The following is a 57,671-nucleotide window of genomic DNA, read 5'->3' as shown; positions in this document are numbered from 1 at the left end:
AATTATTGGATTGTTGGAAAGAGAACCAATCGAACCACCGAAATTAATCATTAACCGCATTCGAAAAGATTTAATGAAGAATGGGGATACAATGGACATTACAGAAATAACAACTCATTTATCTATTGATTTATTAGGTATTATCATAGATAGCGAAGAGGTTATTAGTTCATCCAATAAAGGGGAACCAATTGTAATGGATCCAAACAATAAAGCTTCTTTGGGATATCGTAATATTGCTAGAAGAATTTTAGGAGAATCGGTCCCTCTTATGACATTAGAAGATGAACAAAAAGGGATGTTTAAAAAATTAATTTCTATTTTTTCAAAGTAGAAAGTGAAGATGAAGAGCAAGGAGGTGCCTTAATGATTTGCGAGGCATCTCTTTTTAATTGAAATCAAATAAATTTTTAATGTGGGCGATATTGATATTTTTCTAAATCTCATTGAATCGTATTTTCATATTTTTCATATACTATGAAAAATGCAGAATGGATGAGGTAGTGAACAAAAAGTGGAAATGGATTGCAGCCTTTCTTCTGTGTACACTTGTCTTAATTGGGAATGGGATGCAGGAACGCGGACAAATAAATATCGACGTAAAAAAAATTGTTTATAGTTCAGAGGATTTGACGATGATGCGAAATGTTCTAAGAGAAGTTTTTGGTGAAGAGACGGGTACAAAAATTACAGTGTCTTCGGATCCTGTGAATCAAGAACTGCTTTCATTTGTTGCGATAAAACCTTATGATAATGGATATTTATTAAGTTTTGAAGAGACCATTCCGATTCTTGCTATTGAAAATGGTCTTGTCGTTTATACCGGACATTCTAAAACAACAGGTAAAACAATTTCGGTTTATTATGAAGATGATACGACGGTGACTTATGGTAATGTAGACTCCTTTTCCCTTTTACCTTATACATCAATTGAAAGAGGGAGTACGATTGCCAATAAAGAACCTGGGGATCTTTACTTGAAAATTGAACAAGGTGGGGAAGTGTTAAACCTTGAAGAAACATTACAATGGATGAAAGAGCATACGCAACCATGATGCGGATGACAATTCATCCATTATTTTTGCCGATTTTGTTTACAATGGTTATGTCTGGGAACGTTTCGTATTATGCACTTATTTTAACTTCATTAATTATTCATGAGCTAGGGCATATTGTTGCCGCTTTTTTATGTAAAGTAAAGGTAGAGCGTTGTGTGATTATGCCGTATGGTGGTGAAATTGAGTTGCAGGGCGGCTTCTCCATTCCACCAAAAAAACAACTCATCATTGCTCTCGGAGGACCTATTGCTACCTTTACTTTTCTTGGAATCACCCCTTTTTTAGATCCATTACTGTCAGATCCTTTATTTAAAATTCAACTAGTTTTACTAGGGATTAATATGATTCCGGTGTGGCCACTTGATGGAGGGAGAATCATTTTATCGTTAATTTTGGTGTTTTACCCAAAGGCACGATTTTACGAAATGTATATATCCATATCCCTCATTTTGACAATATTAACAATCATTATTACTTTTATTTTGTTGCCAAAAACGTTATTTTTATTAGTGTTATCAATTTTCATTTTTATTAAATTGGTAGGTGAATGGCGATATCGGAAGTATCGTCTTGCTTTTGAGAAATATGTAATGAAACGATTGACTTAAAAAAATATTTATGTTAGTATTTTAATGTTGTTTGTAGCACCCGTGCTACAACCGCTCTGGGAAGGTTATGAAGAATCGAATCGTTCGATCACCTTTCATTACAGGCGAGTCTGAGTCTAAGAGGAGGTGCAGGTAAATGTACGCAATTATCGAAACTGGTGGAAAACAAATCAAAGTTGAAGCTGGACAAGAAATCTATGTTGAAAAACTAGGAGTTCAAGCTGACGAGGTAGTAACATTTGATAAAGTTTTATTCGTAGGTGGCGAAACAGTAAAAGTAGGTGCTCCTACTGTTGAAGGTGCTACTGTAACAGCGAAAGTTGTTAAAGAAGGTCGCGCTAAAAAAATCACTGTATTCAAATACAAAGCGAAGAAAAACTACCGTCGTAAACAAGGTCACCGTCAACCATACACTAAATTAGTTGTTGAATCAATCAACGCTTAATAATGGGGTGAACCGATATGATTACGGTTACGATTCATCACGATGAAAATAGACATGTATCTGCGTTTGAATTTTCAGGTCATGCTGAATACGATCAAACAGGGAAAGATTTAGTTTGTGCTGGTGCATCTACCATTGCTATAGGTACGGTAAATGCCATTTATGCACTTTTAAATATTGAACCGAAAATTGATCAAGCAACTGAAGGTGGAGGTTACTTACGAGTAGACTTTCCGACAGAATTAGATGCTGATATTGATGCAAAATTACAGCTTATTGTCCAAGTTATGACTGCTCAAGTTTACTCGATGGTTCAAAACTATGGACAATATATTCGAATCAACTACAATCAAGTAGGAGGTGGAACGAAATGAAATTGTTATTATCTTTAGACCTTCAATTTTTCGCTTCGAAAAAAGGGGTAGGTTCTACAAAAAACGGACGTGACTCTGAATCAAAACGTTTAGGTGCTAAACGTGCTGATGGTCAATTCGTAACTGGTGGTTCAATTCTTTACCGTCAACGCGGTACAAAAATTTACCCTGGTACAAACGTAGGCCGCGGTGGAGATGACACACTTTTCGCTAAAGTTGACGGCGTTGTTAAATTCGAACGTTTAGGCCGTGACAAGAAAAAAGTAAGTGTTTACCCAGTAGCTCAAGAAGCTTAATTTTATACAAATGTAAAAGGACTGCTAGCCAGCAGTCCTTTTTTATGATTTTATATCGTAATAAAATACACTTTAGATTGGAAATTTCTCATGGATAATTGAAATTTTCTCATAGTATTAATTCTTTATGGCGTTAGAGAGGAAAATATAAGAAAAACTGTTATACTAAGAGAGATAAAAGTAGTAGTTTTTTAGTTAGTTTGGAGGTTCAAAATGAAAATTCATACTCTCTCTAATAGTGAAGTAATAAGATTTGCTAATCATGATTTTATGAACCATCTACAATTGATCAAAATGTATTTAGAATTAGACAAGGTTGAAGACGCGAAAAAAGCGATTGAAAATATATCCGAAAGCTGTAAAACCTTATCGAATATAAATAAACTAAAATTACCAAAAACGGTAGAGTGGCTACAAACATTTCAATGGAGATTTCCTTCGATTGAATATACATTAAAAAGTCTTGTAGAACATCCTGTTAATATGAAAAAAGATGAGCAAATAGTAGAATACTTAGAAAAGACAGTTATTCATGTATATGACCATTTAGATCCATATACAGAACAACAACTATTAATTGAAATCGAATCCAATGAAAATGATTTCAAATTAATGTTTGATTTAAGAGGAAATTGGGAAGCCCAACTTTTTACACAGCAAGAACTACCGAATATGAAAGTTCAAACGTATGAACAAACGAATCAACATTGGAAATATGTATTGAGCTTGGAACAGGAGTGAAAGTATGAGTATGTTTGTCGATCACGTAAAGGTTTATGTGAAAGGCGGAGATGGTGGCGATGGAATGGTCGCTTTCCGCAGAGAAAAATATGTACCGAATGGTGGTCCCGCAGGTGGTGATGGAGGCCATGGAGGAAATGTTGTCTTCGAGGTAGAAGAAGGTTTAAGAACGTTAATGGATTTCCGTTATAAACGTCACTTTAAAGCTGAACGTGGTGAACACGGAATGAGTAAGGGAATGCACGGAAGAAATGCGGAAGATACAGTGATTAAAGTACCTCCTGGAACAGTTGTTATAAATGAAGAAACAAAAGCAGTTATTGCAGATTTAGTCGAACATGGACAAACAGCAATCATTGCTCGAGGCGGCCGAGGCGGTCGTGGTAATACACGTTTTGCAACACCTTCTAATCCTGCTCCAGAACTTGCAGAAAAAGGGGAGCCAGGACAAGAACTAAATGTTATATTAGAATTAAAAGTACTTGCCGACGTAGGTTTAGTAGGATACCCAAGTGTAGGGAAATCCACTTTGTTGTCAGTGGTATCAGCAGCAAAACCAAAGATTGGTGCTTATCACTTTACGACAATTGTTCCAAATTTAGGGATGGTTGAAACGGAAGACGGAAGAAGTTTTGCAATGGCAGATTTACCGGGGTTGATTGAAGGAGCTCACCAAGGTGTTGGTTTAGGTATGCAGTTCTTGCGCCATATCGAACGAACAAGAGTTATTGTACATGTCGTGGATATGTCCGGAATGGAAGGCCGTGACCCATATGAAGACTACGTTAAGATTAATGAAGAGCTAAAACAATATAATCTTCGTCTTACAGAGCGTCCACAAATCGTAGTGGCTAACAAAATGGATATGCCTGATGCAGAGGAAAACTTAGTTGAGTTTAAGGAAAAGGTTGGGGATACGGTAAAGGTCTTCCCAGTGTCAGCGATTTCACGCCAAGGGTTAAAGCCTGTGTTATTTGAAATAGCTGATTTATTAGAAGTTACACCACATTTCGAGTTGCATGAAGTGATTGAAGAAGAAAGTGATACAACTGTACTTTATAAGCACGAGAAAAAAGGAGAAGATTTCGAAATTACTCGTGATGACGATGGTGCTTATGTTTTATCTGGTTATAGCATTGAACGATTGTTCAAAATGACTGATTTTAGCCGTGAAGATGGAATTCGTCGTTTTGCACGACAACTACGTGCAATGGGAGTAGATGATGCATTACGCGAGCGTGGTGCAACGGATGGAGACATCGTGCGCTTAATGGAATTTGAATTTGAATTTATTGAATAGATATTGGTTTTAGGGATTTTGGGGGGAGAGTATGAAAAACGTTGCAAATCAACGGTATTATTTAGTTCGTGAAGATGTATTAACAGATGCTATGCAAAAAACTTTACAAGCAAAGCATCTATTGCAAAGTGGTGCTGTATCTTCTATATGGGATGCAGTAAAAGAAGTTGATTTATCACGGAGCGCATTTTATAAATATCGAGATGCCGTTTTTCCTTTCCACTCCATTGTGAGAGAAAGAATTTTAACGATTTTTATTCAGTTACAAGATGAAAAAGGTGCATTGGCAAAGCTATTAGAAATTATTACTGAGGCACATTGTAACGTTTTAACAATTCATCAAACAATACCAATTCAAGGTCGTGCAAACGTTACACTATCTCTAGATGTTACAAGCATGATTATGGAATTAGATCAGTTAATTCAATTGTTAAAAAAGTTAGAGTTTGTAGAATCAGCAGAAGTAATTAGTTCTGGCGCGTTATAAGAATGGACAGAGAGCAAAGTAATTTGCTCTTTTGTTTTACTAAATACCGAGTAAGCTTGTCTATATGATTGGACTCTTTTTATGTTAAAATTACTGAAAACTTAAAAAATTAGGGGGCTTATACGTGAAACAACAACAGTGGGAGAAACGAATTGCCTATTTAGGGCCGGAAGCTTCTTTTACCTATTTAGCAACAAAAGGTCTTTTTCCAAATGAATGGCTAATGCCTTATACTACTATACCTGATTGTATTGAAGCCGTTACGAATGAACGGGTTGATTTTGCAGTTGTTCCTGTAGAAAACGCTTTGGAAGGAACAGTTACGCTTACAATCGACTATTTATATCATGAAGCAGATTTATATGTTGTAGGTGAAGTGCTATCAAAAATCCAACAGCATCTTATGGTGAACAAAGCACAAGTAAACAATTGGCACAACATTGAAGGGGTTTATTCTCATTCCCATGCATTAGCTCAATGTCATAAATATTTATTTTACCGTTTTAGTTCGGTTCCATTAAATCAAACAACATCAACAGCAGCTGCAGCAAAGTATGTAGCTGAAAATCCGGATCAATGTATAGCTGCAATTGGAAATGCTTCTTCGGCTGAAAAATATGGTTTAGAAATTGTGGAGAGAAACATTCATGATTTTCATTTTAATCATACCCGTTTCTTTGTGTTATCAAAAAAGAATACTAGACTACCAATTGAGACATCAGAAGGTAAATCAAAAACGACATTTATGCTAACGCTACCAACGAACGTGTCAGGTGCCTTACATCAAGTACTTTCCGTTTTTGCTTGGCGACGGATTGATTTAAGTAAAATAGAATCGAGGCCATTAAAAACTGGTTTAGGTGAGTATTTCTTCATTATAGATGTTTTAGCAGATGAAAATGAGCCAATGGTAAAAGGGGCGGTAGAGGAACTTGGGGCACTTGGTTGTACAGTGAAGTCGCTCGGAACTTATTATACATATTTAACACCTGAGTGAGGAGAGGTCTTATATGAAGGTCATTCTGTTTGATGGTGAGTGTAGTTTCTGCAATCGTAGCGTTCAGTTTATTATAAAACGAGATAAGAAGAAACAATTTAAATTTGCTTCACTTCAAAGTGCTAGTGGAAGGGAAATTGTAGAAGATTATGGCATTCCAGAATCGATAGATAGTGTCGTACTAATAGAAAATAATCGAGCATTTACTAAATCATCTGCAGTGTTAAGAATTGCGTTAGGACTTGATCACTTTTGGAAAATATTTTCAGCCTTTTTACTCGTACCAGCACCTTTGCGTAATATCATTTACGATTTCATTGCAAAAAATCGTCACAAATTGTTAAAACAAAATCAATGTATAATTCCTTCAAAAGAAGATTTAGAACGTTTTATATAACAAAAAAATGTGAGCGGATTAGTACAAACAAAAACCTTTACAACGGGTGTTTGTACTTATGTAGAATCCGCCCACATAGTATATTGTATGCCCCAAATTTTTATTGCACTGCTAAGGGATTGTTCGTAAGTGAAAATTTTTATCCTTCCACTAAATATCCTTTATCTCGAAGCTTTTCTTCCACTATATCTAATTGTTTGATTGTTGGAGCCGAAATGACATGTAGATGAGTGCCATTTGTTAAAGCCGATAAATAATTTGCATTGGTTTCGCTTACTCGCTGAATAAAATTTTGAACATCATTTCGATTTGATAACATCATAGATGCAGTAATCTCGCCATACACAGGATGTTCTACAATAACAGACTTTAACGTTACACCACAATCTACAATGGTTAACATTTCATCTTCGGCTTGCTCCGCTGTATGTAAACAAACAATTTTACGTTCATAGTTTGTTGCCGTGTCTTCCTTATACATATAAAAATAACCTTGACTAGTGGCAATGATTGGTTCATTACGTGCTTTCAATAAATTCATATCATTGACAATTACTTGCCGAGATACATTTGAATGTTTTGCAAGATCTGTTCCTGTAATCGGTCTTCTCGCTTCTTTTAATAATGATAATAATTCATTACGACGTTCTTCACCTAATAATTTCTTCATATTCACACCTCTTTCAAAGTGAATTTCATGTATATCCATTACTCTCTAATTCATAGTTTATCACGAAGGAACTAAATCCTAGAATTTTTTTGTGTCCTTTTCATTTGCTTATCATATTATAAAACGAGAAAAGGAGGATGTTTGTGCGAATTCATATTGTACAAAAAGGTGAGACACTCTGGAGAATTGCTAAACAATATGGGATTGGTCTTGATGAATTAAAAGCTTTAAATGCACATTTAGCTAACCCCGATTATATTGTTCCTGGAATGGAAATTATTTTACCTGATTCTGCTACACCAACATCAACAAAAAATATGATGACAAAGGAACAGCGTACTGCACCGATGTCGACGAAGGAAATGCAAACAGCACCTAAGCCAATGCAAACAGCACCTAAGCCAATGCAAACAGCACCTAAAGAAATGGTAACACAAGAAATGCCACAAATGGAGCTTCCACCATCACCAAAAGAAAAAATGACACAAGAAATGCCAGCGCCAATGCCAGCACCTGTTCAACCAATGATGCCCGAACCAACACCAATGCCACAACCTGTAATGCCACAATTTGACATGACACCACAATTCCATTTGGATTTTGCGCCACAAATGCATTTCCAACAACCACAACCACAGCCAATGCCTATGCCGCAGCCACAACCAATCTATATTGAGATGCCTGATATTCATATGCAACATACACATATGCAACCCGTAATGGATAAGGAAAAGGAAATTGAGTATGTGCCAGTGCCACAGCCACAAATCATTTATGTACCTGTAATGCCGCATTTTTATCATCATCCATCACCATGTGGATGCCATGAGCAACAACATTATTATGAACAATCGCCATGCGGTTGCCACGAACAAAAACATTATCATCAACAATCGCCATGCGGATGTGGATGTCAAGAACAATACATGCCACATGAACAACCATATATGCAAGCACCTTCGCCATGTGGATGTCAAGGAAGTCCATCTGTAGAAATGATGCCTTATGGTGTACCTTATTTCGAACCGAATTATGATATTTCCCCTGTAATGGATGAGGACTACCCACACCAACAAGAGCATGATGGTTTACCGGATTGGTTAAAAGATTCTTCTGAAATGAAAATGGCTGATCATGTACAAGGAACATACGATGTAGAGAGTGCTGCCCTATATAATCAGCCGTGTGACGATTCAAATGTAGCTGATGATTATCATGAGATGTATGAACTTGATAGCGGCTTCTTGCCAAAATCTCAAGCTTATGATGGCCATTATGACAGTCCACATCATATGATGCCGCAAATGCCACACCATATGATGCCAATGCAGCAACAACAAATGTATAACATGATGCCTCAACAAATGTATCCTAACTGTCAAAGCTATCCATATATGAACCCTTATTCACCACATTACTCTCCTTGGAAATATTAAAATGCAAATAAAGAACAATATATGGAAGCATGAAACAACAAAAGGAACTTTATTTATAAAAAAATATGAAAATCATACGGTTTTTGAAAAAGTAAAACTAATTCACAGAAAATTAGAAGCAATCCAGTTTCCATATGTTATACCATTAAAAAAGAGTAATGAGCCAAATTTGTTCGTTCAAGTTTGGCAAAAAAATAGCTTGAGTGCAGACTTCTCTAATGAACATCAGCGAAAACAAGCGTTAACCATATTAAATGCATTACATGATACAAGTAATATGATTGATTGGAAAAATGATTATCGCATTCCGAGGCAACATCTATATCAAAAATGGAATGCACGTCTAGAACGCTTTATTTTAAGTGAAAAAGAACTTTTACCATATTTAAATGAAGGTTTTTATGATATCGTCCTTTACGCAAGCAGGGTTTTAAAACAAATGCGTAAGAAACGGCAAAAAGTGAGTGGGAAATTAACGTTACTTCATGGAGATGTTGTACATCATAACTTTTTAATTTGTGAAGATCACTCCATGAAATTGATAGATTTTGATTTAGCAGTTGTTGGTGATTCAGCAGAAGAAATGATTCTTTGGATGCACCGTGCATTACCAACAATGAATTATAATCTAAAACAATTGTTTACCGAACATCCATTTTTATATGACCTTTGTAAACAAAAGTTGTTTTACCTATTATATCCGAATGAATTATTAAGGGAATGGCTTTATGTTTTACAATTAGGCGACTATGAAAAAGAAGCTTTCTTAGACTATTTAATGCCTTTTACAGAAAAAGCGTTAAGTCATTGGCCTCAATTAGTTGTAGAAACTGAAAAATTACAATCAAAATAAAACTATGTTACTATTAATTTATAACACTCAAAGTGACCGTCTACATTCTAGGCGGTCTTTCTTTTGTTAAAAGGAATGTTTAGTACGAGGTCGGATTATCTTATGCTATAATTTTAAAAGTGAAATGTGAGGGAGATTAATGTACGATTATATTTTAGGCAAAATTACTAGAGTTACACCAGAATACGTAGTTTTGGAGCAACAAGGAATAGGTTGGCAAATTTTCACTCCTAATCCATTTGCTTTTCGAATAAAAGAAGAGATAAAACAAATTTTTGTACATATGCATGTTCGAGAAGACGCCCAATTAATTTTTGGTTTTAAGACATTAGAAGAACGTGAACTGTTCCGGAAATTAATTCAAGTTTCAGGTATTGGTCCTAAAGGCGCATTAGCAATTTTAGCAAGTGGGAATCCAAATCAAGTAATTTCTGCAATCGAATTGGAAGATGAAGCGTTTTTAGTGAAGTTTCCAGGTGTAGGTAAAAAAACAGCGCGTCAAATGATTCTGGATTTAAAAGGAAAATTAGGTTCTTTACTAGAGCAAGTTGAATTGCCAAGTGCAGAAGATGAACTGCCGTTATTTGGGGTAAATCCAAATAAACAGGAATTAGAGGAGTCTCTTCTTGCTTTAATGGCTTTAGGATATTCGGATAAAGAACTGTCAAAAATTAAGCCGCAACTAGAAGAAAATGAACAATTAACAACAACAGAAAGCTATATGAAACATGCACTTCAGTTATTGTTAAAAACGAAATAAGGAGGGAGAGAAATGACAGAGCGAATCATTTCAAGTGAAGCAAATGAATTTGATGAACAATTTGAACTTTCACTCCGACCATCAAAAATCTCGCAATATATTGGGCAGCAAAAGGTTAAGGATAATCTAACTATATTTATTGAAGCGGCCAAACTTCGTCAAGAAAGCCTTGACCATGTTTTGCTCTATGGGCCACCAGGGTTAGGAAAAACGACGTTAGCAGCAGTTATCGCAAATGAAATGGATGTTAATATACGCCTAACAAGTGGCCCTGCAATCGAAAGACCAGGGGATTTGGCAGCAATCGTCAGTTCTCTTCAGCCGGGAGATGTCCTGTTTATTGATGAAATTCACAGACTACCCCGCGCTATAGAAGAGGTGCTATATCCTGCGATGGAGGACTTTTGCCTTGATATTGTGGTAGGAAAAGGTCCTGAAGCTCGTTCCATTCGCCTTGATTTACCACCATTTACGCTTGTTGGTGCTACGACGCGAGCAGGGTCATTATCTGCACCGTTGAGAGACCGCTTTGGTGTATTACTGCGTCTCGAATATTATGATGAAAACTCTTTAGTAGAAATCGTTATACGTAGTAGTAAACTATTTGGTGTAGAAATTAACCATCTTGCAGCTAGGGAAATTGCGAAACGATCCCGTGGGACACCTCGTATTGCAAATCGGTTATTAAAGCGCGTACGAGATTATGCGCAAGTAATTGGAGATGGTTCAATTACATTACCTTTAGCAAGCCAAGCACTAGAACTTCTTCAAGTTGACCCTCAAGGACTTGACCATATTGATCATAAATTAATGATAAGTATGATTGAATCGTTTAGAGGGGGTCCGGTGGGGCTTGATACATTGGCTGCATCGATTGGCGAAGAACGGATTACGATTGAAGATGTATATGAGCCTTATTTATTACAAATTGGCTTTATTCAGCGTACACCAAGAGGCCGTGTAGCAACAAAAATAGCATACGAACATTTTGGTTATACTTATCCAGAACAAACATAAAAAAGGAAGAAAACGATGAAAGTAGAAGATTTTGATTTCCATTTACCAGAAGAATTAATTGCACAAACACCACTAGAAGATCGCACTTCAAGTCGGTTAATGATTGTTGATCGAAAAACTGGGGAAGTGGATCATAGTAACTTTAAACATATTGTAGATGAATTACACGGTGGAGATTGCCTTGTATTAAATGATACACGCGTAATGCCAGCACGTCTTATGGGTGTTAAAGAGGAAACAGGGGCCCATATTGAGTTGCTGTTATTAAAACAAGGTGAAGAAGATATATGGGAAACATTAGCGAAACCAGCAAAGCGAGTAAAAGTGGGTACGGTGATTTCGTTTGGGGAAGGTTTACTAAAAGCAACTTGTATTGGTGAACTTGATCATGGTGGAAGATTATTTAAATTTTCTTATGATGGAATTTTTTATGAAATTTTGGATAAATTAGGAGAAATGCCACTTCCACCATATATTCATGAAAAATTAGACGACCGCGAACGCTATCAAACGGTTTACTCAAAAGAAATTGGTTCTGCAGCTGCTCCTACAGCAGGGTTACATTTTACCAATGAAATTTTAGAGCAAATCAAACAAAAAGGTGTGGAAATTGTCTTTATTACACTACATGTTGGCCTAGGTACATTCCGCCCTGTTAGTGTGGATTCCATTGAAAACCATGATATGCATTCTGAATTTTATAGCGTATCAGACGTAGCAGCAGAAACGATTAATCGAACAAAGGCAAATGGTGGGAAAGTAATAGCAGTAGGAACAACATCAACGCGTACCCTTGAAACAATTGCACAGAAATACGATGGAGAAATACGTGCCGAACAAGGATGGACAAACATTTTTATTTATCCAGGGTTTGTTTACAAAGCAATTGACGGACTTATTACAAACTTCCATTTACCAAAATCAACATTAGTTATGTTAGTGAGTGCACTAACTTCTAGAGAAATTATTCTAAATGCGTATAATAAAGCAGTAGAGGAAAAATATAGATTCTTTAGTTTTGGTGATGCAATGTTTATTCGCCCAATTCGATAATTCAAAGGATTTTTTTCAGAGAGGATTTTATTTTTTATGACAAAACCAGCAGTAACTTATGAATTAATTAAAACATGTAAACAAACAGGTGCTAGACTTGGGATTGTCCATACACCCCATGGATCATTTGAAACGCCTGCATTTATGCCTGTTGGAACACAAGCAACAGTTAAAACGCTGTCACCAGAAGAGTTAAAAGAAATGAATGCAGGAATTATTTTATCGAACACATATCATTTATGGCTACGACCAGGAAACGATATTGTAAAAGAAGCTGGCGGTCTGCATAAATTTATGAACTGGGATCGTCCAATTTTAACTGATTCTGGTGGATTCCAGGTATTTTCCCTTAGTGAATTTCGTAAAATTGAAGAAGAAGGTGTTCACTTCCGAAATCATTTAAATGGAGACAAGCTTTTCTTAAGTCCAGAAAAAGCGATGGAAATTCAAAACGATTTAGGATCAGACATTATGATGGCCTTTGATGAATGTCCACCATACCCAGCAACATACGATTATATGTTAGCATCTGTTGATCGTACGACACGTTGGGCAAAGCGTTGTAAAGAAGCACATCAACGTCCAGAAGATCAAGCGTTATTTGGCATCGTTCAAGGTGGAGAATTTGAAGAGTTGCGTAAACGTTCAGCAGAGGCATTAGTTGAACTTGACTTCCCGGGATATGCGATTGGTGGTCTTTCTGTAGGAGAACCAAAAGATATTATGAACCGTATGCTAGAGTATACAACACCTTTATTACCTGCCAATAAGCCACGTTATTTAATGGGGGTAGGTTCACCAGACTCATTAATTGACGGTGCTATTCGTGGAGTCGATATGTTTGATTGCGTATTACCAACGCGTATTGCGCGGAATGGTACATTAATGACATCAGAAGGCCGTTTAGTTGTAAAAAATGCAAAATATGCTCGTGATTTTGGTCCAATTGATCCGAATTGTGATTGTTATACATGTAAAAATTATTCACGTGCTTATGTTCGTCATTTAATTCGAACTGAAGAAACATTCGGTATTCGTTTAACAACTTATCATAATTTACATTTCTTATTAAATTTAATGGAACAAGTGAGACAAGCAATCCGTGAAGATCGACTAGGTGACTTCCGAGAAGAATTCTTTGAAAAATATGGATTTAATAAACCAGATGCTAAGAATTTCTAAATTGAAAATATTGGTTCATTTATAAAAATTATTATTTCTTTCATAAAAATAGTATTTTGAAATCGCTTTTTATACTGATTTTATACTATACTTATCTAAGTGAGATTTAGAAAGGGGGATTTATACATGGGCGATACGCTAACAGGCTTACTACCAATCCTAATTATGTTCGTTGCGATGTGGTTTATTTTAATTCGACCTGCACAAAAAAGGCAAAAAGCCACTACTCAAATGCAAAGCAGTTTAAAACGAGGAGATCGTGTTGTAACAATTGGTGGTCTTCATGGTGAAGTTGAAGCGATTGAAGATACAACGGTTGTTATTATTGTAGATGGAAACACACGTTTAAAATTTGAGCGTCAAGCAATTGGCCGCGTTATTACTGAATAATAAAAAACCACTAATTTTCGGACAAGCTCCGTAATTAGTGGTTTTTTTTGATAATAAGGCATTATCAAAATTATAACTGATATTTTGCCTACAACTTGCACGACTCATCGGTAACGGAACCAATTAGTTGTAATGTGTTCAATTGTTGCTTAGTTGCACCATAAGCATGATTAGCATTTTTCGTTTGTTAGTTCTGCTGACTTAGTTATGGCAAAAAGTGGAAATTTAAAATAGTATATTGTTATTTCAAATAAAATTGATATGAATTATCTAATGGATTCAAAAAGATGGGTAGACTTAAGAATTAATTTTGTTATTTATTGAATATTTGAATGTGTATTTTTCTATTATTTTTAATATAAATTAATTATGATTTTCTAGGTTGCATAAATAGTAAATACAAATAAAAAATCTGCACTATCATTCAAAAAGAAAGAAGGCAGATTTTTTCTTATTCTAATTAAAAAATAACAAACAATCTCGAAAGCTTTTTTTTTTGAATAGTCCTTTTTTGTTGTGCCTAGAATGATGAAAGATAGGGAGGTTATATCAACATGGAAATTTATTGGGAACTTCTTTTACGTACCATTTTTCTATATATATTTATTTTAATCGTCTTCCGTTTAATGGGTAAACGGGAAGTGGGCGAACTTAGTATTATGGATTTAGTCGTTTTTGTATTAATTGCAGAATGTGTTGCCTTTGCAATTGAAGACGTTGATAAACCTGTTTTTCAAAATGTATTTCCCATTGTTATTCTTTTAGCGATTCAATATTTAAATTCTCTTATCACGTTGAAAAGTAAAAAAGTTCGCGATCTTATTGATGGAGACCCTTCTGTTATTGTGCATAATGGCGTTATTAATCAAGAAGAGATGAGAAAACAAAGATACAATCTCGATGACTTATTCCAACAAATGCGTGAAGAGAGAATTCCATCTGTACAACAAATTGCTTATGCTTTTCTTGAACCTTCAGGGAAATTATCAATTTTTTTAAAAAGTGATGATCCACTCATTTTTCCACTAATAGTTGATGGTTACATCGTTGAAAATCATTTAAATTATATACAGCAGGATAAAGATTGGCTCTTACAACAATTAGCTGAAAAGGGATATAACGATATCGAACAAATTTTTTATTGCTGTTACGAAAATAACGAACTACACGTGCAATTACGATCGTCTGGAAATAATGGACTTTAAATAGCTGAAGTCGCGCCATTTAAGTTGATTAGTTAATAAAAGCATGATAGTTAATAAAATTAATGTAATTGCACTATTTGTCCAAAAATCAAAGGAAAAATAAGGCTTTGCAAAGGTTTGTACAACGCAAATTAATATAAAGATCCCATACGGAATAGCAAAAAACCTAAATCCAGCTGCAATCATTTTATGTTGGCGTAGAGTAGCGATGTGTAAAAATGAAGTAATTAGTACGCCAAATCCAATTGCAATAATTGCCCCAAATTCTTGGATAAAAGTTTGGGAGGCTAGTACAAACATAACAAACAATTTTCCAAGTCCCCCGTAAATTGAGTTCATCATAGCAGGTCGAGCCTCATCCACTGCTTGTAAAATGGAATGTAGCGGACTTTGGATATAATAAAAATAAAAAATGGGAGCTAATATTCTCATAAATCCACGATTCTCTTCCAAATGGAATAGTCTCATTGCAAGCTCATCCCCGTGTAAAAAGAAGAAGGTAGCAGCATAACAACCGACAATTGATGACAAACGTAATGAAACACCAATGCGTTCATTTAATAATTGATGATTGCTTCTTGCAACAGCATCACTAACAGCTGGTATTAATACAATCGCTAGAGCATTCGGAATAAATGAAGGGAATAATAACAACGGAATATGTACACCTGAAATGATTCCGTATAAAGTTGTCGCTCCAGCTGCTGTTAACCCCGAAACAGTTAAAGCTTTTAAAAATACAATTGGTTCTAAAAACCAAGTGAAAGTACCAAACAATCGAGACCCTGCTGAAGGAACGGCAATACGCATCATTGGCATGGCAGGATAAGGTTTTACTTTTTCCGATTGTTTCGGTCTTTTTTTCTTGATTGAATAATGGATATATAAATAGATAAAAGAGATTAATTCCCCGGCAGCTGTAATGGCCATTGCATACGCTGCAGTTAGAGCAGGGTTTTCAGGCGTTGCAAATAATGGTAATAAAATCGTAATTAATCCGATGCGTACTAATTGTTCTAACATTTGAGACCATGCAGTGGCAGAAATAATGGCAATCCCTTGTAGGTAACCTCTAATCAATCCCGAGAAAACAACGATTGGAACAGCACCTAATGCGATATATAACGTTAATTTAGTTGCTTCGTTATGTAACAGTGTACCTGCTAAAAATGGAATAAAGAAGTAAAGTACTGGTGCGAATAAAATAATTGAAACAATCGACCATCTCGTTGCTGTTTGCATGACGGATTTTAATTGGCCATCTCGCCTTTTCGCATGAAGCTCGGCCACAATTTTGGCTAGTGCAATAGGAATGCCTAGTTGTAAGAGGGAAATAAAAAAAACAAAAGCTGGATAGGAGGTCATGTAAATCCCTACAGCTTCTTCTCCTGCAACACGCATGAATTGCATCCTATATATAAAGCCAAAAAGCTTCGATAAGAAGATGACAAACGTTAGAAAAATTGTACCTTTAACGAACGATCCCATTCATTCAATCCCTTCTCATTTCAAGAAATATCAGCTACAATAACTGTATGCAAAGGGGACGAGAGTTAAAACTACTGGTGGGGTGAATGTTATGATTCAATACGAAGAGCTTTACAAAAAAGTGTTACCAGTATTAGAAAGTAAGTTAGAAGAAATCAAATATTACGAGTATGATAGCATTACAAAAGAAGATATTTGGAACTTTTGTATTAAAAAAAAATGGCGGAAACAAATAATTGAAGAGATTCATTTACATGAAATCGTTGCAACGATTTTTACAATAAAAGCGTCAGATATTGTGAGTCATTTTCAAATTCAGCAATTTCAAGCTGTCGATTGGTTTAGTGAAATTAATAATGATGAATTGAAGGATTTACTCAATCCAAAGGCTTCGGAAACTGAGAAATAATTCCATGCGGATTCAGTTTGACAGGTTTGCTTTCGTAACTCATAATTAGTGTGTTACATAAATAATCGATTTGGTTCCAACACCAAATCAAATTGGGTTTTATCATATTTTTGGCGCAAATCGCTTTATGCGTGTTTGTGTATACATGGGGTATGTATACACACATTGAGGAGGATTTTTAAGATGAAATTAAAGAGCCGGATTTTTACTTTTGTCCTCGTTGCTGTCGTCTTATTTGCGGCAATGGGTACAACGGTACAGGGAGTTTTAAAAGACGTAAAACTCGGGCTTGATTTGCAAGGTGGATTTGAGGTTTTATATGAAGTTTCACCTCTAAAAGATGGTCAAAAAATAACTCAGGATGTCATGACGGATACGACAACGGCCCTTTCCAATCGTATCAACCAGTTTGGTGTAAGCGAACCAAGTATTCAGGTTGAAGGTGAAGATCGAATCCGTGTTCAACTTGCAGGGATTGACGATCAATCATCTGCTAGGGAATTGCTATCTAGTACGGCAAATTTAACGTTCCGTGATGTTAACGACAAAGTGTTATTAGATGGTACAGATTTAAAAGAAGGTGGAGCAAAAGCTTCCTTTGACCAACAAAACCGTCCAATCGTAACGTTAACATTGAAAGATGCTTCTAAATTTGCAGATGTTACGAGCAAAGTATCACAAATGCCAGCTGGACAAAACTTTCTAGTAGTTTGGCTTGATTTCCAAGAAGGCGTCGATTCGTATGCAGCTGAATCACAAAAACCAGATCCAAAATTTATTTCTGCTGCATCTGTTAACCAAGTTTTAAATACAACAGATGTAATGATTAGCGGTAACTTTACCGTTCAAGAAACAAAAGACTTTGCAAGTGTTTTAAATGCAGGTGCCTTACCTGTTAAGCTAACAGAAATTTATTCAACTTCTGTAGGTGCTCAATTTGGTGAACAAGCATTAAAAAGTACTGTATTTGCAAGTGTAATTGGTGTTCTTGTTATTTTCTTATTCATGGTATTGTATTATCGTTTGCCAGGTTTTATTTCGATTATTACATTATCGGTATTTACTTACTTAGTATTATTAATATTTAACGGCATTAATGCTGTGTTAACATTACCAGGTATTGCAGCTCTTGTTCTTGGTATTGGTATGGCAGTGGATGCAAACATTTTAACTGCTGAGCGTATTAGAGAAGAATTGCGAGTAGGGAAAACTGTAAAAGAGGCATTCCATCTTGGTTCGAAACAATCGTTATCGGCAATTGTTGATGCGCAACTAACTACATTACTTGCTGCAGCCGTTCTATTCTTCTTTGGAACAAGCTCAGTTAAAGGGTTTGCAACAACATTAATGATTTCAATTGTACTAAGTTTCGTAACTGCTGTATGGTTATCACGTATACTAATGAGTCTACTTGTAAAAAGTGGTTACTTTGATAATCCATTCCTTTATGGAGTTCGTAAGTCTAAAATTCACGATGCTTCTGAAGGCTTAGAATCATTAGATTTATCAACGAATTTCGATCGATTCGATTTCGTTCATAACCGTAAGAAATTTTACTCGTTCTCAATTATTATTCTACTAGTTGGGGCAATTATCCTTGGAGTGTTTAAATTAAACTTAGGTATTGACTTCTCTAGTGGTACTCGTGTAGAAATTTTAGCAGATGAAAAAATTACTCAAGATGAGATAACAGATTATATAGATAAAATAGGCTTCCCTTCAGAAAATGTAGTCATTTCTGGCGAGGAACAAAACAATGCAAGTATTCGATATAAAAAAGATTTGAGTCAAAAAGAAATATTAGATTTAAAAGCTGCTGTACTTAAAGACTACGGTCACGAACCTAGTGTTAGCACTGTTTCACCAACTGTAGGTCAAGAATTAGTGAAAAATGCAATAAAAGCTCTTGCAATTGCCGCTTTAGGCATTATTATTTACGTTGCCTTCCGATTCGAATGGCGAATGGGTGTTGGGGCAATTATCTCATTAATACATGACGTATTCTTCATGGTAGCGATATTCAGTCTTTTCCGTTTAGAAGTAGATATTACTTTTATTGCGGCCATTTTAACGATTGTAGGTTACTCAATCAATGATACAATTGTTACCTTTGACCGTATTCGTGAAAATATTGATCGAAAAGGTAAAATCACCTCTAAGGAAGAACTTGCTGATATCGTAAATAAATCCCTTCGTCAAACGATGGGACGTTCAATTAATACCGTTTTAACAGTTATCATCGTAGTAGTTGCATTATTAATTTTCGGTGCTCCTGCGATTCGTAACTTCTCGATTGCATTACTGATTGGTTTAGTTACTGGGATGTATTCATCAATCTGTATTGCGGCTCAAGTCTGGTTCACTTTAAAATCTCGTGAAATGGGTAAAAAAGGTGCCGTTGTTGAGAAAAAAGAAAAACAACAATGGGGTTCAGACGAGCCAGTTGTGTAAACATCGTGTAAAAGAGACAAAGTGTTTTAGTGCACTTTGTCTTTTTTTAGTGTCAATTCTATTTGCGAAAAAGATTTCTAATATTTTAAATGATTTATAAGTTAGTAGAGACCGATATTTTTTTGTATAATTAGTCATTGAGGAAGTGACAAAATGATCGAATCAAAAAAACAGTGGATTGTTCATCAACCACAAGAAGCGACAGTTACACAACTACAAAATGAATTAAATATATCTTCCATAGCGGCAAAGATTTTAATATCAAGAGGTTACGAAACTCCATCTAAAGCAAAATCCATACTTCATATCGATGAAAACCAGTTACATGACCCTTATTTATTACACGGAATGGCAGAAGCAGTAGAACGCATTGAAAAAGCATTAAATAATGGTGAAAAAATATTAGTTTACGGCGATTATGATGCAGATGGAATTACAAGTACAACAATCATGATGAATGTGCTTCGTGATTTAGGTGCAGATGTAGATTTTTGTATACCAAATCGTTTTACGCACGGTTATGGTCCTAATGAAGAGCTTTTTCGAAAAGCCCATGAAGATGGTGTGCAATTAATCATTACAGTGGATAATGGTATTAGTGGTATTGAACCAATTCGTATTGCAAAAGAACTTGGAATGGATGTCATTGTAACAGACCACCATGAAGCAGGAGATATATTACCTGATGCAGATGTCATTATTCATCCACGCGTTCCAGATAAGCATTATCCTTTTGGGGAATTAGCAGGGGTAGGGGTTGCCTTTAAATTAGCCCATGCATTATATGGTGAAGTACCTGAACATTTATATGAGTTTGCAGCTATAGGGACGATAGCCGATCTCGTACCGCTTGTAGGTGAAAATCGTTATATCGTTCAACAGGGGATTAAACAATTGAAAATCTCTCCTAATCCTTGGGTAAAAACATTATGTAGCATAACAAGTGTAAAGCAAAATGAGATCAATGAAGAAGTCATCGGTTTTTATTTTGGTCCACGATTAAATGCAATTGGACGATTGGGAACGGCTGCCCCGGGAGTTACCTTTTTAATGAGCGAAAGTGAATTAGAAGCAACAGAAGGTGCCAAACTCTTAAATACAAAAAATACTGAACGAAAAGAAATCGTCAATGAAATTACAGAACAAGCAATTGAAATGATTGAAAATAATGAGGATATCTCTAATTCTCTTGTAATCGTTGTTGCAAAAGAAGGTTGGAATCCAGGTGTCATAGGAATCGTGGCTTCAAGACTTGTAGAAAAATATTATAAACCTACGATCGTGTTATCACTCGATTTCGATAAAGGGACAGCAAAGGGTTCTGGTCGTAGTATTGAAGGATTTCATTTGTATAATGAACTTGCGAAAAATCGAGAATTACTACCACACTTTGGCGGACATCCAATGGCAGCTGGTATGACATTTCCATTAGAATATGTTGATGAAATACGTAGACGACTTCATAAACAAGCTGTAGAATGCCTTACAGAAGAAATGCTTGTACCAAAACTGTTAATTGATGTTCCGGTAGAAATAGATGAAATAACAGTTGAATCGATTGAAGAAATCAAAAAACTCGGACCGTTTGGAACAGGGTTTGCTAAGCCAATTTTTGCCTTACAAGATGTTCAAGTACGTTCCATGCGTAAAATTGGTGCAGGCGAAAACCATTTGAAAATGGAATTAGAAGACAAATTTGGTACAATCGATGCCATTGGGTTTAATAAAGGCTATTTACACGAAGAAATTTCATATGGGGTAAATTTATCGATTGTAGGAGATTTACAAATTAATGAATGGCAAGGGAAGAAAAAGCCACAATTTATGATAGAAGATGTTCAAACAAATGATTGGCAATTATACGATTATCGCGGAAAAAGCCAAATTTCAAAATGGATTCATTCTATTCCATTAGACAAATGTTCAGTAGTAGCGTTCCATGAAAAGACAATTGAATTGTATAAACCAATTATAAATTCCTCTATCAATTTAGTGAAAAATGGGGATACTGAAGAAATTAATTCTCAATACATTGCTATCCTTGATTTACCTGATACTTTAGAACAGTTAGAAAAAATTTTATACCATGTGCAGCCACAGCGTGTGTATGCAATATTCCATGCACAGGATTCTAAGTTTTTTAATGGTATGCCAACGAGAGAACATTTTGCATGGTATTATTCATTCTTAAAAAAACGACCAGCATTTAACTTACGACAACATATCGATCAACTTTCGAAACATATTGGACTAAATCCAGAAGTAATAATATTCATGACAAACGTGTTTTTTGAGTTAGGATTTGTTAAAATAGATAATGGTCTGACAACTGTAGATAATAGTGCACCAAAACGGGCATTAACTGAAGCGCAGTGCTATAAAAAAAGAGAGCAACAAATTGAAATTGAACAAACCCTTTTATATGCACCATACTTAGAATTAAAACAATGGTTTAACGATCGAATGAAGGAATATAATTATTCCTAAGGAGGACAAATAGATAATGGATTTAAAACAATATGTCACAACAGTAGAAAACTGGCCGAAAGAAGGTATTAGCTTCAAAGATATTACAACAATTATGGATAACGGCCCAGCTTTCAAATATGCAGCAGACGAAATCGTAAAATTTGCGAAAGAAGTAGGAGCAGATATTATTGTAGGTCCTGAAGCACGTGGGTTTATCATAGGTTGCCCTGTTGCTTATGCGTTAGAAATTGGTTTTGTACCTGTTCGTAAAGAAGGAAAACTACCTCGTGAAGTTGTGAAAGTAGAATATGGACTAGAGTACGGAACAGATGTATTAACAATGCACCAAGATGCAATTAAACCAGGTCAAAAAGCGTTAATTGTTGATGATTTATTAGCAACAGGTGGTACAGTTGATGCGACAATTCAGCTTATTGAAAAATTAGGCGGTGTTGTTGCAGGGTGTGCATTTATTATTGAGCTTAAAGATTTACAAGGTCGAGATAAAATTGGCGACTACCCTGTAAAAACGTTAATTGAATATTAATTACAGCAACCTCTTTCATGATTTTTATCACTTTGAAAGAGGTTTTTCATAAACTAAAGAGAAAAAAGTTCGAAAATTGTTCTAATTTGTCGAAATCGCAAAATGATTTTATGACTTATCTTTACTTTTTATACATACTTTTTATACAATTAAATTTATATATCAATTTTGAAAAATTTTTAACAAGGTGGACAACTAATGGCGAAAGAGCAAATTTTGACGCCCGAAGATGTATTCGCGCAGGTCAAAACTTATATGAATGATGAACATGTCGCCTTCGTAAAAAAGGCATACGAAGTTGCGAATGAAGCACATAAAGAACAGCTCCGTAGTTCTGGTGAACCGTATATTATCCATCCAATCCAAGTAGCGGGGATTTTAGCAGAACTACAAATGGATCCTGAAACTGTATCAGCAGGATTTCTTCACGATGTTGTAGAGGATACAATCGTAACTCGTGAGGACTTAGTACGTGAATTTAGTGAAGAAGTTGCAATGTTAGTTGATGGGGTTACAAAGCTAGGAAAAATTAAATATTTATCGAAAAAAGAACAACAGGCTGAGAATCACCGAAAAATGTTCGTTGCAATGGCGCAAGATATTCGAGTTATCTTAATTAAACTTGCAGACCGCCTTCACAATATGCGTACATTAAAACATTTATCTGCTGAGAAACAGCGCCGGATTTCAAATGAAACTTTAGAAATCTTTGCACCGCTCGCCCATCGCCTTGGTATCTCTAAAGTTAAATGGGAGCTTGAAGATACAGCACTACGATATTTAAATCCACAACAATACTATCGAATCGTCAGCCTTATGAAACGTAAGAGAGTTGAGCGAGAAGCTTATTTGGATAATGTAATGGATGAAATAAAATCTCAATTAAAAGATGTAGAAATCGATGCTGAAATATATGGTCGACCAAAACATATTTATAGCATTTATCGAAAAATGGTTTTACAAAATAAACAATTTAATGAAATTTATGACTTGCTTGCTGTCCGCATTTTAGTAGATAGCATTAAAGATTGTTATGCTGTATTAGGAATTGTCCATACTCTTTGGAAGCCAATGCCCGGTCGCTTTAAAGACTACATTGCTATGCCAAAACAAAATTTATATCAATCCCTACATACAACAGTGATTGGACCATATGGCGATCCGTTAGAAGTTCAAATCCGTACAAAAGATATGCACCAAATAGCTGAGTACGGGATTGCTGCTCACTGGGCATATAAAGAAGGAAAAAATATAAATAATAACAAGGAAAGCATTGACCAAAAATTAACTTGGTTCCGTGAAATTTTAGAATTCCAAAATGAATCGTCTAACGCGGAAGAATTTATGGAATCATTAAAATTCGATTTATTTTCGGATATGGTTTATGTCTTCACGCCTAAAGGGGAAGTGATTGAACTTCCAGCGGGTTCTGTCCCAATCGATTTTGCCTACAGAGTACACTCAGAGGTTGGAAATCGAACAATTGGTGCAAAGGTAAATGGAAAAATGGTACCCCTTGATACGCCTTTAAAAACGGGGGATATAATTGAAATTTTAACTTCAAAACAATCTTTCGGGCCAAGTCGTGATTGGTTAAAGTTAGCCCAAAGTTCCCAAGCCAAAAATAAAATTAAACAATTTTTCAAAAAGCATTTACGTGAAGAACATATAGTTAAAGGGAAAGAACTTGTAGAGAAAGAAATAAAAGCACAAGACTATGATTTAAAGGAAGTTCTATCGTCTGAAAACATTAAGCGTGTTTTAGATAAATTAAATTATACAAATGAAGATGATTTATATGCAGCTGTTGGTGTTGGGGGAATTACTCCTTTACAAATTGTTAATCGTTTGGCTGAGAAAAAACGTCGTGAGCGTGAACAAGAAGAAGCTCTTGAAAAAATCGTAAAAGAAATGCAAAATGCCTCTTCTAAAAGACGTAGAACAGAGTCTGGGGTTATTGTAAAAGGAATTGAAAATCTCTTAATTCGCTTATCTCGTTGTTGTACCCCAGTACCGGGTGATGAAATTGTTGGTTTCATTACAAAAGGTCGTGGTGTTTCAGTACACCGTGCCGATTGTCCGAATATACAAGAGGGAGACCATGCAGATCGCCTTATTGAAGTAGAATGGGAACATAGTGAAGCACCAAGTCGAAAAGAATACCCTGTGGATATAGAGGTATCTGCTTTTGATCGCCCAGGTATTTTGAATGATGTGATGCATGCAGTAACAGAAGCAAAAACGAATATCCTTGCTGTAACTGGTAGAGCAGATCACGATAAAATTGCAACAATTCACTTAACAATAAGTATTTCAAACATTACAGGATTGCATAAAGTTGTTGAACGGATAAAACAATTGCCAGATATTTATTCTGTTCAACGTGTTATCAATTAGATTTAGAGGTAATAAACATGAGAGTCGTTATCCAACGTAGTAAAAAAGCATCAGTAACAGTTGAAGAAAAAGTTGCTGGTGCCATTGAATATGGTTACGTTTTACTTGTAGGTTTAACTCATACTGACACATTAGAAGATGTAAAGTATGTTGCAAAAAAAGTTGCGGAAATCCGTCTTTTTGAAGATGAAGAAGGCAAAATGAATAAATCGATTTTAGAACACGGGGGAGACATACTCTCGGTGTCGCAATTTACGCTTTATGGGGATACTCGTAAAGGAAGAAGACCGAGTTTTATCGAAGCAGCACGTCCTGAAGTGGCATATCCTTTATGGGATTCCTTTAATGAAGAGCTTAGAAAGTTAGGGTTAAAGGTAGAAACGGGTATCTTTGGTGCAATGATGGATGTGGCGCTCGTCAATGATGGTCCTGTTACGGTTATTGTAGAATCAAAAAGTAAATAAAAGGAGGCTGACTCGATAAAAACAATCGAAGTCAGCCTGTTTTTCTTATTCTAATTGACTATCAAAGTAGTTTAAGATACCTTGGTAAATACCTAATGTTGCCTGTTCACGATAAACATCTGTCGTCACGATTCTTTCTTCATTTGGATTACTTAAATAGCCTAATTCTATTAAAATCGCATTTTGTTTGTTTTCTCGTAAAACTAAATAATTGCCAGGTTGTACACCACGATCTCGCAAGCTTACTTTTTCGGCAAGACCTTCATGGACGTATTGAGCTAAGTTTTGTTGATAATCATTAATATAATAAGTTGTAAATCCAGATATTGAACTATCTTCTGTTGCATCATAATGAATACTAATAAAGGCATCAGCGGCATATTGATGTGATATCGATACGCGTTTACGTAAATCCACGTAAATATCAGATTCACGAGTTAGAATCACTTCTGCACCACTAGCTCTTAGTTTAGATGTTAATAATTCTGCAGTTTTAATATTAATATCTTTTTCTTCAGTGCCTCGAACACCTGTAGTTCCCATATCATTACCACCATGTCCCGGGTCGATAACGATTGTGACTCCTTTTAATGTTCCTTCTTTACGTTCTTCTTTTTTACTTTTTTCTGATTCTTTTTCAATCTTAGCATTTTCTTCATTCAAAGAAACAACCCAATTTGCAACAAATGCAGTCGTATCCCGGTTAATTTCTACTTCAAACCAATCGCCGTCTGCCCCTACTATTTTGTACTTTTCCCCAGCATTAGCATGGACAACTACATTCGACGACGTTGATGGTGCTTCTCGAAGGTTTGTCCCATTATATATAACTGTCACAAAATTAATAGAAGCGGGATTTTCACTTTGTTCTTTCTCATTTGTGATAGTTTCGGTTTGATTTACATTAAATGTTCCATAAAAACTATAAACCCACCCTTTTTTATTACCAATTTTGATTTTTACCCAATTGTTATCCCGCTCCAACACTTCATATTGTTCGCCTTTTTTTCCAATACCTATTTTTTTTGAGGATAGATTAGGTTTTTTTCGAATATTCACTGCATCAACTGTAATTGTAAAAGCGTTAGGATCAATTTCAACCTGCGCCTCTGAAGGTGATTTTTCCATTTCAACATTTTTAGGCTCTTGTTCTTCTAAATCGTCATTGTTTTTAATAGACACATATTGTGTAGCCACCCAGCCAGTTGTTCCGTTGAAAACGACTTGAAACCAGTTATCTTGTTGTTGAATTACTGTCGCCTCATTGCCCATGTTTAATTGATTAATAACAGGTGATGTTATACTTGGTTCTGCCCGTAAATTCAAATGGTCTACTTGAGAAATGATTGTTTTATTCGTAGATGCTGATTCATCTTCTTTATCCATTGAAGAGGTAAGCCAAGATGCGACCCACCCTTCATAATCTTGAAATTTCACATGATACCAATCACTTTGTTTTTCGATAAACTGTAATTTCTGACCTTCTGTTAATGTAGTCAAAATCGGATAAGATAGTCCTGGTCCTTCTCTTAAATATAATTTTTCTGCTGAAACGATTAAATCCGCTTTTGCATCATTATTTGCATATACTAGATTGGAGTGAAGAGAATAATAGGAAAGTGAAGTAAATGAAAGTGTAATCGTTAGAATAAAGGGTAATATTTTCTTTTTCATATTTTACCTACCTTTATTGTACTGGTTAAATAATGTGAGTTTAACATATACTTCTTATTGTAAAATCAATTATGAGCTAAAACCACCCTTAATTTGCACTATTGTATCTAGGTATTATGAATTAGAAGGGGAAGCTAGCCAAAAGTAGTTGACAACAATGATTTACTTGACTAATATAAGTTTAATGTGAAAAATTTTAATTACCAATGATCAAGAAAGTAGCAATTACCAATGCTGACAAGAGAGGGAAAGACTTGGCTGAAATCTTTCCTACAGTAAGTAGATGTGAACAACACTTGGGAGGTTTTTTCTCGAAAAGTACCATACTTAGTAGGGAAAAACGGAAACGGCCGTTATCCGTAATGAAGAGGGTGTACGTCTTTTGTACATCAACTAGGGTGGAACCGCGGAAGAATTCAAGCTTTCGTCCCTTGCATAATGCATGGGATGAAAGCTTTTTTATTTTGACATTTTGTTTTCTATCTGCATTCTAATATGACAATTGTATAGAAGGGAGTAATCATAATATGGCTTTTAAAGTACCTAGAGGAACGCAAGATATATTGCCTGAACAAACACCAAAATGGCAAAAAGTTGAATCGGTTCTACGTGAATTAAGTCGGGTATACCGTTATAAAGAAATTCGTACACCAATTTTTGAACAAACGGAACTATTCCAACGTGGAGTTGGCGATACAACGGATATTGTTCAAAAAGAGATGTATACGTTTGATGATCGTGGAGGGCGTTCACTTACACTTAGACCAGAAGGAACAGCTGCTGCAGTACGCGCTTATGTTGAACATAAAATGTTTGGATATCCAGACCAACCAGTAAAACTATCTTATATGGGCCCTATGTTCCGTTACGAACGCCAACAAGCAGGTCGCTATCGTCAATTCGTTCAGTACGGTGTTGAAGCCATTGGAAGTGCGGATCCTGCCATTGATGCAGAAGTCATTTCGTTGGCAATGGATATTTATCAAACAGTTGGATTAAAAGATTTAAAATTAGTGCTTAATTCATTAGGCGATAAAGAAACGAGAGATGCGCATCGCACGGCTCTAATCAAACACTTTGAACCGAGTATTGGAGAATTCTGTTCAGATTGTCAAAATCGTTTAGAAAAAAATCCTTTACGTATTTTAGATTGTAAAAAAGACCACGAACATCCATTAATGAGTACAGCACCTGCACTAACAGACTATTTAACTGAATCTTCAGCACAATATTTCAATCAGGTGAAAAATTATTTAGACGTATTAGGGATTCAATATGAAGTGGATCCAAACTTAGTACGTGGATTAGATTATTACAATCATACAGCCTTTGAAATTATGAGCACAGCGCAGGGATTCGGTGCAATTACAACGCTATGTGGTGGCGGTCGCTACAATGGCCTAGTAGAAGATATTGGCGGACCAGATGTACCAGGAATCGGATTTGCAATGTCGATTGAACGACTTCTGTTAGCACTGGAAGCTGAAGGTGTTGAACTTGAAGTTGGAGATGCACTAGATATTTATGTCGTAGCAATTGGCGAAGAAGCAAAATTAAAATCAGCTGAATTAATTAGTTCATTCCGAACAAAAGGAATCGCCGCTGACATGGATTACGTTGATCGTAAAATGAAAGCGCAAATGAAGTCTGCTGATCGATTAGGCGCGAAATTTGTCATCGTCATTGGTGAATCTGAACTTGAAGAAAACGCAGTAAACGTAAAAGAAATGGAATCGGGTAACCAGGAAAAGATAGAATTCCATAATTTAGTGAACTATTTACTAGAACATAAATAAATTTTTGTCGTAAAAATTGGAGGAAATGAAAAATGGCTCAAAGAACGCATGCTTGCGGTGAAATTTCAGAACAACATCAGGAGCAACAAGTTGTCTTAAAAGGATGGGTACAAAGACGTCGTGACTTAGGTGGATTAATTTTCGTCGATGTTCGTGATCGTACTGGTATCGTTCAGGTTGTATTTGGCGATGAAGCAAAAGATGCTTTAGCAATTGCGGATAAAATCCGAAATGAATACGTTATTGAAGTAGAAGGGAAAGTCGTACTTCGTGATGAAAGCCAAGTAAACCCAAACCTAAAAACAGGTAAAATTGAAGTTGTGGCTTCATCCATTACAATCATTAACGAAGCAAAAAACCCTCCATTTGCAATTGATGACAAAGTGGAAATTGGGGAAGATCTCCGTTTAAAATATCGTTATCTAGATTTACGTCGACCTGTAATGTACAACACGTTTAAATTGCGTTCAGACATTACGCGTTCTATCCGAAACTTCTTACAAACTGAAGGGTTCTTAGAAGTGGAAACACCAATTTTAACAAAATCAACTCCAGAAGGCGCTCGTGACTATTTAGTGCCATCTCGTGTACATGATGGTGAATTTTATGCATTACCACAATCACCTCAATTATTTAAACAATTATTAATGGTATCTGGATTTGAAAAGTACTTCCAAATTGCACGTTGTTTCCGTGATGAAGATTTACGTGCAGATCGTCAACCAGAATTTACACAAGTGGATATTGAAACTTCATTTATGTCGATGGACGAAATTATTGAGATGAACGAACGCTTAATTCAAACTGTAATGCGTGAAGCAAAAGGGGTAGAAGTTCAACTTCCATTCCCACGTATGCCTTATAAAGAAGCGATGGATCGTTACGGTTCAGATAAACCGGATGTACGTTTCGGACTTGAACTTGTACAACTTTCTGAAATTGTAAAAGATTCTTCATTTAAAGTATTCGCTTCAACTGTAGAAAACGGTGGAGAAGTCAAAGCAATTAACGTAAAAGGAAATGCAGACAAATATTCTCGTAAAGATATTGATGCATTAACTGAATTTGTTGCAATTTATGGAGCAAAAGGTTTGGCGTGGTTAAAAGTAACAGAAGAAGGATTAAATGGTCCTATCGCGAAGTTCTTTGAAGGTGAAATTGCGGAAAACTTAATGAATGCAACAAATGCAGAAGCGGGAGATCTACTTTTATTTGTAGCGGATCAACCATCTGTAGTAGCAGCTTCATTAGGTGCATTACGTAATAAATTAGGGAAAGAGTTAAACTTAATCGACGAATCTAAATATGCTTTCCTTTGGGTTACGGATTGGCCATTACTTGAGTATGATGAAGAAGCTGGTCGCTACACAGCAGCTCACCATCCATTTACACGTCCATTTGATGAAGATATTGAAAAAATGGATACAGATCCTGCAAGTGTACGTGCACAAGCTTACGATATCGTATTAAATGGTTATGAGCTTGGTGGTGGTTCTTTACGTATTTTTGAACGTGACCTACAAGAGAAAATGTTTAAGCTTCTTGGTTTCACTCAAGAAGAAGCACAAGAACAATTTGGCTTCTTACTTGAAGCATTTGAATATGGTGTTCCGCCACATGGAGGACTCGCATTTGGTCTAGATCGTTTCGTTATGTTACTTGCTGGACGTACGAATTTACGTGATACAATTGCATTCCCTAAAACGGCAACGGCAAGCTGTCTATTAACTTCAGCACCAAGTGAAGTATCTGATGCACAATTACAAGAATTAAATTTAACTGTAAATAAGAAAAAAGAAGATTAATTACTAAATTTAGGGCTGTTCCAATAATATGGAATGGCCTTTTTTGTTTGCGAAACTTAGGAAAAAGAACATAAAGTAAAAAATATATTATCGAATCTTTTACTCTATTACGTAGAAAACGGTATAATAAAAAACTATCTTCTTTTGTATAATTATTGTTAAACTAAAGTTATAAAATATTAATTTAATAGAATAATTATCAAATTAAGGTATAATATAAAAAATTTTTAATATTTTTTCTTATTTGTATTGAAAATTCAGATAATTGATGATAAGATAATAACAACACGAATCCTGAATTACACGTAATGACTCTAAACATTACAGTTTTGACCGAACAACAATCGAATGGGAGTTCGAATTTTAACTTGGCAAACAAGCCCTTCAACGCACAAGGGAAGTTTAAAAAGTTATTGAGAGCACCCACCTGCAAGGGTAGTGGGTTCAAAACAACAAGAGTTACGGTACAATCGGGATTCGTAATATGCAAAACTCTTCTGTAAAATCGCAGGAGAGTTTTATTTTTTCGGTAACGATATCATCTATTTGAACCTTTTGCACATTCTAATTGTGTCATGTTTGGGTCGTCTTATAAGTAAATTTACTTCATTATTTTGATATGTTATAATTCCGATTAGTAAAATATAGATTGAGAGGCATAAAACATGTTACATCAGTTTTCTAGAAACGAACTCGCAATTGGTAAAGAAGGTTTAGAAAAGCTAAAAAATACAACAGTTGCTATTCTAGGTGTGGGTGGAGTTGGCTCTTTTGCTGCAGAAGCCTGTGCTAGAAGTGGTGTTGGTCGGATCATTTTAGTTGATAAAGATAATGTAGATATTACAAATGTTAACCGTCAATTAGTTGCTTATTTATCGACAGTAGGAAAATCAAAATCTGCAGTAATGAAAGAACGAATTGCGGATATAAATCGTGATTGTGAAGTAATTGATATGCATATGTTCTATACGGAAGAAACATATGAGAAATTTTTTGAATTAGGTATCGATTATGTAATCGACGCTTCGGATACAGTCATGTATAAAATTCATCTAATGAAAGAATGTTTAAAACGAAATATCCCAATTATTTCAAGTATGGGAGCTGCAAACAAAATGGATCCAACAAAGTTCCAAATTGCAGATATTTCTAAAACACATACAGACCCACTTGCAAAAGTAATCCGTACGAAACTACGTAAAGAAGGAATACGAAAAGGAGTCACAGTTGTGTTCTCAGATGAGTCGCCAATTATTGCTCGACCAGAAGTTGTTGAACAAGTAGGAAACCCTGATGCTCAAATTCGTAAAGCAAAAATGCCACCTTCTTCAAATGCATTTTGTCCTTCTGTTGCCGGATTAATAGCAGCTAGTTGGGTGATTAATGAAATTTTAAAAGATATAAAAATAACAAGAGTAAATCAATAAATGGTAAAGGTGCGACCAGAATAATTCGGGCGCACCTTTCTTACATTTTATTTTCGAATATTGGTCGTTTCTTTATATGTTTCCTCGACGAATTTAGTTATTTGTTGATGTTCCTTATTGACTTCATTAAGAATGCCGTTAAGTTGGTCAATTGCAGACGAGCTTTGTTCTATGATAGCTGCAAATTCGTTAGTGCTGTCTTGTATTTCTTTACTATTATTCTCGATGATATTTACAGCGTATGTGAAGTCTGTAATTTCTTTTTGCAATTGTGCCATCGCATGAAATAGTTGCGTAAATGTCTCGTTTGATTGTTCTGCTGTTTCAATTTGTGAGGAAATACGTTCTAAACCGTTCGTCAAATTCTGAAGTGTATCTTTATTATAACTATTAACTTGGTCTAAATTTTCATCAATTTTCACTAACGTCTGATCTGTTATACTGGCCAATTTTCTTATTTCATCTGCAACAACTGCAAATCCTTTCCCGTGATCTCCAGCTCTTGCAGCTTCAATTGATGCATTTAAAGCAAGCAGATTTGTTTGGGTTGTAATTTTTTGTATGTCTGAAGTAAATTGATTTGTCTCGTCGATTTTCTTTGAAAGATGCAAAAACGTCTCATTAAGTTGGTAAAAAAATGATTTAAATGAGTCAATTTCAATTTTAAGTTGATGAATCACATCGTTGCCAATGGTTGCACTCTGACTAGCATTATCAACACTTTTTACAATTTGGTTTAGCTGACTTAACATCGACGTTATTTCTGACGATGTGGCTTCGATACTTTGAACAATTTTACCAACATAATTGGATTGACTACTGGACCCAGCACTTACTTCTTGAATTGATGCGAGCATTTCATTTTGTGCCGTTGAAGCTTTTGTCATGCTAGTAGTAATAGTTTGGAGTTTTGTATTAATATTTTCTACGGCAATTTCCAGATGACGGTGTAAGTTTTGTTCTTTTAACGCCATCTCACTAGTTTCTACTATTAACGACTCAATATTATTAAGTAGTCTCTTGTTTTGTCGGACTTGTAGAAGGATTCCGACACTCATTAAAATATGAACAACAAACACATTCGCTGGTTCTAACATAAACCCTGTAGAATCAAGGGTAACATTTAGAATTAAACAAAAGAATGAACCGATAAAACCGAATATAAATACAGATATCTTATTGTGAATACTACTTAAAAATAAAACGAAAAAGCTTAAAACAATCGTTGCTAAAGTTACTTTATAACTAAAAATAATACCGAAGACAGTAATTACGCCAAAAATTAATACAACGTAAGGAAAGATAGGACGAATCGTTTCTATTTTCCGTTGCAAGAAATAAGTAGCTAGCGTAATAAAAACAGGAATAAATAATGACAGTGCAATACCGATTGGACGTCCAATGATAAATTGGGCAAGCCCTCCTAAAGTAGCAGCAAGTCCATATACAATCATTAATATCGTGTTTTTCTTCATTAAATCATTCTTTTTTAGCAATTCAACATTCATAAAAATCCTCCCTCCAAAAATTATTTAGAGAAAATGTTATTTTTCTAGTTATATATTCTTTTTCCACTATATTTATGAGTGTAATAGTTGAGGATTTTTAAAGTGTTGTAGTAATTTGATATATTAAAAAAGTAAATACGAAAATTAAGGAGCAAAATGATGACAGGTGTTTTTGAAATAGAGTATCGAGGGTTAAATATTTTTGATGAGATTGGTGTAGTAGAAGTGGCTGTAGATAAAGCATCTAGTACAATGCACCTTTATGACCAAAATCAAGTTATACACCCTGAGTATGACTTTTCTACTAGAAAGTACGTTGTGAATGATTCATTTATTAATATGACAAAAGTATTGTATGACAAATATTTTTTAAGAAATTTTGACGAAAAAAATTTTGAGGAATGGGTGAATGGATTTAGCTGGATTTTTTATTTTCCTCAAGCAGTCGTTTATAAATTTCATAATGGGGAATTGACCAAATTGTCTGATCTACATCATACCAAATTTTTATATAATAAATATGTAGTCAGAATATTATAAAAGGGATATTATTTTATTTTCATAAAATAGTATATTTCGACAAATTTTGCATCACAAAAATGGATGTATTCCAACTTGAATTTTCTTAAAAATGAAGGTTTTTCACATTTGTATCACACTTTTTTCGTCAGTTTTTATTTTCTGAAAAATTATTTGGATATTATTGTTATAGTAATATTACAAATTATTTAAGGGGAGCAAAGTAAAGGGAGGATTAGTAATGAGAACAAAGGTTCCGATGACGAATAAAGATGTGAACTTACTTCGATTGAAAGAAAGTATGGATGAAATAATCTTTAATAATATTGATACATCGCAAAATTGGGAAAAAGCTTATTCGAGTCTGAGTGAACTTTTAGATCAATTTGTAGAGTATTATATAAGTGCTACTCAGGTGGCAAATGGAGAGACTCCTAAAGTAAACACATTTTGGATGATGTTCTTAGATATAATCTCTAAACTAATTTATTTCCAAAGTCTCTCGTATTATAAAATGCAATCTGAAAAATCTGCTAAAGTGATTGAAGAAACGAAAGATTTATTCACACTTGCTGCAAATTGCATACCCAATGTTCAGAAGATTGTAAATGCTGAATTTTTAAATGAAATTGCAAATAGCTTTGAAGAAATAGAGCAATCTAATGGAGTTTCATTTGAGCGAATGATTCTACAAAAAGACAATCAACCTCAAGAGTGTTTAAAGCATTTTGCAAACTTTGTTGAGAAGTACAAAATATAAGTGTTTTTAAGATGGAATCGAGAAATCGATTTCATCTTTTTTGTGTTACATTTTATTACACAATTATGTAGTTATAAAGAAAAATTATTAATGTATTAGAATGCCTATTTTTATCAATTCCTACTCGCTGAAAAGAATCTATTATATCATTACATAACTATGTTCGGCGTTGAAATAACCTATGAATTTCATGTAAACTATTATTACATAATGCAGTTATGAAAGTTTAAATTGCGTTTGATATGGGGGTTTGTCTATGGGAGTATTTGGCTGGCTTAATTTTAAGAAAGGCTTACCATTATGGTGGTCATATAAATTAAATAAAGGAACAGTACAACAAAAGGAAGAAATTTTTGAAAGTATTGCTAGGACACGTGTGAATTTGTTACAGGGTTGGGCGAAGGATCGTTGGGTTTCATTAGAATCTAGAGCGGATGAAATCTTATATATCGCACCAGACAACTGGAATCAATACTTAGCACAATCAAAAAATAAAAGCACATATTTTACTGAACTATTCTTGCTTAATAAAGATGTGGAAGTGTTTGCTTCAAGTTTTCCAAGTCATATAGGGGCTAGTTATAAAAATGCTCAAGTTTATGAAAAAGCTGTAAAACAAGTTTGGCAGACAGAAAAACCACTTCTATATGGACCATTTATTGACCCTATAACCTTAAAAATTGGCCCAAGAACATCAAAGTTTCATGATGAAGTAACACTATTGTTTTTACAACCAGTTTTTCGTGAAGGTATTTTGCTTTTTGTACTAGCGGCAAGAGTTCCAAATGATGTTATTTCAGATTTGATACAACGGGAAGCAGGACATATATATGAAGAATCTGGTGATAATTATTTATTTATGACAAAATCAATTTTAGACCCTACAATACAACTAGGTACTGCATTATCTCGTAGCCGTTTTGAAGATGAAACCTTTACATTAGGTGATAACTTAAAATCAGGTGTTAACACAAAACAATGGGGAACCGTCAAAATTAAACGTCATACAGAATTTGAAATACGATTTACAGACCCTGCAACAAAGGAATTGCATCCTGGAGTTGCCAATACAATTCAAAAGGGCTCAAATATATTTGTAGAATTTCCTGGGTATTCAGATTATCGTCATATACCTGTAATTGGGAAGGGAATTACTTTTCAAATGCCGCATAGTCCGGACGTTTGGGGCATGATGTGTGAGGCAGATTTAGAAGAGGTGTACAGAACACGTTCTATTGGTTTTCAATTAGGAATTAGTTTCATTTCTTTTATGATGATGAACATTTTATTATTTCAACTATTAAATGCATTCCATTTCCTTCACCCTCTCATTATTTTTGCAATTAATATCATTTATGGGGTTATAGGAACGTTTTATTTTACAAAGAAACGATTAAAACCAATAATTGATCGAATCAATAAAGTGACAAGTATGATCCAGACCATTGCTGAGGGGGAAGGGGACTTAACCATTCGAATTGACAAGTCTCTTCTTTCCAATGATGAAACTGGAGAGATGGGGCGTTGGATTAATAACTTTGTAGATTCCCAAGCATCCCTTATTCAAAAAGTCCAAAAATCTACTTCAGATGTTCAATTAACAAACAACCATTTACAACAACAAACCAAAAATGTTGAACATGGATCTAATAAGTTAATTGCTCAAATGGAAGAAATGTTTTTAACGATTCAACATCAGCTAGAGGATGTTCGAAATGCGATGCTGCAAGTTGACCAAATTAGTAGAACGATGGAACAGATGGAACAGCAATCAACTGAACAATTATGTGCGGCACAAGAGCAAGTGGTGGGCATTGATGACAAAATGAATGACATTGTTGAAAAAGTTCGGGAAACGTTACAATTAACAGAGACATTCATGGAATCTTCTACGAGTATTGGTAAAGTAGTAGTAACAATTAATGCAATTGCGGAACAAACGAACTTGCTTGCCTTAAATGCATCGATTGAAGCGGCAAGAGCAGGGGAGCATGGGAAAGGGTTTGCTGTAGTGGCAGAAGAAATTCGTAAACTTGCATTGCAAACAAAACATGCAACAGAAGAAATTGATCATACTTTAAACTTAATAGAAAGTAACTCTAAGTTAATTCAAAATGCAATTGAAAATAATAGTTTAGAAGTTGAAAAGGGTTCTGAGTATATAGGGGTTGTGAAAGATGTATTATCCTCAATGACGAATGCGCCATCAAATCAAATTAATGTCACAGAACAAATGAGAGATATTATCCAAAATATTGCTGCAGGAAGCGAACAAAATGTAAGAGTAGTGGAAATTGTAGAAGAATCGATGAGAAATATGGTTGAATTAATCAGAAGTGCTCATCATGACACAGAAAGAAGCTCTTTATTAGTCGGAACTTTGTCGCAAACCGTATCGAAATTTCATATTAATCAAAGGTGAAAAAACTGGTGGAGAGTGATAACTTCTCTTCACCAGTTTTCCCTTATTTTTTAAAGGTTTTTAATTTATCATAAATCGCGGCCATCCGTTTTTCTTCCCCGGCTATAACAGGCTTATAAAATTCAAGATTCACACTATCAGGTAAATATTGCTGATCTACCCAACCGCCAAATGTACCGATTGGATAGTCATGGGGATATTTATAACCAACATGGCCTAACGTTTTTGCTCCTGCGTAATGAGCATCTTTTAAATGGGGTGGGATATCCCCTGTTTTTCCGTCGTGTATTGCAGAAATTGCTGCATCAAGGGCGGAGTAGGCAGAATTCGATTTAGGTGATAAACACATTTCGATTACTGCAGTAGCTAAAGGAATGCGAGCTTCTGGCAGCCCTAAAGTTTTAGCAGATTCACAAGCAGCATAAACATGGGCACCGACAGAAGGATTGGCTAGTCCAATATCTTCATAGGCCATAACTAATAACCGTCTACAAACTGCAATCAAATCACCGTTTTCAAGTAAATGTGCTAAGTAATAAAGAGCGGCATTTGCATCACTTCCACGTACAGACTTTTGCAAGGCAGAAAGTAAATTGTAGAAATGGGACCCTCCTTTATCCCCATAAACCCCAATCCTTTTTGAAAGGTGTTCAATCGTTGAATCTTCTACAACAGTTTCTCCATCAACTTCATCTGATGCATAATATATTGATTCTAGCAATGTTAAAGCTTTTCTTGCATCACCATTTGAGGCTAATGCGATGTTTTCTATTTGATCAGCAGAAATTTTAATATTATATTTTCCAAGTCCTCTTTCTTCATCATGCAATGCTACGGTGATGAGTTGGACGATATCTTCTTGTGCGTGGCGTTTCAATTGTAGAATTTCTCCACAACGGGAGCGTATAGCTGGGTTCACATCATGAAAAGGGTTTTCAGTAGTTGCTCCGATTAACACAATCGATCCATTTTCCACATGAGGAAGCAACGTATCTTGTTGTAGCTTATTGAAACGATGAATTTCATCTAGGAATAATAGAACTTTTCCTGAAATTCTTGCTTCTGTGACAATTTGTTCTACATCTTTTTTTCCTGCATGAGTAGCGTTTAGGGCGAAAAATGGTAGGTTAGAGCTTCCTGCAATCGCGTAGGCAATAGAAGTTTTTCCTATCCCAGGCTCCCCGTATAAAAGTATTGAAGGAACATGACCATTGTGAATCATTTTATATAAAGTTGTTTGTTCTCCGATAATGTGCTGTTGTCCAATGACTTCTTTAATGTTGCGCGGACGCATTCGGAATGCTAACGGTTCATTTTGCATTGTTGCAATCCTCCAAAAATATACTTTTTATTATTTAATATTAGCCCTTTTCCGAGTGGAATAAAAGGTGTTATGGTATACTTAAGCTAAATAATGGACAAAGAAACTTGAGGTGTTATAATGAAAATTTCTACAAAGGGTAGATATGGACTAACAATTATGATTGAATTAGCGAAGCATTACGGAGAAGGGCCTATTCCATTAAGACAAATTGCAGCGGAAAAAGATTTATCAGAAGCTTATTTAGAGCAGTTAGTATCTCCACTTCGAATTGCTGGGTTAGTAAAAAGTGTTCGAGGCGCATATGGAGGTTATTTGTTAGCAGTACCACCAAGTAAGATTTCAGCAGCTGATGTAATTAAAGTTCTAGAAGGGCCAATTCAACCAGTAGAAGGAATCGAAAATGAAGAAGCACCGCAACAACAATTGTGGATTCGTATTCGTGATGCAGTTAAAAATGTCCTTGATACAACGACGATTGAAGATTTAGCAAAATACAATGATCCATCAGAAGTTGATGGTTACATGTTTTATATTTAACTTTTCTTTCCTAATTAAAACGATTCAACTTAAAGGAGTAATATTTTCATGGAATCAATTTATCTAGACCATGCAGCGACCTCACCAATGCATCCCGAAGTAATAAAAGAGATGATGAAGGCTTTTGAAACAGTTTATGGAAACCCTTCAAGCATCCATACAGCAGGAAGACACGCGCGAAAGGTTTTAGATGATGCTCGAACGATTTTAGCTCGTGCAATTGGGGCAAAAGATACAGAAATTATTTTTACAAGTGGTGGTACCGAAGCCGATAATTCCGCTATTTTCGGCGTAAGTCAAGCTCTTAAGTCAAAGGGAAAACATATTATCACAACTCAAATCGAGCATCATGCCGTAATGAATGCTTGTGAAAAACTTGAAAAAGATGGCTTTGAAGTGACCTACTTACCTGTTGATAAAAGTGGACGGATTTCAATCGATACATTTAAAAATTCTTTACGTGAAGATACAATTCTTGTAACAATTATGTACGGTAATAACGAAGTAGGGACAATCCAACCAATCGCTGAAATTGGTGAAATCCTACAAGACCATCAAGCGGTTTTTCATTCAGATGCTGTTCAAGCTTTTGGAATTGAACGTTTAAATGTAGACGAATTAAAAGTTGATTTATTAAGTGTATCTAGTCATAAATTGAACGGTCCTAAAGGAATTGGCTTCTTATATCAGCGAACAGGGACGCCTCTTAATGCTCTCTTTTTAGGTGGTTCCCAAGAAAAGAAAAGACGTGCTGGTACAGAAAATGTCCCTACAGCAGTTGGGTTCGCAAAAGCGGTAGAAATTGCTCAGCAAGAAATGAAGGTCAAACAAGAAAGTTACCAACACTACCGTAATGAATTTTTATCAATCTTAGATCAAGAAAATATTAAGTACCATATAAACGGTAGTCCAGATTATTCTTTACAGCACGTATTAAATATTAGCTTTAAAGGAATGGATGTTGAATCATTCTTAGTAAATTTAGACATGGAAAAAGTATATGCTTCGAGTGGATCCGCGTGTACTGCAGGTTCAATTGATCCATCCCACGTATTAGTTGCGATGTTTGGATCAGGAGCAGAGGAACTACGCAATTCAATTCGTTTTAGTTTCGGCCTCGGCTTAACAGAAGAATTAATTATAAAAGCAGCAAAACGTACTGCTAAAATTGTACAAAGACTTACGAATTAAAGTTAGAAAAGGTGAACGAGAATGGTAGAAACAAAAGACCCATCACAAATTCGTGTAGTTGTCGGAATGTCTGGTGGGGTCGATTCGTCAGTTGCTGCCTATTTGTTAAAACAACAAGGTTATGACGTAATCGGAATATTTATGAAAAACTGGGATGACACAGATGAATTTGGTGTATGTACAGCAACGGAAGATTATGACGATGTAATCAAAGTTTGTAATCAAATTGGCATCCCCTATTATGCAGTAAACTTCGAAAAACAATATTGGGATAAAGTATTTACTTATTTCCTTGAAGAATATAAAGCTGGCCGCACGCCAAACCCTGATGTTATGTGTAATAAAGAAATTAAATTTAAAGCATTTTTAGATCATGCCATGAAATTAGGGGCAGATTATTTAGCAACAGGCCATTATGCTCGTGTAGAAGAACGTGATGGGGAAGTATTAATGCTTCGTGGACTTGATAATAATAAAGACCAAACTTACTTTTTAAATCAATTATCACAAGAGCAGTTAAAGCACGTTATGTTCCCAATTGGTCATATTGCTAAACCGGAAGTTCGTAAAATTGCGGAAGAAGCGGGGCTTGCAACGGCGAAGAAAAAAGATTCTACAGGGATTTGCTTCATTGGGGAGCGTAATTTTAAAGAATTTTTAAGTCAATATTTACCTGCTCAACCCGGCAAAATGGAAACATTTGATGGTCGTGTAATGGGTACTCATGATGGGTTAATGTATTATACAATTGGTCAACGTCACGGCTTAGGTATTGGTGGCGATGGTGATCCTTGGTTTGTACTTGGAAAAGATTTAGAGCGTAATGTGTTATATGTTGGTCAAGGCTTCCATCACGATGCATTGTACTCAACTTCCCTAAAAGCAGTGAAAATGAGCTTCACATCGAGCCAACCTAAACCATTCAAATTTAGCTGTACGGCAAAATTCCGTTACCGCCAAGAAGATTCACCTGTTGAAGTGGAGCTTTTGGAAGATGGAACTGCCCATATTACGTTTGCTGAACCTGTACGAGCGATTACTCCTGGTCAAGCAGTTGTATTATATGATGGAGAAGTTTGCCTTGGTGGCGGAACAATTGATCAAGTATTTAAAGAGAATGAAAAATTAACGTATGTAGGATAATTTATAGGCGGCCAAATTGGTCGTCTATCATTTTGAGGTGAAAGGTTTAATGAACTATAATGAAATTGGAATTAAAGCATTCCAAGAAAAACGTTATGAAGATGCTGCCAAAGCCTTCACGGAAGCAATTGAAAACAATCCAAATGAAGCAATTGGCTATGTGAATTTTGGAAATTTACTTGCGGCAATGAATGATGTCGAAAGAGCAGAACGATTCTTTCAAAAAGCGATTACGATTGATGAGCGTGTAGCTACTGCGTATTACGGTTTAGCTAATTTATATTACAATGCTGAACGGTATGTAGAGGCGGCAAAACTTTATCAAAAATCAATTGAGCATGGAATTCAAGGTGCTGATGCGTATTATATGTTGGCGAAATCTTTTGAAAGAGATGAGAAACAAAAGTTAGCATTACCATACATGCAACGAGCAGCAGAGCTAGCACCAGAGGATATACAAATACGCCTTTCTTATGGAATTTTACTTTGTACGTTAGAAATGTTTGATATTGCGAAAAATGAGCTTGATTTTGTAATAGAAAAAGATCCTAAAAATGCAGATGCACACTATAATTTAGGTGTTTTATATGCCGTTTCAACTGAAAACTCTGAAGCCGCAATGCACCATTTGAAAGAAGCTTTTACGATTGAACCAAAATTTGATCAAGCAAAATATATTTACGATATGGTGAGCCAACGTTTTAATTAAGTCGATCTTTATGATCGGCTTTTTTCTTTTTTTTGCATGAATGTTTGAAATAGAAGGAAAATAAGATTGAAAAGTAGGTGATACGTTTTGGATGTTTTATGGGGAGTACTCGGAATCCTCGTCATTCTGTTAATTGCAATGCTCTTTACATCTAGTTTTAAAAAGATACAATGGAGAGTTGTAATTTCGGGCTTAATCGTCCAATTTACTTTTGCTCTAATCGTGTTAAAATGGGAGTTTGGACGAGAAAAACTAGAGCAGCTCTCTAATGTAGTTTCCAATCTTATTTCTTATGCTAGTGAAGGAATTAATTTTTTATTTGGTCCACTGGCAAATAGTGAAACAATGGGGACTATTTTTGCTATTCACGTTCTCACAATTATTATTTTCTTTTCCTCAATGATATCCGTTCTGTATTATTTAGGAATCATGCAATTTGTCATTCGAATTATTGGTGGCGGACTTTCGAAACTTTTAGGAACGAGTAAAGCAGAATCAGTTAATGCTGCTGCAAATATTTTCGTTGGACAAACTGAAGCTCCCTTAGTTATTAGACCATTTTTAGGAACAATGACGAAATCAGAACTATTTGCCGTTATGACGGGTGGTTTAGCATCGGTTTCTGGATCGGTGTTAGTGGGCTATTCATTATTAGGAGTGCCTTTGGAATATTTGTTAGCTGCTAGTTTCATGGCTGCGCCTGCCGGATTAGTAATGGCCAAAATCATATTACCTGAAACTGAAAAAGTCAATAATTCAAAGTTTACTCTGGATAAGGATTCTGACTCTGTTAATGTTATTGATGCTGCAGCACGAGGAGCAGGGGATGGGTTGAGACTTGCGGTAAATGTAGGTGCAATGTTATTAGCATTCATTGGGTTAATTGCTTTAATTAATGGGTTATTAAAGTGGGTAACTGGAATTTTTGGTTTAAAAGGGATAACATTAGAATTACTTTTAGGTTATGTTTTCTCACCGTTAGCATTTGCAATTGGAGTACCATTTGACGAAGCAGTTAAAGCGGGGTCTTTTATCGGTCAAAAATTAATTTTAAACGAATTTGTTGCGTATTCAAACTTTGGACCGGAAATGCCAACATTGTCAGATAAAACGGTAATGATCATCAGTTTTGCATTATGTGGATTTGCCAATTTAAGTTCCATGGCAATATTAATTGGGGGCTTGGGTTCACTTGCTCCAAGTAGAAGGCCTGTAATTGCAAAGTTAGCAGTAAAGGCAGTTATAGCAGGGACATTAGCCTCCCTTTTAAGTGCCTCTATTGCGGGAATGCTCTTTTAACACAAGGCGTACAACCATATTAAGGTATATACGCCTTGGCTTTTTATTTGCCCTTACAATAGGTAACTACTTCTTGATACGGAAGATCCCCACCGAAAATATCTAGGGCACTTCCAATTGTTACATGAAGTTTCCCATTTGAGATTTTCTCGAATTTTTCTAAATCCTCTAATGACCTAACTCCACCCGCATAAGTTGTCGGAATTGATGTCCAGTTAGCTAAATCACGCACCAATTCCTCTTGCATGCCGCTGCGCTTTCCTTCAACATCTACTGCATGGATTAATAATTCATCGCAAAATTGTTCTATGTAAGAAATAGACTTTTCATTTACTTCAAAATCACTAAATTTCGTCCATTTATCTGTAACAACATACCATTTTCCATCACGCTTGCGACAGCTTAAATCAATGACGATATGTTCTTTCCCAACTGCCTCTATTAATTTTTGTAATCTTTCCATATCTAATTGACCATCATGGAAAATATAAGATGTAACAATAACATGGGTTGCTCCTGCATCTATGTACTTTCTAGCATTTTCGGCATGGATCCCGCCACCTATTTGTAATCCATTTGGGTATGTTTGTAATGCTAGCAATGCTGCATCCTCATTTCCAGCACCAAGCATTATAACGTGCCCACCAGTTAAACCATCTTCTTTAAACATATTTGCATAATAGGATGAATCTTTTTCAGAAATAAAATTTTCAACCACAGTTTGGTCGTCATGTCCCAATGTGCTGCCCACAATTTGTTTTACTTTTCCATCGTGTAAATCAATGCAAGGTCTAAATTCCATTATAATCACGAATCCCTTCTACTAACAATAAACGCTATAACTATCATATCATTGGACATAAAAAAATTCGAGTTTCCAAGGGTTTCGATTATGTAAGACAGTGTTTTATACATATGGTAAAATCAAATATAGGAAAAACGGTTGAAAAGGAGTTTATAGGATGGCAGAAAATTTTAATTTATTCGAAGTTAATAAGTTATTCATACTTGGCCGTCCAATTGTTTCTATTTTTCATAATGCAACGAATATGTACTCAATTGTTCGAGTAAAAATACAGGAAACAAATTTACAATATGATGATAAAGAAATGATTGTTGTTGGATACTTTCCACCTTTAAATGAAGATGAGTTATACCGTTTTACTGGAAATATAAAAAATCATCCAAAGTACGGGCAGCAATTTCAAGTGGAAACCTTTGTGAAAGAGGTACCCGCAACTGAACAAGGGATAATCCACTACTTATCGAGTGATTTGTTTCCAGGTGTTGGACGAAAAACTGCTGAAACAATTGTTCAGAAATTAGGGATTGATACGCTTAAAAAAATATTGGAAGACCCTTCTGCGCTCGATTGTGTACCTCGATTATCTGACGAGAAGAAAGATCTTATTCGTCAAAATTTAGAACAAAATTTAGGTCTAGAAAGAATTATGATTCAACTAAATGAGTGGGGTTTTGGTCCACAGTTGGCAATGAAAATTTATCAAACCTATCAAGAAGACACTATCCAGTTACTTACGGAAAATCCATATCGTTTAATTGAAGATGTGGAAGGGGTAGGGTTTGGTCGCGCGGACGAGTTAGGCAGTAAACTTGGTATTACAGGTGCTCACCCTGATCGAATCAAAGCGGCAGTTTTACATATTTTAACGAATGCGGCCCTTTCAGATGGTCATGTTTACCTTGATGCTGAACATGTATTGCCGCTTGCTAAATCGATGCTTGAACAAAGTCAACGTGTAGAAATCCCTTACGATAAAATTTCTACGGCCATTATTGAAATGCAGGAAGAAAGTAAAATTTGCGGGGAAGAAACACGGCTTTATATACCTTCCCTTTATTTTAGTGAAATTGGAATTGCTTCGAAAATTATAGAATTACTTCAACAAAATGATAAACAACAAAGGTTTACGAAAGATGATATCCGGAAAGCAATTGGTGAAGTAGAAGAACGGCTAGAGGTTACTTATGCAGAAACACAAGCAGAAGCTATAGAATGTGCACTTAATTCTTCCATAATGATTTTAACTGGAGGGCCGGGTACAGGAAAGACTACCGTAATACGCGGGTTAGTAGAGGCTTATGCGGAGTTACACGGGCTATCATTAAATCCAAAAACATACGCTCAAAAAGAAGAACCGTTCCCAATTGTACTTGCTGCACCAACCGGAAGAGCTGCCAAACGTCTCGCAGAATCAACAGAACTACCAGCAATGACGATTCATCGATTACTAGGGTTTAATGGTCAAGAGAAAGATGAAGAGACAGATCGTGAAGTACAGGGAAGACTTATTATCATTGATGAAATGTCGATGGTTGATACGTGGTTAGCACATCAATTGTTAAAAAGTTTAAAGGAAGATGTACAAGTTGTTTTAGTTGGAGACCAAGATCAATTGCCTCCAGTTGGTCCAGGTCAAGTTTTAAAAGACTTGTTATCGTCTAAGCAAGTGCCAACCGTTGAACTAAAAGATGTTTATCGCCAAGCAGAAGGTTCTACAATTATTGAACTAGCCCATCAAATAAAAAAAGGGACTATTCCAAATACAATTGCAGAGAAGACAACAGACCGTTCTTTTATTAAAGCTTCCGCTGAACAAGTTGCAAGTGTTGTTACGCAAGTAGTGAAAAGTGCAATCTCTAAAGGTCAATCGATACGCGATATTCAAGTATTGGCTCCGATGTATAGAGGACCTGCTGGAATTGATATGTTAAATAAAAAAATTCAAGAACTCGTCAATCCTAATGTAGATGGGACTCGGAAAGAATTAGTGTTTGGCGATGTTGTGTACCGTATAGGCGATAAAGTGTTGCAGCTTGTCAACCAACCCGAAAGCAATATATTTAATGGGGACATGGGTGAAGTAATCGCTATTATTAAAGCAAACGAAAATATCGAGAAACAAGATTTGCTCGTTGTTTCTTATGACGGAAATGAAGTCACATACAATCGCGGAGACTTAAATCAAATTACATTAGCCTATTGTTGCTCTATTCATAAATCACAAGGCAGTGAGTTTCAAACTGTAATCATGCCAATTGTCCGAAGTTATTCGAAAATGTTACGACGAAACCTTCTTTATACAGGAATTACTCGTGCCAAGAACTTTTTAATTTTATGTGGGGACCCCGATGAATTTGCAAATGGACTAGCAAAAACGGACGACTTGCAACGCTTCACAAGTTTAAAAGCGCGCCTTAATCCAATGCAAGCAGAACAAGAGGAAGTAAAAGTCGTTCAAACAACAGAAAAAGAAGTATCCATAACTTCTTCAACAGAGGTTCAACAAGAGTCATTATTCGTTGGTGATCAAGTAATGGAGCCTATATTAAATGTTGAAACGGCGCCATATATTCATCCGTTGATTGGTATGAATGGAGTTTCTCCCTATGATTTTTTGGATGATTAATCGAATAAATCCTGTGACAAATATATTACTTTTCGTGCATATAGTTAGTAGATGAACAAAACGAAAGGTGGAAAAATTGGATTATTCTAATGCCCATCATGGTTCACATCGATTTAGGACAATGACGGTTACGGGAAATGGGAAGTTGGAGACAAAGCCAGATTACGCAGAACTGCAAATTGAAGTCAGAACAGAATCTAAAGATGTCACGGAGGCACAAAGACAAAATGCTGTAAAGATGAATGGAGTAATTCAATCACTTTTAGCTTTAAATATTGATCGTAGCGATATACAAACCTCCTTTTACAATGTGTTTCCGGTCTATGATTTTGTCGAAGGAAAACAAATTTTTAGAGGTTATGAAGTCACTAATGCCATTACTGTTAAAATCCGAAATATAGCTGAAGTTGGGCTCGTGATTGATACAGCGATAAAAAATGGGGCAAATGCAATTTCTCGACTTACTTTTAAACTTGAAAATGAAGAGAATTATTATAGGGGTGCTCTCCAATTAGCACTTCAAAACGCGAACGAAAAGGCTCAAGCTCTTGCAGTCTCTTTACGATTATCTCATTTACCAGTGCCAATAGAGATTGTGGAGGAAAGTAAAGGGGGACCAATTTTGTATAAAACTGTAGCATTGTCAGCAGAAACAGTTTCGACTCCGATAGAACAAGGAACGATTACAATTGAGGCTACCATTAGGGTGAAATATCAATACTAAACTTAACATTTTGCTCCTCATGAAGGTGAATGGAAAGTAATTGACGAAGGAACATGTAAGGATGAAAGGAGTAATTAGCGTGGCAAAGTACGAACAAAAAACAAAAGAAACCGATGCAAGTGTCATCGAATTTATTGAATCTGTTGATAGTCCGAAAAAACGAGAAGATGCGTATAAATTATTGCAAATTTTTGAGGAGACTTCAGGTTTTGAGGCGAAAATGTGGGGTCCTAGTATTATTGGTTTTGGGTCATACCATTACAAATATGCAACAGGTCATGAAGGTGATGCACCTCTTGTAGGATTTTCCCCTCGAAAAGCAAAAATAAGCCTTTATTTTGCAACGGGTGATACTGAACGAGAAAAGCTACTAGAGAAGTTTGGGAAACATACAACTGGGAAAGCATGTGTGTATATTAACAAGTTAGCGGATGTAGATGAAGAAGTGCTAAAAACGTTAATTACCCAATCCATTTCTTTTTTACAAAAAATATATCCAAAAAATTGAAACTTTTATTAGTCATTACACGTAATTATTACCATACAATTGTTAAGGGGTGTTGAATGTGTCTTTTTTCAATAAAATGTTAGCGAGCATCGGTGTAGGTTCAGCAAAAGTGGATACAAAACTAGAAAAATCGAGTTATACAGCAGGGGAATTACTACGTGGCGAAGTTGAAATTTACGGTGGTAATGTGGAACAACAGATCGATGCAATTTACTTAACGCTTTATACAACGTACATTAAAGAAGTGGATGATAATAAATACACTTCAAAAGCAGCCATTGAAAAATTTAGAGTAAGTGAACCATTTTCAATTAGTGCAAATGAAACCAAAATCATTCCATTTTCATTCAATTTACCTGTTGATGTACCAATTACTGTCGGCAGAACTCAAGTATGGGTTGCAACAGAGTTAGATATTCGAAGTGGTGTTGACTCAACGGATAAAGATTATATCGAAATTCGCCCATCAAAAATCGCTTCTAGAATTTTCGATGAAATCCAAGCGCTTGGATTTAGACTTCGAGAAGCTGAATGTGAGCAAGCATCTTATAAATATCGTAGCAAATACCCATTCATTCAAGAATTCGAATTTGTTCCGGTTGGCGGTGCGTTTAGAGGCAGATTAGATGAGTTGGAAATTGTCTTTGTCTCTCAATCAGAATCTTCAGTAGACCTAATCATGCAAGTGGACCGTAAAGCGCGCGGATTCGGAGGCTTTTTAGCAGAAGCGTTAGATGCAGATGAAACTCACCTACGTATGACGATTTCTCAATCGGATCTACATAATTTGGGAGAAATCTTAAGACAAACGATTGCAAGATATGCTTAAAATGTTACAGCTAGTTTTTGGGTTCAAAACCAAGAACTAGTTTTTTTAATTATTTTCAGTTAAGATAAAATAATTGTTATTTTGGGATTGAGTATGTATTAAATATGAAAAAGAAGAAAAGAAATAAACTTAAAAATAAAATTAATGAATTAGAATATGGGCTTTATGGCGACTTTGCTTTTATTGCGGGTTTTACAGAATCAGGGTTTCCGTTTGGTGTGTTGAAAGATGAACTAGAAGAGGAAGACGAAGCAGATATTGATTTTGACGAGATTCCCTTTTAGCACAGTACTTAACAACAATTTTTGCATTAATTGGAGGATTATCAATAGTATGAACAACCAACGCTGGCTTTCGCAAAGCTACTTTATCTTTTTCTTCACATGGGGCGTGTATTTACAATATTGGTCAGGTTGGCTCAGTGAAGCAAAAGGATTAACAGCATCACAAGTGGGATATATTATGGGAATTGGTTTAATTGCGAGGGCAATTGCTACGATGTTTGCTTTTCCCTTTGCAACAAGGTACTTAAGCGAGAAAAAGTTAATATTCGTTTTAGTTGTTTCCTCCCTCGTTGTCACACTATTTTACTTCCCGGCAAACACTTTTGAAACATTATTAGTTATTACGTTTATTTTTAGTTTGATTTATCCGTCACTTTTACCTGCAATTGAAAATAGTGCAACAACGCTTATGCAAACTGGTCAAATTAATTATGGAAAAAGTAGATCTTATGGTTCGATTGGTTTTGTTATTGCGGTATTAATTATTAGCTTCATTGTTGGTATAGCTGGAGAAAGAGCGATTTTATGGTGCATGATTGCCTTTCTTTTCATTATGCTTTTGATGCAAACACTACCAACACCAAATGTATTATTAGTAAAGCCGACAGCAGAGGATCGTGGACAGTCTTCCTCTATGATAGGCTTATTTAAAATTAAAGGATTTTCTATTATTCTTCTCGTAGTTGTTTTGCTACAAGGTTCTATGGCATCATATTATAATTATAGTTACTTGTATTTACAATATTTGGATGTAAACCCCTTGTATATTGGAATTATTCTTAATATTGCTGTTGTTTCAGAAATTATTTATTTATTGAAAGCTGACAGAATTGGGCATTGGAATACATCTAAATTATTAATAATTGCAGGGATTGCTTCAACAGTGCGATGGATCATCATTTACCTGTTCCCGAATGTATGGGCTTTTATCATTTCTCAAACCTTACACTCATTATCCTTTGCAATGGCCCATTTTGCGTTTATCCAATATATCTCAAAAACATTACCGAAACAACAGTTATCAAATGCGCAAGGTGTTTATTCTGCATTAGGAATGAGTTTAAGTGCTGCACTACTAACTTTGTTTGGTGGATTTTTATACGAAATTCAACCTGGTCTTTCGTTTTTAGGAATGATTGTATTCACAATACCTGCTGTCATATTAATTTATGCCACAAGAAAAAAGTATCAATATTAAAAGGAGTCGCTTCATTATTTGGAAGCGACTTCTGTTTGTTTTTTACGATGGATGAAATTTTTCACGATTAACCCGATTGTAATAATAACAGTTACCACAATTGCTTCAAATTTAAAAATGTCAGCCTGTGTTTGAAAGAATTGATCAACATAAGCATCCTTGACAATCATTTTGGCTGCTGTCAATGCAAGTACTGCTGCACCCAAAACAATAATAATCGGAAATCTTTCCATTAAACGGGTAACCATTGTACTCCCCCATACAACGATAGGAATCGAAATAATTAATCCGATTGCAACAAGTAACATATTTCCTTGAGCAGCACCCGCTACCGCAATAATATTATCCATTCCCATTAACAAGTCTGCTAACAGAATTGTTCCAATTGCTCCTAAAAAAGACTTCTTTTTTGGTTGAACATCTACTTCTTCTTCAGTTAATAGTAATTTATATGAGATGTACATTAATAAAATCCCGCCTACTAGTAGGAGACCATCATATTGAAGCAATTGTACTGCAACTAATGTTAAGGCGATTCTAATTGCAATTGCTCCACCTGTACCCCAAAAAATGATTGCTTTTTGTTGATGACGTGGTAAGTTTTTCGCAACAAGACCTATCAATAATGCATTATCTCCAGCGAGTACTAAATCAATAAAAATAATCGACATCAGTGCAGTGAAAAATTCAACGGATAGAATCTCCAATAGTATCACTCCAATTCTATTTTTATACTGTTAGATGTGACATTATATGTTGTCCAAATGATTTTAGAAGCTAGTTATAATTGACACACTTGATGCATTCTCATATAATTTACAACAGAATAGATAAAAACGATGATGGAACAAGTAAGTTTGAACATGCGTTGAAGAAAGAGATTCCACAGGCTGAAAGAATCTTACGTTAAGTTTTTACTGAATGCTACTCCAGAGTGCAGCTAATCCCTGCCGTTCACTTACGTTACAGTGCTTGAGATATAAGTTGGTTTATGCCAATTTATAAATTAGGGTGGTACCGCGAGATTACGTCCTCGTCCCTTTATGGGATGGGGGCTTTTTTATTTTGTTTACTCGATTGGCGGATAAATCTAGCATTTTGGCGGATGTTTTCGTGAAAATGACGGATATCTCCTCTATTTTGGCGGATACATTCAACTTAAACTAAACTTACACATCATCAAACGAATTTTAGGAGGAAAAATGTAATGAAGGCATCAGAAATACGCCAAAAGTATTTAGAATTTTTCATTGAAAAAGGACATGCGCAAGAACCATCAGCACCACTTGTTCCAATTAATGACCCATCTCTATTATGGATTAACTCAGGTGTTGCAACTTTAAAGAAATATTTTGACGGACGTGTCATTCCGGATAATCCACGAATTACGAATGCACAAAAATCAATTCGTACAAACGATATTGAAAACGTAGGAAAAACAGCTCGTCACCATACATTCTTTGAAATGCTTGGGAACTTCTCAATTGGTGATTATTTCAAAAAAGAAGCGATTCATTTTGCGTGGGAATTTTTAACAGATTCAAAATGGATGGGCTTTGATCCAGAAAAACTATCAATTACACTTCATCCAGAAGATCAAGAAGCATATGACGTTTGGAAAAATGAAATTGGGATTCCGGAAGATCGTTTAATTCGCATTGAAGGGAACTTCTGGGATATTGGAGAAGGTCCATCTGGTCCAAACTCAGAAATCTTCTACGATCGTGGCCCTGAATATGGAAACGATGAAAATGATCCAGAATTATATCCGGGTGGAGAAAACGAACGTTATTTAGAAGTGTGGAACTTAGTATTTTCTCAATTTAACCATAACCCTGATGGAACGTATACGCCACTACCAAAACAAAACATTGATACAGGTATGGGACTAGAGCGTATGGCATCAGTTGTACAAAATGTTCCAACTAACTTTGATACAGACCTATTTATGCCGATCATTGAAAAAATTGAGGAATTTGCAAGCCGTAAATATATGCGTCCTGGTGAAATCGATTTAAAAGAAATTTTCGGTAGTGAAGAAGATGTGAACACGCCTTTTAAAGTAATTGCAGACCATATTCGTACAGTTGCTTTTGCCATTGGAGATGGAGCACTTCCTTCAAATGAAGGACGTGGCTATGTGTTACGCCGTTTACTGCGCCGCGCAGTTCGTTATGCAAAACAAATCGGTATTGAAAAGCCATTTATGTTTGAGTTAGTTCCAACTGTAGGGGAGATTATGAAAGACTTCTACCCAGAAGTGAAAGAAAAAACAGAATTTATCCAACGCGTTATTAAAAATGAGGAAAATCGCTTCCATGAAACTTTAGATGGTGGATTAGCAATTCTTTCTGAAGTAATCGAAAAAGAAAAAGCTGCTGGACTTAACACAATTCCTGGTAGCGACGCATTCCGTTTGTATGACACATATGGCTTCCCAGTAGAACTAACGGAAGAATATGCTGCAGAAGCTGGTATGACAGTAGATCTTGAAGGATTCGAAGTTGCAATGGAAGAACAACGTGAGCGTGCTCGTAATGCTCGTGCGGACGTAGATTCTATGCAAGTGCAATCTGAAGTGTTAGCGAACATTACTGTTGAATCGAATTTTGTTGGTTATGATACTTTACAAACTGAAACAAAAGTAGTTGCAATGGTTGCAAATGGTCAAAATGCGGAAGTTGCTTCAGAAGGTGATGAAGTACTTGTTATTTTAGCTGATACACCGTTCTATGCAGAAATGGGTGGACAAGTAGCAGACCATGGAACTCTTGAAAATGATACTTGCAAAGTCTTTGTAAAAGATGTTCAAAAAGCGCCAAATGGACAATCTCTTCATACGGTAATCGTCGAATCAGGTGAATTGCATTTAAATGATTATGTAAAGGCAACAGTTGATCGTGATGAACGTAACCTAATTGTGAAAAACCATACAGCAACGCACATTATGCAACGTGCTCTAAAAGATGTTTTAGGTGAACACGTAAATCAGGCAGGTTCATACGTTGGTCCAGATCGTCTTCGTTTTGACTTCTCTCACTTCGGTCCTGCAACTAAAGAAGAATTAGAGAAAATTGAACGTATTGTAAATGAGAAAATTTGGGAAGATATTGAAGTAGTCATTGAAGAAATGCCAATTGCAAAAGCGAAAGAAATGGGCGCTATGGCATTATTCGGTGAAAAATATGGAGATATTGTACGTGTAGTTCAAGTAAGTGATTATTCAGTTGAACTTTGTGGTGGTATCCACGTAGGAAGTACTTCTGAAATTGGTTTATTTAAAATTGTTTCTGAAGGCGGTATTGGAGCAGGTACTCGCCGTATCGAAGCCGTTACTGGTAAAGCTGCTTATGAAGCTGTAAGAGAAGAACAACGCATTTTAGAAGAAACAGCGGCTCTATTAAAAGCAAACCCTAAAGATGTAGTTGCTCGTGTTGAAAATCTACAACACGAATTAAAAGAACAACAACGTGAAAATGCTTCATTATCGCAAAAAATTGCCAATGCCCAAAGCGGTGCAGTATTAGATTCTGCTCAAAAAATTGGTGATGTAACAGTACTTTCAACACGTGTTGATGCAAAAGACAACAACCAACTTCGCCAAATGATGGACGATTTAAAAGAAAAACTAGATAATGCTGTCATCGTTCTTGGTGCAGTAGATGGCGATAAAGTAATGTTATGTGCAGGCGTGACAAAAGATTTAGTTGGCGGAAACTTCCATGCGGGTAATATCGTCAAAACGGTTGCAGAAGCTTGCGGCGGTAAAGGTGGCGGTCGACCAGATATGGCGATGGCTGGCGCGAAAGATGCATCAAAACTTGAAGAAGCTCTTACTTCTGTGTATGATTACGTTAAATCAATTTAATAATATTTGAAATTATTGGTTAGAAATAACTGTTGAATATTTGATTGAAACTTATAATCGGTTATAATAAAGAAAATGGAGAAGAGAGATTCAACTCTATATTTCTGAAAGCGAGGTGCTGGTCTTGAGTTCGTTTGATAAAACAATGAAATTCAGTTTTCCCGAAGAATCAATGGAACAAGAAGTAAAGCAAGTGATGTTGAAGGTGTACTCTTCACTAGAAGAGAAAGGGTATAACCCTACAAACCAAATTGTTGGTTATCTTTTATCTGGTGATCCGGCATACATCCCTCGCCATCAGGATGCACGAAACTTAATACGAAAGCTCGAACGTGACGAAATTCTTGAAGAGCTCGTAAAATTTTATATTAGGAAGAATAACGAGGCATAATATTAACATGAGAGTAATGGGATTAGACGTTGGTTCAAAAACAGTCGGTGTGGCAATTAGTGATGCATTAGGCTGGACAGCGCAAGGTATCGAAACCGTAAAAATCAATGAAGAAACAGGCGATTTTGGTATCGAACGTATAAAAGAACTAGTTAAGGAATACTCTATTACAGAATTTGTAGTAGGGTATCCTAAAAATATGAATAATACTGTCGGACCTCGTGGTGAAGCTTCTGAGAATTATAAAAAATTATTAGAAGAAACATTTAACCTACCTGTAAAACTGTGGGACGAACGTTTAACGACAATGGCGGCGGAACGAATGCTAATAGAAGCAGATGTAAGCCGAAAAAAACGCAAAAAAGTCATTGATAAAATGGCTGCTGTCATGATTCTACAAGGGTATTTAGATAGTAAGAATTAATGCATGCGAAACAAACGTTACAAGTATGAAAATTTATTAATGAGGTGACCAACTATGGGACATGAACACGAACACGAAGAACGACACATTACAATTGTAGACGAAAACGGTAATGAACAACTATGTGAGGTTATCGACACATTCTATTCAGAACAATTCGGTAAATCTTATGTTTTATATTCATTAGTTGGTGCAGAAGAAGATGAAGATGGTCAAATTGAAATTTTCGCATCTTCCTTTGTCCCTTCTGAAAACGGTGAAGATGGAGAATTAGAGCCAATCGAAACGGAAGAAGAATGGGATATTATTGAAGATTTCTTAAATTCTCTTGAAGATGAATATGATGAAGAAGAAGAGTAAAAATTAATTTTAAACATATTTAAGGTAGGCACAAGCATTGCCTACCTTTTATTTTGGAGGTGCTAATTTGGACGAGCAATATTTTTCAGTACAATTAGAAGATGGCTCTGAACAAAAATGTAAAGTGCTATTTACGTTTGATTCAGACGAAAATTCATATGTCCTTTATTCATTAGTTGATGGGAACAATGAAGAAAGTGGAGAAATTTCTGCATTAAAATATGAACTTGATGAGAACGGGGAAATGACAAATTTCACATCCATTGAGACAGATGAAGAGTGGGATATGGTGGATGAAGTAATGAATACTTTAATTGCCGAGTTTGATGGACAAGAAGATTTCTTTACCATTTCTTCAGAAGATGATGAAGAGATTGTTTGTGAAGTCTTACATCGATTTAAAAGTGAGAAATTTAATAAATCTTATATTCTGTATGCTTATGCGGATCTTGACCAAATTAATGAAATATTCGCAGCAGCTTACATTCCTGGAGAAAAGGGTGAAGTGTTAGAACTTCTACCAATAGAAGAGGAAGAAGAGTGGCAATATGTTGAAAATGAGTTAGCTTCATTAAACAAAGAATAAAGTATCGTTGTGCTATGGCCCTATGTCATAGCATTTTTATTTGAAATAAATGATTTTGGGGTAAAGCTAATATTGTAAAAATTAGTACTGTACCTTTTACTGAACTTTCGGCGCAGATACAACACGCCTCTTACCCGGAAGAGGCGTGTTGTATTGTCACTTTTTGTGTTTTCTTGTATCATATTAAAAGATACAAGGGGGTAAGTCGGTGGATAATGAAGCAAAAAAACTAGAGATGATTGAAAAAATGAAGCAGCGTAAAAAAGAAGGAAAAATTGTACGTCGCATTGTTGCTATTGTGACACTTGTAATTTTATTGATTGTAAGCGTAGTTGGGATAAGTGGCTATTTTTATGTAAAATCAGCACTAAAGCCGATTGATCCGGAATCTAAAACGGAAATACCAGTGGAGATTCCAATGGGTTCTGGTATAAGTGCCATTGCATCTATCCTAGAAGAAAACGGTGTTATTAAAGATGCACGTATCTTTAAATATTATACAAAATTTAAAAATGAAACGAGCTTTCAGGCTGGTAACTACTCAATGACACAATCTATGACTTTTGATGAAATCATCGAAAGCTTAAAAACCGGTAAAGTGTACCGTGAACCACTCTTTGCATTAACGATCCCAGAAGGACTAACACTGGAGCAAATTTCAAAGATAGTTGAAAAAAATACTGAATTTACTGCAGAGCAATTTATGGAAAAAGTAGTTGATCCTGAGTTTATAAAAAATATGATGTCTTCATTCCCGGATTTAATTACCGAGGAAGTAATGGATGGAAATATTCGTTATGCACTTGAAGGCTATTTGTATCCGGCAACCTATTCATTTTATGAAGAAAATCCAACACTTGAAGACATTATTACAACAATGATCTCACAAGCAAATGAAATACTAGTTGAATACAAACCTTTGCTTGAAGAAAAGCAAATGACCGTTCACCAATTGCTAACTTTTGCCTCTCTTTTAGAAGAAGAAGCAACTGCACAAACAGATCGAGAAACGATTGCAAGTGTTTTCTACAACCGTCTTGAAATTGATATGCCATTACAAACAGACCCAACAGTGTTATATGCATTAGGGTCCCATAAAGAACGGGTACTTTATGAAGATTTAGAAGTGGACAATCCATATAATACTTATGTAAACCAAGGACTACCACCAGGGCCTATTGCAAATGCTGGGAAAACATCAATTGAAGCAGCTCTTAGTCCAACAGATACTGAGTATTTATATTTCTTAGCTGATTCTGAAGGCAACAACCACTTTGCAAAAACATATGATGAACACCTTGTAAACGTGGATAAATATATACGTTAATTGTGGGATAGAAGGACTGTGCAATTTATTATTAATAGCTCAAACTTCGCACATAAATAATTAGGTTCAATAGTTGATGCTATTTGGTTCTTCTCGATTTCAATAAGAACCTTGACATACTTTTTTTAGATAC

General features: G+C 35.6%; 55 protein-coding genes, 1 other RNA gene and 3 other annotated features (1 of these 59 running past the window's edge). Of the genes, 49 read left to right on the top strand and 7 right to left on the bottom strand.

Annotation, left to right across the window (positions count from 1 at the left end; genetic code table 11):
• The 11 genes from minD to CRO00_RS05820 form a co-directional block, all read left to right on the top strand.
• A protein-coding gene (gene minD, locus CRO00_RS05870) for a septum site-determining protein MinD (protein ID WP_097072746.1) crosses the window boundary here: on the top strand, window positions 1-334 show its 3' end. 464 nt of this gene lie to the left of the window's left edge; only the last 334 of its 798 coding nucleotides appear in the window; its start codon lies beyond the left edge, outside the window; its stop codon occupies window positions 332-334.
• A 169-nt stretch (window positions 335-503) separates the two neighbouring features.
• Window positions 504-1,055 carry a M23 family metallopeptidase gene (locus tag CRO00_RS05865; RefSeq protein ID WP_161946620.1) on the top strand — a complete coding sequence of 184 codons (552 nt, stop codon included), beginning with the start codon at window positions 504-506 and terminating at the stop codon, window positions 1,053-1,055.
• Entirely contained in the window at window positions 1,028-1,666 is a 639-nt protein-coding gene (locus CRO00_RS20425; protein WP_237658338.1) for a site-2 protease family protein, read from the top strand. The genes CRO00_RS05865 and CRO00_RS20425 overlap by 28 nt, the downstream gene beginning before the upstream one ends.
• Window positions 1,667-1,705: 39 nt before the next feature.
• Window positions 1,706-1,788, top strand: a sequence feature (ribosomal protein L21 leader region).
• A 14-nt stretch (window positions 1,789-1,802) separates the two neighbouring features.
• Window positions 1,803-2,111, top strand: a complete 309-nt coding sequence (gene rplU / locus CRO00_RS05855; protein ID WP_097072744.1) for a 50S ribosomal protein L21 — start codon at window positions 1,803-1,805, stop codon at window positions 2,109-2,111.
• Between the two features lie 17 nt (window positions 2,112-2,128).
• On the top strand, window positions 2,129-2,485 hold the full coding sequence (locus CRO00_RS05850) for a ribosomal-processing cysteine protease Prp (protein WP_097072743.1): 357 nt from the start codon (window positions 2,129-2,131) through the stop codon (window positions 2,483-2,485).
• Window positions 2,482-2,781: a 50S ribosomal protein L27 gene (rpmA, locus tag CRO00_RS05845; RefSeq protein WP_097072742.1), complete on the top strand. Its 300-nt coding sequence runs from the start codon at window positions 2,482-2,484 to the stop codon at window positions 2,779-2,781. Before CRO00_RS05850 ends, rpmA begins: the two co-directional genes overlap by 4 nt.
• Before the next feature lie 213 nt (window positions 2,782-2,994).
• Entirely contained in the window at window positions 2,995-3,522 is a 528-nt protein-coding gene (locus CRO00_RS05840) for a Spo0B domain-containing protein (RefSeq protein ID WP_097072741.1), read from the top strand.
• A 10-nt stretch (window positions 3,523-3,532) separates the two neighbouring features.
• Window positions 3,533-4,822, top strand: coding sequence for a GTPase ObgE (obgE, locus tag CRO00_RS05835; RefSeq protein WP_097072970.1), 1,290 nt, complete (start codon window positions 3,533-3,535; stop codon window positions 4,820-4,822).
• A 31-nt stretch (window positions 4,823-4,853) separates the two neighbouring features.
• The gene (locus tag CRO00_RS05830; protein WP_097072740.1) at window positions 4,854-5,309 is read left to right on the top strand and encodes an ACT domain-containing protein; all 456 of its coding nucleotides are present in this window, start codon (window positions 4,854-4,856) and stop codon (window positions 5,307-5,309) included.
• A 124-nt stretch (window positions 5,310-5,433) separates the two neighbouring features.
• Entirely contained in the window at window positions 5,434-6,306 is an 873-nt protein-coding gene (pheA, locus tag CRO00_RS05825) for a prephenate dehydratase (RefSeq protein WP_097072739.1), read from the top strand.
• Window positions 6,307-6,319: 13 nt separating this feature from the next.
• Window positions 6,320-6,703: a thiol-disulfide oxidoreductase DCC family protein gene (locus tag CRO00_RS05820; protein WP_097072738.1), complete on the top strand. Its 384-nt coding sequence runs from the start codon at window positions 6,320-6,322 to the stop codon at window positions 6,701-6,703.
• 139 nt (window positions 6,704-6,842) lie between these two features.
• On the opposite strand, the gene CRO00_RS05815 is transcribed toward CRO00_RS05820, so the two are convergent.
• A complete protein-coding gene (locus CRO00_RS05815) occupies window positions 6,843-7,373 on the bottom strand; it encodes a transcription repressor NadR (protein ID WP_097072737.1) in 531 nt (176 codons plus the stop codon).
• A 137-nt stretch (window positions 7,374-7,510) separates the two neighbouring features.
• Between CRO00_RS05815 and CRO00_RS20525 the strand changes: the two genes are divergently transcribed.
• The 8 genes from CRO00_RS20525 to CRO00_RS05775 all read left to right on the top strand — a co-directional run bounded on the left by CRO00_RS20525 (window position 7,511) and on the right by CRO00_RS05775 (window position 15,269).
• On the top strand, window positions 7,511-8,809 hold the full coding sequence (locus CRO00_RS20525; protein ID WP_419865862.1) for a LysM peptidoglycan-binding domain-containing protein: 1,299 nt from the start codon (window positions 7,511-7,513) through the stop codon (window positions 8,807-8,809).
• Window position 8,810: 1 nt separating this feature from the next.
• On the top strand, window positions 8,811-9,662 hold the full coding sequence (locus tag CRO00_RS05805; protein ID WP_097072736.1) for a phosphotransferase: 852 nt from the start codon (window positions 8,811-8,813) through the stop codon (window positions 9,660-9,662).
• Window positions 9,663-9,801: 139 nt separating this feature from the next.
• Window positions 9,802-10,422, top strand: coding sequence for a Holliday junction branch migration protein RuvA (gene ruvA / locus CRO00_RS05800; protein ID WP_097072735.1), 621 nt, complete (start codon window positions 9,802-9,804; stop codon window positions 10,420-10,422).
• A 12-nt stretch (window positions 10,423-10,434) separates the two neighbouring features.
• Window positions 10,435-11,439 carry a Holliday junction branch migration DNA helicase RuvB gene (gene ruvB / locus CRO00_RS05795; protein ID WP_097072734.1) on the top strand — a complete coding sequence of 335 codons (1,005 nt, stop codon included), beginning with the start codon at window positions 10,435-10,437 and terminating at the stop codon, window positions 11,437-11,439.
• A gap of 15 nt (window positions 11,440-11,454) precedes the next feature.
• A complete protein-coding gene (gene queA / locus CRO00_RS05790) occupies window positions 11,455-12,492 on the top strand; it encodes a tRNA preQ1(34) S-adenosylmethionine ribosyltransferase-isomerase QueA (RefSeq protein WP_097072733.1) in 1,038 nt (345 codons plus the stop codon).
• 36 nt (window positions 12,493-12,528) lie between these two features.
• Window positions 12,529-13,674 (top strand): tRNA guanosine(34) transglycosylase Tgt, encoded by a 1,146-nt coding sequence (gene tgt, locus CRO00_RS05785; protein WP_097072732.1) that lies wholly within the window; start codon window positions 12,529-12,531, stop codon window positions 13,672-13,674.
• A 126-nt stretch (window positions 13,675-13,800) separates the two neighbouring features.
• A complete protein-coding gene (yajC, locus tag CRO00_RS05780; protein ID WP_097072731.1) occupies window positions 13,801-14,064 on the top strand; it encodes a preprotein translocase subunit YajC in 264 nt (87 codons plus the stop codon).
• A 554-nt stretch (window positions 14,065-14,618) separates the two neighbouring features.
• Window positions 14,619-15,269 (top strand): DUF421 domain-containing protein, encoded by a 651-nt coding sequence (locus CRO00_RS05775; RefSeq protein WP_097072730.1) that lies wholly within the window; start codon window positions 14,619-14,621, stop codon window positions 15,267-15,269.
• Here the strand turns inward: CRO00_RS05775 and CRO00_RS05770 are convergent.
• On the bottom strand, window positions 15,240-16,757 hold the full coding sequence (locus tag CRO00_RS05770) for a putative polysaccharide biosynthesis protein (protein WP_097072729.1): 1,518 nt from the start codon (window positions 16,755-16,757) through the stop codon (window positions 15,240-15,242). The genes CRO00_RS05775 and CRO00_RS05770 overlap by 30 nt on opposite strands.
• A gap of 91 nt (window positions 16,758-16,848) precedes the next feature.
• Between CRO00_RS05770 and CRO00_RS05765 the strand changes: the two genes are divergently transcribed.
• The 6 genes from CRO00_RS05765 to dtd all read left to right on the top strand — a co-directional run bounded on the left by CRO00_RS05765 (window position 16,849) and on the right by dtd (window position 25,494).
• On the top strand, window positions 16,849-17,166 hold the full coding sequence (locus tag CRO00_RS05765) for a post-transcriptional regulator (protein WP_097072728.1): 318 nt from the start codon (window positions 16,849-16,851) through the stop codon (window positions 17,164-17,166).
• Window positions 17,167-17,349: 183 nt separating this feature from the next.
• The gene (gene secDF, locus CRO00_RS05760) at window positions 17,350-19,617 is read left to right on the top strand and encodes a protein translocase subunit SecDF (protein ID WP_097072727.1); all 2,268 of its coding nucleotides are present in this window, start codon (window positions 17,350-17,352) and stop codon (window positions 19,615-19,617) included.
• 153 nt (window positions 19,618-19,770) lie between these two features.
• Window positions 19,771-22,104 carry a single-stranded-DNA-specific exonuclease RecJ gene (gene recJ / locus CRO00_RS05755; RefSeq protein ID WP_097072726.1) on the top strand — a complete coding sequence of 778 codons (2,334 nt, stop codon included), beginning with the start codon at window positions 19,771-19,773 and terminating at the stop codon, window positions 22,102-22,104.
• A gap of 16 nt (window positions 22,105-22,120) precedes the next feature.
• Window positions 22,121-22,633, top strand: coding sequence for an adenine phosphoribosyltransferase (locus CRO00_RS05750; RefSeq protein WP_097072725.1), 513 nt, complete (start codon window positions 22,121-22,123; stop codon window positions 22,631-22,633).
• Between the two features lie 198 nt (window positions 22,634-22,831).
• Window positions 22,832-25,030 carry a RelA/SpoT family protein gene (locus tag CRO00_RS05745; protein WP_097072724.1) on the top strand — a complete coding sequence of 733 codons (2,199 nt, stop codon included), beginning with the start codon at window positions 22,832-22,834 and terminating at the stop codon, window positions 25,028-25,030.
• A gap of 17 nt (window positions 25,031-25,047) precedes the next feature.
• Window positions 25,048-25,494: a D-aminoacyl-tRNA deacylase gene (dtd, locus tag CRO00_RS05740; RefSeq protein ID WP_097072723.1), complete on the top strand. Its 447-nt coding sequence runs from the start codon at window positions 25,048-25,050 to the stop codon at window positions 25,492-25,494.
• 45 nt (window positions 25,495-25,539) lie between these two features.
• Here the strand turns inward: dtd and CRO00_RS05735 are convergent, their stop codons facing one another.
• Entirely contained in the window at window positions 25,540-27,168 is a 1,629-nt protein-coding gene (locus CRO00_RS05735) for an N-acetylmuramoyl-L-alanine amidase family protein (RefSeq protein WP_097072722.1), read from the bottom strand.
• A 197-nt stretch (window positions 27,169-27,365) separates the two neighbouring features.
• Window positions 27,366-27,603: a binding site (T-box leader), on the top strand.
• Window positions 27,604-27,695: 92 nt separating this feature from the next.
• On the opposite strand from CRO00_RS05735, the gene hisS reads away from it, so the two are divergent.
• From hisS to CRO00_RS05715, 4 genes are all read left to right on the top strand, one after another.
• Window positions 27,696-28,964 (top strand): histidine--tRNA ligase, encoded by a 1,269-nt coding sequence (hisS, locus tag CRO00_RS05730; RefSeq protein WP_097072721.1) that lies wholly within the window; start codon window positions 27,696-27,698, stop codon window positions 28,962-28,964.
• 32 nt (window positions 28,965-28,996) lie between these two features.
• The gene (gene aspS, locus CRO00_RS05725; RefSeq protein WP_097072720.1) at window positions 28,997-30,769 is read left to right on the top strand and encodes an aspartate--tRNA ligase; all 1,773 of its coding nucleotides are present in this window, start codon (window positions 28,997-28,999) and stop codon (window positions 30,767-30,769) included.
• A gap of 288 nt (window positions 30,770-31,057) precedes the next feature.
• Window positions 31,058-31,250: non-coding RNA, 6S RNA (gene ssrS, locus CRO00_RS05720), on the top strand.
• 184 nt (window positions 31,251-31,434) lie between these two features.
• Complete coding sequence (locus CRO00_RS05715; protein ID WP_097072719.1) at window positions 31,435-32,196, top strand: tRNA threonylcarbamoyladenosine dehydratase; 762 nt, start codon at window positions 31,435-31,437, stop codon at window positions 32,194-32,196.
• Window positions 32,197-32,243: 47 nt separating this feature from the next.
• On the opposite strand, the gene CRO00_RS05710 is transcribed toward CRO00_RS05715, so the two are convergent.
• Window positions 32,244-33,704, bottom strand: coding sequence for a methyl-accepting chemotaxis protein (locus CRO00_RS05710; protein WP_097072718.1), 1,461 nt, complete (start codon window positions 33,702-33,704; stop codon window positions 32,244-32,246).
• A gap of 159 nt (window positions 33,705-33,863) precedes the next feature.
• Between CRO00_RS05710 and CRO00_RS05705 the strand changes: the two genes are divergently transcribed.
• From CRO00_RS05705 to CRO00_RS05695, 3 genes are all read left to right on the top strand, one after another.
• Window positions 33,864-34,244 (top strand): hypothetical protein, encoded by a 381-nt coding sequence (locus CRO00_RS05705; RefSeq protein WP_097072717.1) that lies wholly within the window; start codon window positions 33,864-33,866, stop codon window positions 34,242-34,244.
• Window positions 34,245-34,464: 220 nt separating this feature from the next.
• The gene (locus CRO00_RS05700; protein ID WP_097072716.1) at window positions 34,465-34,983 is read left to right on the top strand and encodes a hypothetical protein; all 519 of its coding nucleotides are present in this window, start codon (window positions 34,465-34,467) and stop codon (window positions 34,981-34,983) included.
• Window positions 34,984-35,239: 256 nt separating this feature from the next.
• Window positions 35,240-37,405 carry a methyl-accepting chemotaxis protein gene (locus CRO00_RS05695; protein WP_097072715.1) on the top strand — a complete coding sequence of 722 codons (2,166 nt, stop codon included), beginning with the start codon at window positions 35,240-35,242 and terminating at the stop codon, window positions 37,403-37,405.
• Between the two features lie 43 nt (window positions 37,406-37,448).
• Here CRO00_RS05695 and CRO00_RS05690 read toward each other — a convergent pair whose 3' ends face one another.
• Entirely contained in the window at window positions 37,449-38,726 is a 1,278-nt protein-coding gene (locus CRO00_RS05690) for a replication-associated recombination protein A (RefSeq protein ID WP_097072714.1), read from the bottom strand.
• Between the two features lie 120 nt (window positions 38,727-38,846).
• Between CRO00_RS05690 and cymR the strand changes: the two genes are divergently transcribed.
• The 5 genes from cymR (at window position 38,847) to CRO00_RS05665 (ending at window position 43,608) form a co-directional block, all read left to right on the top strand.
• A complete protein-coding gene (gene cymR / locus CRO00_RS05685; RefSeq protein ID WP_097072713.1) occupies window positions 38,847-39,266 on the top strand; it encodes a cysteine metabolism transcriptional regulator CymR in 420 nt (139 codons plus the stop codon).
• A gap of 48 nt (window positions 39,267-39,314) precedes the next feature.
• Window positions 39,315-40,457, top strand: a complete 1,143-nt coding sequence (locus tag CRO00_RS05680; RefSeq protein WP_097072712.1) for a cysteine desulfurase family protein — start codon at window positions 39,315-39,317, stop codon at window positions 40,455-40,457.
• Window positions 40,458-40,478: 21 nt separating this feature from the next.
• On the top strand, window positions 40,479-41,600 hold the full coding sequence (mnmA, locus tag CRO00_RS05675; protein ID WP_097072711.1) for a tRNA 2-thiouridine(34) synthase MnmA: 1,122 nt from the start codon (window positions 40,479-40,481) through the stop codon (window positions 41,598-41,600).
• A 49-nt stretch (window positions 41,601-41,649) separates the two neighbouring features.
• Window positions 41,650-42,309 (top strand): tetratricopeptide repeat protein, encoded by a 660-nt coding sequence (locus CRO00_RS05670; RefSeq protein ID WP_097072710.1) that lies wholly within the window; start codon window positions 41,650-41,652, stop codon window positions 42,307-42,309.
• Between the two features lie 87 nt (window positions 42,310-42,396).
• Window positions 42,397-43,608 (top strand): NupC/NupG family nucleoside CNT transporter, encoded by a 1,212-nt coding sequence (locus CRO00_RS05665; RefSeq protein ID WP_097072709.1) that lies wholly within the window; start codon window positions 42,397-42,399, stop codon window positions 43,606-43,608.
• 43 nt (window positions 43,609-43,651) lie between these two features.
• Here CRO00_RS05665 and hisA read toward each other — a convergent pair whose 3' ends face one another.
• A complete protein-coding gene (gene hisA / locus CRO00_RS05660) occupies window positions 43,652-44,410 on the bottom strand; it encodes a phosphoribosylformimino-5-aminoimidazole carboxamide ribotide isomerase (RefSeq protein ID WP_097072969.1) in 759 nt (252 codons plus the stop codon).
• A gap of 160 nt (window positions 44,411-44,570) precedes the next feature.
• Between hisA and recD2 the strand changes: the two genes are divergently transcribed.
• From recD2 to CRO00_RS05630, 6 genes are all read left to right on the top strand, one after another.
• On the top strand, window positions 44,571-47,039 hold the full coding sequence (gene recD2 / locus CRO00_RS05655) for an SF1B family DNA helicase RecD2 (RefSeq protein ID WP_097072708.1): 2,469 nt from the start codon (window positions 44,571-44,573) through the stop codon (window positions 47,037-47,039).
• Window positions 47,040-47,115: 76 nt separating this feature from the next.
• Entirely contained in the window at window positions 47,116-47,763 is a 648-nt protein-coding gene (locus tag CRO00_RS05650) for an SIMPL domain-containing protein (RefSeq protein WP_237658337.1), read from the top strand.
• Window positions 47,764-47,842: 79 nt separating this feature from the next.
• On the top strand, window positions 47,843-48,271 hold the full coding sequence (locus tag CRO00_RS05645) for a DUF1801 domain-containing protein (RefSeq protein ID WP_237658336.1): 429 nt from the start codon (window positions 47,843-47,845) through the stop codon (window positions 48,269-48,271).
• Between the two features lie 58 nt (window positions 48,272-48,329).
• Window positions 48,330-49,100 (top strand): sporulation protein, encoded by a 771-nt coding sequence (locus tag CRO00_RS05640; protein ID WP_097072706.1) that lies wholly within the window; start codon window positions 48,330-48,332, stop codon window positions 49,098-49,100.
• Window positions 49,101-49,204: 104 nt separating this feature from the next.
• On the top strand, window positions 49,205-49,384 hold the full coding sequence (locus tag CRO00_RS05635) for a hypothetical protein (protein ID WP_097072705.1): 180 nt from the start codon (window positions 49,205-49,207) through the stop codon (window positions 49,382-49,384).
• 49 nt (window positions 49,385-49,433) lie between these two features.
• Window positions 49,434-50,582 (top strand): MFS transporter, encoded by a 1,149-nt coding sequence (locus CRO00_RS05630; protein WP_097072704.1) that lies wholly within the window; start codon window positions 49,434-49,436, stop codon window positions 50,580-50,582.
• A gap of 14 nt (window positions 50,583-50,596) precedes the next feature.
• Here CRO00_RS05630 and CRO00_RS05625 read toward each other — a convergent pair whose 3' ends face one another.
• Window positions 50,597-51,289, bottom strand: coding sequence for a TerC family protein (locus CRO00_RS05625; RefSeq protein WP_097072703.1), 693 nt, complete (start codon window positions 51,287-51,289; stop codon window positions 50,597-50,599).
• Window positions 51,290-51,412: 123 nt separating this feature from the next.
• Window positions 51,413-51,626: a binding site (T-box leader), on the top strand.
• Window positions 51,627-51,789: 163 nt separating this feature from the next.
• On the opposite strand from CRO00_RS05625, the gene alaS reads away from it, so the two are divergent.
• From alaS to mltG, 6 genes are all read left to right on the top strand, one after another.
• The gene (gene alaS / locus CRO00_RS05620; RefSeq protein ID WP_097072702.1) at window positions 51,790-54,450 is read left to right on the top strand and encodes an alanine--tRNA ligase; all 2,661 of its coding nucleotides are present in this window, start codon (window positions 51,790-51,792) and stop codon (window positions 54,448-54,450) included.
• 124 nt (window positions 54,451-54,574) lie between these two features.
• Entirely contained in the window at window positions 54,575-54,841 is a 267-nt protein-coding gene (locus tag CRO00_RS05615; RefSeq protein WP_036176121.1) for an IreB family regulatory phosphoprotein, read from the top strand.
• Between the two features lie 7 nt (window positions 54,842-54,848).
• Window positions 54,849-55,265, top strand: a complete 417-nt coding sequence (gene ruvX / locus CRO00_RS05610) for a Holliday junction resolvase RuvX (RefSeq protein ID WP_097072701.1) — start codon at window positions 54,849-54,851, stop codon at window positions 55,263-55,265.
• A gap of 54 nt (window positions 55,266-55,319) precedes the next feature.
• On the top strand, window positions 55,320-55,625 hold the full coding sequence (locus CRO00_RS05605; protein WP_097072700.1) for a DUF1292 domain-containing protein: 306 nt from the start codon (window positions 55,320-55,322) through the stop codon (window positions 55,623-55,625).
• Window positions 55,626-55,692: 67 nt separating this feature from the next.
• Window positions 55,693-56,211, top strand: coding sequence for a DUF1292 domain-containing protein (locus tag CRO00_RS05600; RefSeq protein WP_097072699.1), 519 nt, complete (start codon window positions 55,693-55,695; stop codon window positions 56,209-56,211).
• 208 nt (window positions 56,212-56,419) lie between these two features.
• The gene (gene mltG / locus CRO00_RS05595) at window positions 56,420-57,538 is read left to right on the top strand and encodes an endolytic transglycosylase MltG (RefSeq protein WP_097072698.1); all 1,119 of its coding nucleotides are present in this window, start codon (window positions 56,420-56,422) and stop codon (window positions 57,536-57,538) included.
• Window positions 57,539-57,671 lie beyond the last annotated feature (133 nt).

Source organism: Ureibacillus xyleni (assembly GCF_900217795.1).
In the GTDB taxonomy this organism is placed as follows: Bacteria; Bacillota; Bacilli; order Bacillales_A; family Planococcaceae; genus Ureibacillus; species Ureibacillus xyleni.
This window is presented reverse-complemented; position numbering and strand designations above follow the sequence as displayed.

Coding starts and splice junctions, on each gene's coding strand:
- CRO00_RS20425 (WP_237658338.1), top strand. CDS start 1,028: ATGGATGAAAGAGCATACGCAACCATGATGCGGATGACAATTCATCCA.
- rplU (WP_097072744.1), top strand. CDS start 1,803: ATGTACGCAATTATCGAAACTGGTGGAAAACAAATCAAAGTTGAAGCT.
- CRO00_RS05850 (WP_097072743.1), top strand. CDS start 2,129: ATGATTACGGTTACGATTCATCACGATGAAAATAGACATGTATCTGCG.
- rpmA (WP_097072742.1), top strand. CDS start 2,482: ATGAAATTGTTATTATCTTTAGACCTTCAATTTTTCGCTTCGAAAAAA.
- CRO00_RS05840 (WP_097072741.1), top strand. CDS start 2,995: ATGAAAATTCATACTCTCTCTAATAGTGAAGTAATAAGATTTGCTAAT.
- obgE (WP_097072970.1), top strand. CDS start 3,533: ATGTTTGTCGATCACGTAAAGGTTTATGTGAAAGGCGGAGATGGTGGC.
- CRO00_RS05830 (WP_097072740.1), top strand. CDS start 4,854: ATGAAAAACGTTGCAAATCAACGGTATTATTTAGTTCGTGAAGATGTA.
- CRO00_RS05820 (WP_097072738.1), top strand. CDS start 6,320: ATGAAGGTCATTCTGTTTGATGGTGAGTGTAGTTTCTGCAATCGTAGC.
- CRO00_RS05815 (WP_097072737.1), bottom strand. CDS start 7,373: ATGAAGAAATTATTAGGTGAAGAACGTCGTAATGAATTATTATCATTA.
- CRO00_RS20525 (WP_419865862.1), top strand. CDS start 7,511: ATGTTTGTGCGAATTCATATTGTACAAAAAGGTGAGACACTCTGGAGA.
- CRO00_RS05805 (WP_097072736.1), top strand. CDS start 8,811: ATGCAAATAAAGAACAATATATGGAAGCATGAAACAACAAAAGGAACT.
- ruvA (WP_097072735.1), top strand. CDS start 9,802: ATGTACGATTATATTTTAGGCAAAATTACTAGAGTTACACCAGAATAC.
- ruvB (WP_097072734.1), top strand. CDS start 10,435: ATGACAGAGCGAATCATTTCAAGTGAAGCAAATGAATTTGATGAACAA.
- queA (WP_097072733.1), top strand. CDS start 11,455: ATGAAAGTAGAAGATTTTGATTTCCATTTACCAGAAGAATTAATTGCA.
- tgt (WP_097072732.1), top strand. CDS start 12,529: ATGACAAAACCAGCAGTAACTTATGAATTAATTAAAACATGTAAACAA.
- yajC (WP_097072731.1), top strand. CDS start 13,801: ATGGGCGATACGCTAACAGGCTTACTACCAATCCTAATTATGTTCGTT.
- CRO00_RS05775 (WP_097072730.1), top strand. CDS start 14,619: ATGGAAATTTATTGGGAACTTCTTTTACGTACCATTTTTCTATATATA.
- CRO00_RS05770 (WP_097072729.1), bottom strand. CDS start 16,757: ATGGGATCGTTCGTTAAAGGTACAATTTTTCTAACGTTTGTCATCTTC.
- CRO00_RS05765 (WP_097072728.1), top strand. CDS start 16,849: ATGATTCAATACGAAGAGCTTTACAAAAAAGTGTTACCAGTATTAGAA.
- secDF (WP_097072727.1), top strand. CDS start 17,350: ATGAAATTAAAGAGCCGGATTTTTACTTTTGTCCTCGTTGCTGTCGTC.
- recJ (WP_097072726.1), top strand. CDS start 19,771: ATGATCGAATCAAAAAAACAGTGGATTGTTCATCAACCACAAGAAGCG.
- CRO00_RS05750 (WP_097072725.1), top strand. CDS start 22,121: ATGGATTTAAAACAATATGTCACAACAGTAGAAAACTGGCCGAAAGAA.
- CRO00_RS05745 (WP_097072724.1), top strand. CDS start 22,832: ATGGCGAAAGAGCAAATTTTGACGCCCGAAGATGTATTCGCGCAGGTC.
- dtd (WP_097072723.1), top strand. CDS start 25,048: ATGAGAGTCGTTATCCAACGTAGTAAAAAAGCATCAGTAACAGTTGAA.
- CRO00_RS05735 (WP_097072722.1), bottom strand. CDS start 27,168: ATGAAAAAGAAAATATTACCCTTTATTCTAACGATTACACTTTCATTT.
- hisS (WP_097072721.1), top strand. CDS start 27,696: ATGGCTTTTAAAGTACCTAGAGGAACGCAAGATATATTGCCTGAACAA.
- aspS (WP_097072720.1), top strand. CDS start 28,997: ATGGCTCAAAGAACGCATGCTTGCGGTGAAATTTCAGAACAACATCAG.
- CRO00_RS05715 (WP_097072719.1), top strand. CDS start 31,435: ATGTTACATCAGTTTTCTAGAAACGAACTCGCAATTGGTAAAGAAGGT.
- CRO00_RS05710 (WP_097072718.1), bottom strand. CDS start 33,704: ATGAATGTTGAATTGCTAAAAAAGAATGATTTAATGAAGAAAAACACG.
- CRO00_RS05705 (WP_097072717.1), top strand. CDS start 33,864: ATGACAGGTGTTTTTGAAATAGAGTATCGAGGGTTAAATATTTTTGAT.
- CRO00_RS05700 (WP_097072716.1), top strand. CDS start 34,465: ATGAGAACAAAGGTTCCGATGACGAATAAAGATGTGAACTTACTTCGA.
- CRO00_RS05695 (WP_097072715.1), top strand. CDS start 35,240: ATGGGAGTATTTGGCTGGCTTAATTTTAAGAAAGGCTTACCATTATGG.
- CRO00_RS05690 (WP_097072714.1), bottom strand. CDS start 38,726: ATGCAAAATGAACCGTTAGCATTCCGAATGCGTCCGCGCAACATTAAA.
- cymR (WP_097072713.1), top strand. CDS start 38,847: ATGAAAATTTCTACAAAGGGTAGATATGGACTAACAATTATGATTGAA.
- CRO00_RS05680 (WP_097072712.1), top strand. CDS start 39,315: ATGGAATCAATTTATCTAGACCATGCAGCGACCTCACCAATGCATCCC.
- mnmA (WP_097072711.1), top strand. CDS start 40,479: ATGGTAGAAACAAAAGACCCATCACAAATTCGTGTAGTTGTCGGAATG.
- CRO00_RS05670 (WP_097072710.1), top strand. CDS start 41,650: ATGAACTATAATGAAATTGGAATTAAAGCATTCCAAGAAAAACGTTAT.
- hisA (WP_097072969.1), bottom strand. CDS start 44,410: ATGGAATTTAGACCTTGCATTGATTTACACGATGGAAAAGTAAAACAA.
- recD2 (WP_097072708.1), top strand. CDS start 44,571: ATGGCAGAAAATTTTAATTTATTCGAAGTTAATAAGTTATTCATACTT.
- CRO00_RS05635 (WP_097072705.1), top strand. CDS start 49,205: ATGAAAAAGAAGAAAAGAAATAAACTTAAAAATAAAATTAATGAATTA.
- CRO00_RS05630 (WP_097072704.1), top strand. CDS start 49,434: ATGAACAACCAACGCTGGCTTTCGCAAAGCTACTTTATCTTTTTCTTC.
- alaS (WP_097072702.1), top strand. CDS start 51,790: ATGAAGGCATCAGAAATACGCCAAAAGTATTTAGAATTTTTCATTGAA.
- ruvX (WP_097072701.1), top strand. CDS start 54,849: ATGAGAGTAATGGGATTAGACGTTGGTTCAAAAACAGTCGGTGTGGCA.
- CRO00_RS05605 (WP_097072700.1), top strand. CDS start 55,320: ATGGGACATGAACACGAACACGAAGAACGACACATTACAATTGTAGAC.